This is a genomic window from Pseudomonas frederiksbergensis, assembly GCF_003732275.1.
GTDB classification, from domain to species: Bacteria; Pseudomonadota; Gammaproteobacteria; order Pseudomonadales; family Pseudomonadaceae; genus Aquipseudomonas; species Aquipseudomonas frederiksbergensis_H.
In genome coordinates, this window is record NZ_MOBM01000013.1 from 1 (window position 1) to 56,208 (window position 56,208).

General features: G+C 58.0%; 56 protein-coding genes and 2 pseudogenes (1 of these 58 only partly in view). 30 read left to right on the plus strand and 28 right to left on the minus strand.

Annotated features, from left to right (window positions below):
- A partial coding sequence (locus BK662_RS11400) for a M10 family metallopeptidase (protein WP_185047112.1) occupies positions 1–3,683 on the minus strand: 3,683 nt, incomplete at its 3' end.
- 211 nt (positions 3,684–3,894) lie between these two features.
- Between BK662_RS11400 and BK662_RS11405 the strand changes: the two genes are divergently transcribed.
- Both BK662_RS11405 and BK662_RS11410 read left to right on the plus strand, forming a co-directional pair.
- Positions 3,895–4,539, plus strand: a complete 645-nt coding sequence (locus tag BK662_RS11405) for an MBL fold metallo-hydrolase (protein ID WP_123358146.1) — start codon at positions 3,895–3,897, stop codon at positions 4,537–4,539.
- Between the two features lie 117 nt (positions 4,540–4,656).
- A complete protein-coding gene (locus BK662_RS11410; protein ID WP_123358147.1) occupies positions 4,657–5,382 on the plus strand; it encodes a YiaD family glycine zipper/OmpA-like lipoprotein in 726 nt (241 codons plus the stop codon).
- A gap of 253 nt (positions 5,383–5,635) precedes the next feature.
- On the opposite strand, the gene BK662_RS11415 is transcribed toward BK662_RS11410, so the two are convergent.
- Positions 5,636–6,070 carry a Z-ring associated ZapG family protein gene (locus BK662_RS11415; protein WP_123358148.1) on the minus strand — a complete coding sequence of 145 codons (435 nt, stop codon included), beginning with the start codon at positions 6,068–6,070 and terminating at the stop codon, positions 5,636–5,638.
- A gap of 144 nt (positions 6,071–6,214) precedes the next feature.
- Between BK662_RS11415 and BK662_RS11420 the strand changes: the two genes are divergently transcribed.
- From BK662_RS11420 to zapE, 3 genes are all read left to right on the plus strand, one after another.
- A complete protein-coding gene (locus BK662_RS11420) occupies positions 6,215–6,844 on the plus strand; it encodes an alpha/beta hydrolase (RefSeq protein ID WP_123358149.1) in 630 nt (209 codons plus the stop codon).
- A 24-nt stretch (positions 6,845–6,868) separates the two neighbouring features.
- Complete coding sequence (locus BK662_RS11425; protein ID WP_123358150.1) at positions 6,869–8,224, plus strand: tryptophan--tRNA ligase; 1,356 nt, start codon at positions 6,869–6,871, stop codon at positions 8,222–8,224.
- Positions 8,225–8,314: 90 nt separating this feature from the next.
- Positions 8,315–9,409, plus strand: a complete 1,095-nt coding sequence (gene zapE, locus BK662_RS11430; RefSeq protein ID WP_123358151.1) for a cell division protein ZapE — start codon at positions 8,315–8,317, stop codon at positions 9,407–9,409.
- A 56-nt stretch (positions 9,410–9,465) separates the two neighbouring features.
- Here zapE and BK662_RS11435 read toward each other — a convergent pair whose 3' ends face one another.
- The 4 genes and pseudogenes from BK662_RS11435 to BK662_RS11450 form a co-directional block, all read right to left on the minus strand.
- Positions 9,466–10,446, minus strand: a complete 981-nt coding sequence (locus BK662_RS11435) for an asparaginase (RefSeq protein ID WP_123358152.1) — start codon at positions 10,444–10,446, stop codon at positions 9,466–9,468.
- A 77-nt stretch (positions 10,447–10,523) separates the two neighbouring features.
- Positions 10,524–11,732: a threonine/serine exporter family protein gene (locus BK662_RS11440; protein WP_123358153.1), complete on the minus strand. Its 1,209-nt coding sequence runs from the start codon at positions 11,730–11,732 to the stop codon at positions 10,524–10,526.
- Between the two features lie 16 nt (positions 11,733–11,748).
- Positions 11,749–12,636, minus strand: coding sequence for a nitrilase family protein (locus BK662_RS11445; RefSeq protein ID WP_123358154.1), 888 nt, complete (start codon positions 12,634–12,636; stop codon positions 11,749–11,751).
- Between the two features lie 195 nt (positions 12,637–12,831).
- Positions 12,832–14,594, minus strand: a pseudogene (locus BK662_RS11450) (flavin monoamine oxidase family protein).
- Between BK662_RS11450 and BK662_RS35230 the strand changes: the two are divergent.
- The gene (locus BK662_RS35230; RefSeq protein ID WP_259695902.1) at positions 14,481–14,747 is read left to right on the plus strand and encodes a hypothetical protein; all 267 of its coding nucleotides are present in this window, start codon (positions 14,481–14,483) and stop codon (positions 14,745–14,747) included. The pseudogene BK662_RS11450 and the gene BK662_RS35230 overlap by 114 nt on opposite strands.
- A gap of 293 nt (positions 14,748–15,040) precedes the next feature.
- Here the strand turns inward: BK662_RS35230 and BK662_RS11455 are convergent, their stop codons facing one another.
- Complete coding sequence (locus BK662_RS11455) at positions 15,041–15,937, minus strand: GlxA family transcriptional regulator (protein WP_173667540.1); 897 nt, start codon at positions 15,935–15,937, stop codon at positions 15,041–15,043.
- A 244-nt stretch (positions 15,938–16,181) separates the two neighbouring features.
- Here BK662_RS11455 and BK662_RS11460 point away from each other — a divergent pair, with 244 nt between their 5' ends.
- On the plus strand, positions 16,182–17,318 hold the full coding sequence (locus BK662_RS11460; protein ID WP_008004989.1) for an acyl-CoA dehydrogenase family protein: 1,137 nt from the start codon (positions 16,182–16,184) through the stop codon (positions 17,316–17,318).
- Between the two features lie 132 nt (positions 17,319–17,450).
- On the opposite strand, the gene BK662_RS11465 is transcribed toward BK662_RS11460, so the two are convergent.
- The gene (locus BK662_RS11465) at positions 17,451–18,491 is read right to left on the minus strand and encodes an NADP(H)-dependent aldo-keto reductase (RefSeq protein ID WP_123358155.1); all 1,041 of its coding nucleotides are present in this window, start codon (positions 18,489–18,491) and stop codon (positions 17,451–17,453) included.
- A gap of 245 nt (positions 18,492–18,736) precedes the next feature.
- Here BK662_RS11465 and rplM point away from each other — a divergent pair, with 245 nt between their 5' ends.
- The 9 genes and pseudogenes from rplM to BK662_RS11510 all read left to right on the plus strand — a co-directional run.
- Positions 18,737–19,165, plus strand: coding sequence for a 50S ribosomal protein L13 (gene rplM, locus BK662_RS11470; protein ID WP_007905295.1), 429 nt, complete (start codon positions 18,737–18,739; stop codon positions 19,163–19,165).
- Positions 19,166–19,179: 14 nt separating this feature from the next.
- A complete protein-coding gene (gene rpsI / locus BK662_RS11475; protein ID WP_002555064.1) occupies positions 19,180–19,572 on the plus strand; it encodes a 30S ribosomal protein S9 in 393 nt (130 codons plus the stop codon).
- Positions 19,573–19,839: 267 nt separating this feature from the next.
- Positions 19,840–20,433, plus strand: coding sequence for a ubiquinol-cytochrome c reductase iron-sulfur subunit (petA, locus tag BK662_RS11480; protein WP_007905300.1), 594 nt, complete (start codon positions 19,840–19,842; stop codon positions 20,431–20,433).
- Positions 20,433–21,644: a cytochrome b gene (locus BK662_RS11485; protein WP_123358156.1), complete on the plus strand. Its 1,212-nt coding sequence runs from the start codon at positions 20,433–20,435 to the stop codon at positions 21,642–21,644. The genes petA and BK662_RS11485 overlap by 1 nt, the downstream gene beginning before the upstream one ends.
- Positions 21,644–22,426, plus strand: a complete 783-nt coding sequence (locus tag BK662_RS11490; protein ID WP_123358157.1) for a cytochrome c1 — start codon at positions 21,644–21,646, stop codon at positions 22,424–22,426. The genes BK662_RS11485 and BK662_RS11490 overlap by 1 nt, the downstream gene beginning before the upstream one ends.
- A gap of 150 nt (positions 22,427–22,576) precedes the next feature.
- The gene (locus BK662_RS11495; RefSeq protein WP_007905304.1) at positions 22,577–23,194 is read left to right on the plus strand and encodes a glutathione S-transferase N-terminal domain-containing protein; all 618 of its coding nucleotides are present in this window, start codon (positions 22,577–22,579) and stop codon (positions 23,192–23,194) included.
- A gap of 16 nt (positions 23,195–23,210) precedes the next feature.
- On the plus strand, positions 23,211–23,624 hold the full coding sequence (locus tag BK662_RS11500) for a ClpXP protease specificity-enhancing factor (RefSeq protein WP_123358158.1): 414 nt from the start codon (positions 23,211–23,213) through the stop codon (positions 23,622–23,624).
- 195 nt (positions 23,625–23,819) lie between these two features.
- A complete protein-coding gene (locus tag BK662_RS11505; protein WP_123358159.1) occupies positions 23,820–24,077 on the plus strand; it encodes a hypothetical protein in 258 nt (85 codons plus the stop codon).
- A gap of 147 nt (positions 24,078–24,224) precedes the next feature.
- Positions 24,225–24,843 (plus strand): annotated as a pseudogene (locus BK662_RS11510) (Rid family hydrolase); the annotation flags it as partial.
- A 48-nt stretch (positions 24,844–24,891) separates the two neighbouring features.
- Here BK662_RS11510 and BK662_RS11515 read toward each other — a convergent pair.
- From BK662_RS11515 to norR, 5 genes are all read right to left on the minus strand, one after another.
- Entirely contained in the window at positions 24,892–25,641 is a 750-nt protein-coding gene (locus tag BK662_RS11515) for a YkgJ family cysteine cluster protein (protein WP_123358160.1), read from the minus strand.
- 82 nt (positions 25,642–25,723) lie between these two features.
- Positions 25,724–26,050: a hypothetical protein gene (locus BK662_RS11520; RefSeq protein WP_123358161.1), complete on the minus strand. Its 327-nt coding sequence runs from the start codon at positions 26,048–26,050 to the stop codon at positions 25,724–25,726.
- 173 nt (positions 26,051–26,223) lie between these two features.
- A complete protein-coding gene (locus BK662_RS11525; RefSeq protein WP_123358225.1) occupies positions 26,224–26,682 on the minus strand; it encodes a GNAT family N-acetyltransferase in 459 nt (152 codons plus the stop codon).
- 27 nt (positions 26,683–26,709) lie between these two features.
- Positions 26,710–27,612 (minus strand): chemotaxis protein CheV, encoded by a 903-nt coding sequence (locus BK662_RS11530; protein WP_007905472.1) that lies wholly within the window; start codon positions 27,610–27,612, stop codon positions 26,710–26,712.
- Between the two features lie 202 nt (positions 27,613–27,814).
- Positions 27,815–29,368, minus strand: coding sequence for a nitric oxide reductase transcriptional regulator NorR (gene norR, locus BK662_RS11535; RefSeq protein ID WP_123358162.1), 1,554 nt, complete (start codon positions 29,366–29,368; stop codon positions 27,815–27,817).
- Positions 29,369–29,516: 148 nt separating this feature from the next.
- Here norR and hmpA point away from each other — a divergent pair, with 148 nt between their 5' ends.
- Together hmpA and aotJ are read left to right on the plus strand one after the other, a co-directional pair.
- Complete coding sequence (gene hmpA / locus BK662_RS11540) at positions 29,517–30,698, plus strand: NO-inducible flavohemoprotein (RefSeq protein ID WP_123358163.1); 1,182 nt, start codon at positions 29,517–29,519, stop codon at positions 30,696–30,698.
- A 234-nt stretch (positions 30,699–30,932) separates the two neighbouring features.
- Positions 30,933–31,709, plus strand: coding sequence for an L-arginine-binding protein AotJ (aotJ, locus tag BK662_RS11545; protein WP_123358164.1), 777 nt, complete (start codon positions 30,933–30,935; stop codon positions 31,707–31,709).
- A 113-nt stretch (positions 31,710–31,822) separates the two neighbouring features.
- On the opposite strand, the gene BK662_RS11550 is transcribed toward aotJ, so the two are convergent.
- The 5 genes from BK662_RS11550 to BK662_RS11570 form a co-directional block, all read right to left on the minus strand.
- Positions 31,823–32,464: a helix-turn-helix transcriptional regulator gene (locus BK662_RS11550; RefSeq protein ID WP_038981650.1), complete on the minus strand. Its 642-nt coding sequence runs from the start codon at positions 32,462–32,464 to the stop codon at positions 31,823–31,825.
- Between the two features lie 92 nt (positions 32,465–32,556).
- Entirely contained in the window at positions 32,557–33,684 is a 1,128-nt protein-coding gene (locus BK662_RS11555; RefSeq protein WP_123358165.1) for an NAD(P)/FAD-dependent oxidoreductase, read from the minus strand.
- 149 nt (positions 33,685–33,833) lie between these two features.
- Complete coding sequence (locus BK662_RS11560) at positions 33,834–34,781, minus strand: ornithine cyclodeaminase family protein (protein ID WP_185047114.1); 948 nt, start codon at positions 34,779–34,781, stop codon at positions 33,834–33,836.
- A 139-nt stretch (positions 34,782–34,920) separates the two neighbouring features.
- The gene (rhlB, locus tag BK662_RS11565) at positions 34,921–36,408 is read right to left on the minus strand and encodes an ATP-dependent RNA helicase RhlB (RefSeq protein WP_123358167.1); all 1,488 of its coding nucleotides are present in this window, start codon (positions 36,406–36,408) and stop codon (positions 34,921–34,923) included.
- Positions 36,409–36,493: 85 nt separating this feature from the next.
- A complete protein-coding gene (locus BK662_RS11570) occupies positions 36,494–37,150 on the minus strand; it encodes an alpha/beta hydrolase (RefSeq protein ID WP_123358168.1) in 657 nt (218 codons plus the stop codon).
- Positions 37,151–37,619: 469 nt separating this feature from the next.
- On the opposite strand from BK662_RS11570, the gene BK662_RS11575 reads away from it, so the two are divergent.
- The 4 genes from BK662_RS11575 to BK662_RS11590 all read left to right on the plus strand — a co-directional run bounded on the left by BK662_RS11575 (position 37,620) and on the right by BK662_RS11590 (position 41,799).
- Complete coding sequence (locus tag BK662_RS11575) at positions 37,620–38,651, plus strand: amino acid ABC transporter substrate-binding protein (protein ID WP_123358169.1); 1,032 nt, start codon at positions 37,620–37,622, stop codon at positions 38,649–38,651.
- Positions 38,652–38,716: 65 nt separating this feature from the next.
- Positions 38,717–39,898 carry an amino acid ABC transporter permease gene (locus tag BK662_RS11580; protein WP_123358170.1) on the plus strand — a complete coding sequence of 394 codons (1,182 nt, stop codon included), beginning with the start codon at positions 38,717–38,719 and terminating at the stop codon, positions 39,896–39,898.
- Between the two features lie 10 nt (positions 39,899–39,908).
- Positions 39,909–41,006 (plus strand): amino acid ABC transporter permease, encoded by a 1,098-nt coding sequence (locus BK662_RS11585; RefSeq protein ID WP_123358171.1) that lies wholly within the window; start codon positions 39,909–39,911, stop codon positions 41,004–41,006.
- A gap of 28 nt (positions 41,007–41,034) precedes the next feature.
- Positions 41,035–41,799 (plus strand): amino acid ABC transporter ATP-binding protein, encoded by a 765-nt coding sequence (locus BK662_RS11590; protein WP_123358172.1) that lies wholly within the window; start codon positions 41,035–41,037, stop codon positions 41,797–41,799.
- Positions 41,800–41,856: 57 nt separating this feature from the next.
- Here BK662_RS11590 and BK662_RS11595 read toward each other — a convergent pair whose 3' ends face one another.
- A complete protein-coding gene (locus tag BK662_RS11595) occupies positions 41,857–42,345 on the minus strand; it encodes a type II toxin-antitoxin system MqsA family antitoxin (protein ID WP_123358173.1) in 489 nt (162 codons plus the stop codon).
- Positions 42,342–42,653, minus strand: coding sequence for a type II toxin-antitoxin system MqsR family toxin (locus BK662_RS11600; RefSeq protein ID WP_123358174.1), 312 nt, complete (start codon positions 42,651–42,653; stop codon positions 42,342–42,344). The genes BK662_RS11595 and BK662_RS11600 overlap by 4 nt, the downstream gene beginning before the upstream one ends.
- Before the next feature lie 165 nt (positions 42,654–42,818).
- Here BK662_RS11600 and BK662_RS11605 point away from each other — a divergent pair, with 165 nt between their 5' ends.
- The 6 genes from BK662_RS11605 (at position 42,819) to yidD (ending at position 46,304) form a co-directional block, all read left to right on the plus strand.
- Positions 42,819–43,478 (plus strand): FadR/GntR family transcriptional regulator, encoded by a 660-nt coding sequence (locus BK662_RS11605; RefSeq protein WP_123358175.1) that lies wholly within the window; start codon positions 42,819–42,821, stop codon positions 43,476–43,478.
- Entirely contained in the window at positions 43,468–44,784 is a 1,317-nt protein-coding gene (locus BK662_RS11610; RefSeq protein WP_123358176.1) for a CynX/NimT family MFS transporter, read from the plus strand. The genes BK662_RS11605 and BK662_RS11610 overlap by 11 nt, the downstream gene beginning before the upstream one ends.
- Positions 44,785–44,912: 128 nt before the next feature.
- Positions 44,913–45,383: a nuclear transport factor 2 family protein gene (locus BK662_RS11615; RefSeq protein ID WP_123358177.1), complete on the plus strand. Its 471-nt coding sequence runs from the start codon at positions 44,913–44,915 to the stop codon at positions 45,381–45,383.
- Positions 45,384–45,422: 39 nt separating this feature from the next.
- The gene (locus BK662_RS11620) at positions 45,423–45,737 is read left to right on the plus strand and encodes a GIY-YIG nuclease family protein (protein ID WP_123358178.1); all 315 of its coding nucleotides are present in this window, start codon (positions 45,423–45,425) and stop codon (positions 45,735–45,737) included.
- A gap of 121 nt (positions 45,738–45,858) precedes the next feature.
- Complete coding sequence (locus BK662_RS11625) at positions 45,859–46,101, plus strand: DUF4177 domain-containing protein (protein ID WP_123358179.1); 243 nt, start codon at positions 45,859–45,861, stop codon at positions 46,099–46,101.
- Complete coding sequence (gene yidD, locus BK662_RS11630) at positions 46,098–46,304, plus strand: membrane protein insertion efficiency factor YidD (protein ID WP_123358180.1); 207 nt, start codon at positions 46,098–46,100, stop codon at positions 46,302–46,304. The genes BK662_RS11625 and yidD overlap by 4 nt, the downstream gene beginning before the upstream one ends.
- Positions 46,305–46,596: 292 nt before the next feature.
- Here the strand turns inward: yidD and BK662_RS11635 are convergent, their stop codons facing one another.
- Entirely contained in the window at positions 46,597–47,145 is a 549-nt protein-coding gene (locus BK662_RS11635) for a PBECR2 nuclease fold domain-containing protein (protein ID WP_123358181.1), read from the minus strand.
- 303 nt (positions 47,146–47,448) lie between these two features.
- On the opposite strand from BK662_RS11635, the gene BK662_RS11640 reads away from it, so the two are divergent.
- The gene (locus BK662_RS11640; RefSeq protein WP_123358182.1) at positions 47,449–48,384 is read left to right on the plus strand and encodes a glutathione S-transferase family protein; all 936 of its coding nucleotides are present in this window, start codon (positions 47,449–47,451) and stop codon (positions 48,382–48,384) included.
- A 123-nt stretch (positions 48,385–48,507) separates the two neighbouring features.
- Here the strand turns inward: BK662_RS11640 and BK662_RS11645 are convergent, their stop codons facing one another.
- Together BK662_RS11645 and yejK are read right to left on the minus strand one after the other, a co-directional pair.
- Positions 48,508–48,858, minus strand: coding sequence for a glutaredoxin family protein (locus BK662_RS11645; RefSeq protein WP_123358183.1), 351 nt, complete (start codon positions 48,856–48,858; stop codon positions 48,508–48,510).
- Positions 48,858–49,862 (minus strand): nucleoid-associated protein YejK, encoded by a 1,005-nt coding sequence (yejK, locus tag BK662_RS11650; RefSeq protein ID WP_038981666.1) that lies wholly within the window; start codon positions 49,860–49,862, stop codon positions 48,858–48,860. Before yejK ends, BK662_RS11645 begins: the two co-directional genes overlap by 1 nt.
- A 396-nt stretch (positions 49,863–50,258) precedes the next feature.
- Between yejK and BK662_RS11655 the strand changes: the two genes are divergently transcribed.
- Complete coding sequence (locus BK662_RS11655; RefSeq protein ID WP_007905514.1) at positions 50,259–50,540, plus strand: HU family DNA-binding protein; 282 nt, start codon at positions 50,259–50,261, stop codon at positions 50,538–50,540.
- A 217-nt stretch (positions 50,541–50,757) separates the two neighbouring features.
- Here BK662_RS11655 and rlmF read toward each other — a convergent pair whose 3' ends face one another.
- From rlmF to BK662_RS11685, 5 genes are all read right to left on the minus strand, one after another.
- Positions 50,758–51,780: a 23S rRNA (adenine(1618)-N(6))-methyltransferase RlmF gene (gene rlmF, locus BK662_RS11665; protein ID WP_123358185.1), complete on the minus strand. Its 1,023-nt coding sequence runs from the start codon at positions 51,778–51,780 to the stop codon at positions 50,758–50,760.
- A gap of 265 nt (positions 51,781–52,045) precedes the next feature.
- Positions 52,046–54,892, minus strand: coding sequence for a valine--tRNA ligase (locus BK662_RS11670; protein WP_123358186.1), 2,847 nt, complete (start codon positions 54,890–54,892; stop codon positions 52,046–52,048).
- 215 nt (positions 54,893–55,107) lie between these two features.
- Positions 55,108–55,497: a hypothetical protein gene (locus BK662_RS11675; protein WP_008072054.1), complete on the minus strand. Its 390-nt coding sequence runs from the start codon at positions 55,495–55,497 to the stop codon at positions 55,108–55,110.
- Positions 55,498–55,505: 8 nt separating this feature from the next.
- Positions 55,506–55,934 carry a DNA polymerase III subunit chi gene (locus BK662_RS11680; RefSeq protein WP_123358187.1) on the minus strand — a complete coding sequence of 143 codons (429 nt, stop codon included), beginning with the start codon at positions 55,932–55,934 and terminating at the stop codon, positions 55,506–55,508.
- Positions 55,935–55,994: 60 nt separating this feature from the next.
- Positions 55,995–56,208 carry the final stretch of a leucyl aminopeptidase gene (locus tag BK662_RS11685; RefSeq protein ID WP_123358188.1) on the minus strand. It continues 1,277 nt past the right edge of the window, so only the last 214 of its 1,491 coding nucleotides appear in the window; its start codon lies beyond the right edge, outside the window; its stop codon occupies positions 55,995–55,997.

The window sequence follows — 56,208 nt, forward strand, 5'->3', positions numbered from 1 at the left end:
CCGGTCATGCGGTTGTTGACCGCGCTGCCGGTGCCGTTGAGGTTGGCATTGCCGGTGAGGATCAGGTTCTCGATGTTGCCGCCGAGGGTGTAGTCGATGGACGAGAACACCCGGTCGAGCGCGGTCAGCGAAGCATCGGTTTCGATCAGCGCATCGCCGACGTTGTCGACGTAATAAGTGTCGACGCCATCGCCACCGATCAGGGTGTCGGCGCCGAGGCCGCCGTCCAGGGTGTTGGCTTCGGCGTTGCCGGTCAGGCTGTTGTTCAGCGCGTTGCCGGAGCCGTTGATCGCGTTGCCGGTCAACACCAGGTTTTCCAGGTTGGCGCCCAGTGTCCAGTCCACCGAGGAGCGCACGTTGTCGATCTCGTTGGCCAGGGTGGTGGTTTCGGTGATGGTGTCGCCAAGGTTGTCGACGATGTAGGTGTCGTTGCCCAGACCGCCGATCAGGGTGTCGGTACCGAGGCCACCGTCTAGGATGTTGGCGCCATCGTTACCGGTCATGCGGTTGTTGACCGTGGTGCCGGTGCCGTTGAGGTTGGCATTGCCGGTGAGGATCAGGTTCTCGACATTGGCGCCGAGGGTGTAGTCGATGGCCGAGAACACCCGGTCGAGCGCGGTCAGCGAAGCATCGGTCTCGATCACCGTATCGCCGAGGTTGTCGACGTAGTAAGTGTCGACGCCGTCACCACCGATCAGGGTGTCGGTGCCCACGCCACCTTCGAGGGTATCGTCACCGGCACCGCCGCTGAGTGTATTGTTCCCGGTGTTGCCCACCAATACGTTGTTCTGGCTATTGCCGGCGCCGCCGAGGTTGTCGCCGCCGGTGAGGAACAGGTTCTCCACGTTGGCGGCCAGCGTCCAGCTGACCGACGAACGCACGGTGTCGGTTTCGCCGGCCAGTGCGCTGGTTTCAGTGATGGTGTCGCCAAGGTTGTCGATGATGTAGGTGTCGTTGCCCAGACCGCCGATGAGGGTGTCGGCACCGAGGCCACCGTCGAGGATGTTGACGCCATCGTTACCGGTCATGCGGTTGTTGACCGCGCTGCCGGTGCCGTTGAGGTTGGCATTGCCGGTGAGGATCAGGTTCTCGATGTTGCCGCCGAGGGTGTAGTCGATGGACGAGAACACCCGGTCGAGCGCGGTCAGCGAAGCATCGGTTTCGATCAGCGCATCGCCGACGTTGTCGACGTAATAAGTGTCGACGCCATCGCCACCGATCAGGGTGTCGGCGCCGAGGCCGCCGTCCAGGGTGTTGGCTTCGGCGTTGCCGGTCAGCACGTTGCCGAGACTGTTACCGTTAAGGTTGATTGCCGCATTGCCCAGCAGTACGCCGTCTTCGACGTTGGCGCCCAAGGTGAAGCTGACTGATGTACGTACCCGATCATGGCCTTCGTTGGCAGACTCGATCACCTGGTCGTTGATGTTGTCGACAACGTAAGTGTCATCACCGACAAGACCGAAAAGCGCGTCCGCTCCGGCGCCGCCATCAAGGGTATTGTTGCCGATGTTCCCGGTGATGCGGTTTTCGCTGTAGTTGCCGGTGCCGTTGAGGTTATCGGTGCCGGTGAGGGTCAGCGCTTCGAGGTTAATATCCAGGGTGTAGCTGGTGAGCGCGTAAACGCTATCGTAGTCGTTGAACCAGCCCTCGACGATGACGTCAGCGGTGTTTTCAACGATGTAGATGTCATTGCCGTCGCCGCCGATCAATTTGTCGGTACCGAGGCCACCATTGAGGATGTTATCGCCCGAGTTGCCAGTCAGAACGTTGTTCAGTTCATTGCCGTCGAGGTTCAGAGTGGCGCTGCCCAGCAGTTCTCCGTCTTCAAAGTTGGCGTCGAGGGTGTAGCTGACAGAGGTGCGTACCAGGTCACGACCTTCGTTCGCCTGTTCGACCAGCGTGTCATTCAGGCTGTTGATCACGTAGGTGTCGTTGCCTGCCCCGCCTTGCAGGGTGTTGGCAAAATCGTTGCCGATCAGGGTGTTGTCTTTAATATTGCCCAATACATCAAAGGCGCCTGGACCGTTCAGTGTGACGTTTTCGAAGTTGCTCAGTGTGCTGCTGTTCAAATCGATGAGGGTATTGTTTTGCACGCCGTAGTTGAGAATCAGGGTGTCGCTGCCCTGATTGGCGTTTTCTTTCGCAAGATTCAGTTCGGCGACTTGATCAATGACGTAAACGTCGTTGCCAGCACCCCCGATCATTGTGTCCAGGCCACCCTGACCGTCGAGTACGTTGCTGCCGGCGTTACCGGTCAGGACGTTACCCTGGCTGTTGCCCACGACATTGACGTTTGCGCTGCCGCTGAGCTCAAGGTTTTCCAGGTTGTTACCCAGTGTCCAGCTCACCGATGTGCGCACGGTGTCGACCTCGCTCACGACGGTGCTGGTCTCGAGGATGACATCACCGACGTTGTCGACCACGTACGTGTCGTTGCCGGCGCCGCCAATCAGTGTATCGGCCCCTTCGTCACCGTCGAGGATGTTGTTGCCGGCGTTACCGGTGATCACGTTACTCGACGCGTTGCCGTAGCCATTGATATTGGTGCTGGTTTGCAGCGTCAGGTTTTCCACGTTCTGGTTGTTAAGCAGGTTGTAGGTGGCCGTGGAAAAAACCGAATCGATTTCGCTGGTTGAGGTTCCGGTCTCGAAGAGCCTGTCATCCCGATTGTCGACGTAATAGGTATCGTTGCCGGCACCGCCATACATCGAGTCCGTACCTGTGCCGCCATTCAGGACGTTGTCCAGGTCGTTGCCGCGCAGTATGTCGTTGTAGTTAGAACCAGTGGCATTTTCTATCTTGGCGCCGTAGGCAATGCCCAGACCGCTGATGAAAATAGATCCGCCAGTTCCAGTGAGAAGAGGCAGGCCGATGGAACTGTACGTGCCCTCATTTAAATTGATGCTGACGCTGTCCGCCTGGCTGCTCGCATCAATTGTGTCATTGCCGCCGGCATCCCAGATGGTCTCGAAAACCGGTTGGTAGGCTTCCCAGCTGTAGACGTTGTCACCGGTTTGCCAATGGGTGTTGGCGCCGTACAGCGCCTGGATGGCGAGGATGTCCAGCACCATCGGCGTCGTCGGCTGATAGGAGTAAGAGTTGTTGTAACTCATGACCGTGTAACGGACATCGTCCAGTGCCGGGTCGAGAATCGTGCTATTTGACGAATTGGCGGAGAACGGATGCTTGAGACCCAGGGCATGACCGATTTCGTGGATGTAGGTCATAAAGTCATAAGTACCCTTGGTCGGGTACTCGTTGGCCGGCTCGCCGATCCAGACGTCACCGCCCTGCGGAGTGTTGGAGGGGGTGTACGCCCAGGCAGCTGCTTGATTACCCATCAACCCATAGCCACCGAAACGCAAGTCGCCGACGTTCGAGATGTTGTCGGTGGTCTGGGTGAAGTTGATATTGGCCACTGCGCTCCAGGCCGCAAGCGCACTCATGATGCCGTTTTTCTGATCGCCGGAAAGGGTATAAATCGCGTTATATTCGTTATCGGCGCTGTAATTGATGGCGAAATAGGAAGTGTTTGGCTCGATAAAGCTGTAACTCAGGTTGGTCGGGCCGTCGATGGTCCAATTGGAGCCCACCCAGTAGGATCCGGAAAGCAGGCTGTCGAGCGCTTTATAGCCCGTCAATTTTGAAGAAAGACTTAAAGAGTAACCAAGAGGCGTAGGCATGCGAAAATTCCTGAGTGCGCTGCGGCCCTTCCCGGATGCGACCGCTACAAAAGTACGATTTTGCACCATAACTGATGCGTTGACATCATATGGCCACTATTTTTTATTTGGTGGCGTCAAATAACTGGCCCGACGAACTGTATCGGCGGGTGACGTAGAAATTTAAGCAAAGCGCTCTGCATTTCGTTCAATAACAGGCCATCGATTTCCCATGACCATTGCGAATCCCACCCTCATCCGCGAAACCTTCCCCGTCGGCCCTCTCCAGTGCAACTGCACAATCATCGGCGACCCGATCACCAAAAAAGCCATCGTGGTCGACCCGGGCGGCAATCATGAACTGATCCTCGCGCGTCTAGACGCCTTGGGCCTGAAGGTGGTCAGCATCATCCACACCCATGCGCACCTCGATCACTTCCTGGCTTCCGGGCAGCTCAAGGAGAAAACCGGCGCGACGCTGCACCTGCATAAAGAAGATCAATTTCTCTGGGACAACCTGGAAATGCAGTGCCAGATGTTCGGTGTGCCTTACACCCCCGTGCCATCGCCAGATCGCTGGCTGGCCGACGATGAAGAGCTGGCTTGCGGGTGTGGCGTGGCGTTGCACACGCCGGGTCATACACCAGGTTCCATGAGCTTTTGGTTTTCAGAGGCTAAGCTGCTGATTGCCGGTGATACGCTATTCAAGCGCGGGGTAGGGCGCACGGATTTATGGGGAGGCGATCAGGCGACTCTCGTGCGTTCGATCAAGCAACGGTTGTATACCCTCGACGAAGAGGCGACGGTGGTGACCGGGCATGGTCCGGACACCTGTCTGGGCGATGAAATGCGCGGTAACCCTTTTGTGCGAGCCTGATGTTGTCGTTGTAAAAGGCACGACGGAATTTTTGGCGTTGGTCATGATCCAACGCCCGCTAAGGTTCATTGCTTAAGTCCGCTGCACCACAGAATGCAAAAAAAGTAGGAGCTCTCCATGTTCACCTCGCGTCGTTTGATTATTGTCGCTACTGCTGTGGCTATGTTGTCCGGTTGCGCCTCGCAGAACCCTTATGACAACCAGGGTCAGGCTGATGGCGGCTCTACGGGCATGAGCAAAACCGCCAAATACGGTGGCCTCGGCGCGCTGGCTGGTGCATTGGCCGGTGCTGCCATCGGTCACGATAACCGTGGCAAGGGCGCGCTGATTGGCGCCGCCGTGGTGGGGGCTTCTGCCGCCGGTTACGGTTATTACGCCGACCAGCAGGAGAAAAAATTGCGGGCCAGCATGGCCAACACTGGGGTTGAAGTGCAGCGCCAGGGCGATCAGATCAAGCTGATCATGCCGGGCAACATCACATTCGCCACCGATTCGGCGAACATCGCGTCGGGCTTCTACCAGCCGCTGAACAACCTGGCGGGCTCGCTCAAGGAGTTCAACCAGAACCAGATCGAGATCGTCGGCTACACCGACAGCACCGGCAGCCGTCAGCACAACATGGACCTGTCCCAGCGTCGTGCCCAAAGTGTGGCGACTTACCTGACCTCGCAGGGTGTCAGCGGCGCCAACCTGTCGGCGCGCGGTGCCGGACCGGATAACCCGATTGCCAGCAATGGTGATGTGAATGGCCGGGCGCAGAACCGCCGCGTCGAGGTCAACCTGAAGCCGATTCCTGGTCAGGAGTATCAGCAGCAGGGCCAACCTGTTCAGCAGTATCAGTAACAGCCTGACTGAACCCCAGGCGTACAAAAGCCCGCCCGATCCTCAACAGATCGGGCGGTTTTTGTTGGCTGTTCAGTCCCTATCGCGAGCAGGCTCGCTCCCACAGGTGACCGCGTACCGATTCAGCAACTCGGTCTAGTGTGGGAGCGATCCTGCTCGCGATGAGGCCCGCGCTGGCAAAGAAGACATCAGCAGCAAAAAAGCCCTCGGACGATCACTCATCCGAGGGCTTTTTGTGTTGCGCGAAACCTGATTACTTCTTCAGGCCGTAATGCTCATCAAGCATGCCCGGCGCGTTCGGGGCTTTGGGGGCGTAGTCGCGAGGCGGTTCCTGATCGCGCGGTGGCGTCAGACGTTCCCGTGGAGCCTGCGCCGCGTCAGCGTGCAGGGCAGCCAGCAAGCGTTGGCGAGTCTGCTCGTCCAGGGCCAGACGGTTGGCGCCCTCGGCGAGATGATCCTGCACTTCCTGATAGCTCTGAGTCAGTTTCTTGACCAGTGTTGCAGTGCTGTTGAAGTGGGTGACCACTTCGTTCTGATAACTGTCAAAACGTTCCTGAATATCATCCAGCTGACGTTGCGTGCGGTTAGGCGCGGCATTCGGCACCAGGCGAGCGATCAGGAATCCAATGGCGACACCCACAACCAGGGCAAGAGTCGGCAACAACCAAACTAAGAGCGAGTGTTCCACGAGTCCTTCCTCTATAAACGGCTTTGCTTTACGTTAACGGCTCGAACCTGCGCTGTATACCGCGATTCACTCGCAATAGATTGGCACAGACAATTGGCTAGACGAGTCGACCCGATTCGAGGTCACGGAGTTCCTTCCTTGCTTATGCGCGAAACCCCTGTAGTGATTGATGGCCCGATCGGCCAGCTGGAAGCCCTTTACCTGGAAAATGACCAGCCCTGCGGCCTGGCGCTGATCTGCCACCCCAACCCGGTGCAGGGCGGCACCATGCTCAACAAAGTCGTCTCGACCTTGCAGCGCACCGCGCGCGACGCCGGTTTGATTACCTTGCGTTTCAATTACCGTGGCGTCGGCGCCAGTGAAGGCACGCACGACATGGGCACTGGCGAAGTCGACGATGCCCAGGCGGCGGCCGAGTGGCTGCGGGCCAAACATCCTGACGTGCCCCTGACCCTGTTCGGTTTCTCCTTCGGCGGATTTGTTGCAGCAAGTCTCGGCGGGCGTCTGGAAGCCAAAGGCGAGCAGCTCAAGCATTTGTTCATGGTCGCCCCCGCCGTCATGCGCTTGGGCGATCAGGATCAACTGCCGCAACAAGGCACATTGACCCTGATTCAGCCGGAAACCGACGAAGTCATCGATCCACAGCTCGTTTACGACTGGTCCGACGCACTCGATCGCCCCCATGAGCTGCTGAAAGTGGCAGAATGCGGACACTTTTTTCATGGCAAGCTGACCGATCTCAAGGATCTGATCCTGCCGCGTCTTTCGAATTGATTGCAGTCTGACAAGCGATTACCCATGACGACTCGTACCCGTATCCTCACCGGCATCACCACCACCGGCACGCCGCACCTGGGCAATTACGCCGGCGCTATCCGCCCGGCGATCATCGCCAGTCGTGACAGCAATGCCGATTCGTTCTACTTCCTGGCCGACTACCACGCCCTGATCAAATGCGATGACCCGCTGCGCATCCAGCGCTCGCGTCTGGAAATCGCCGCGACCTGGCTGGCCGGTGGCCTGGACGTGGACCGCGTGACTTTCTATCGCCAGTCCGACATCCCGGAAATCCCTGAACTGACCTGGCTGCTGACCTGCGTGGCCGCCAAGGGCCTGCTCAACCGCGCCCATGCCTACAAGGCCTCGGTGGACAAGAACGTCGAGACCGGCGAAGACCCGGACGCCGGCATCACCATGGGCTTGTACAGCTACCCGGTGCTGATGGCTGCGGACATTCTGATGTTCAACGCCCACAAAGTGCCGGTCGGTCGTGATCAGATCCAGCACGTGGAAATGGCGCGGGATATTGGTCAGCGCTTCAACCACTTGTTTGGCCAGGGCAAAGAGTTCTTCACCATGCCCGAAGCGCTGATCGAGGAAAGCGTCGCCACCTTGCCGGGCCTCGACGGTCGCAAGATGTCGAAGAGCTACGACAACACCATTCCGTTGTTCAGCAGCGCCAAAGAGATGAAAGACGCGATTTCGCGGATCGTCACCGACTCCCGTGCCCCGGGCGAAGCCAAGGATCCGGATAACTCGCACCTGTTCACCTTGTTCCAGGCTTTCGCTACGCCGGCACAATCCGACGAGTTCCGCAGCGAATTGCTTCAGGGCCTGGGTTGGGGCGAGGCGAAGAATCGTCTGTTCCAGTTGCTCGACAGCGAATTGGGCGAATCCCGCGAGCGTTATCACCAGCTGATCGAACGCCCGGCGGATCTGGAAGACATCCTGCAACTCGGCGCCAAAAAGGCCCGCTCGGTGGCGACGCCGTTCCTCCACGAACTGCGTGAGGCGGTCGGCCTGCGTTCTTTCGTCGCTCAGACCCAAGTCGCAGCGACCACCAGGAAGAAAGCCGCGAAAGCCGCGCGCTTCGTCAGCTTCCGTGAAGACGACGGTAGTTTTCGCTTCCGTCTGCTGGCGGCCGATGGCGAGCAACTGTTGCTGTCGCGCAACTTCGCCGATGGTAAAACCGCAGGGCAAGTGACCAAGCAATTGCAATCCGGTCAGGCCTTGGACGTGCGCAGTGAAGACCTGAGCTTCAGCGTCTGGCTGGAAGGCGAGTGCGTTGCCGACAGTCCGGCCTTCGCCGACAGCGCTGCTCGCGATGCTGCCATCGGTGCGTTGCGCGTTGCGCTGACACCGGTTCAGGAATAATCAACGGCTCGGTCCGACCAAGGGCCGATTGCCATTCCCACGGGCCGTCGCTACAGTGACGGCCCGTTTTTGTTGCCTTGCTAACGAATTATGACGCCCCTAGAACGATATCAAGCTGATCTGAAACGCCCGGAATTCTTCCACGATGCTGCCCAGGAAACGGCGGTGCGTCATTTGCAGCGTCTGTACGACGATCTGGTCGCGGCCTCGCTGAACAAACCGGGCCTGCTCGGCAAACTGTTTGGCAAGAAAGACCAGGTCCCGGTCAAGGGCCTGTACTTCTGGGGCGGCGTTGGTCGCGGCAAGACTTACCTGGTCGACACCTTCTTCGAAGCGCTGCCGTTCAAGGAAAAGACTCGCACTCACTTCCACCGCTTCATGAAGCGTGTGCATGAAGAGATGAAGACCCTGGGCGGCGAGAAAAACCCGCTGACCATCATCGCCAAGCGTTTCTCCGACGAGTCGCGAGTGATTTGTTTCGATGAGTTCTTCGTCTCCGACATTACCGACGCGATGATCCTTGGCACGCTGATGGAAGAGTTGTTCAAGAACGGTGTGACTCTGGTTGCGACGTCGAACATCGTGCCGGACGGCCTGTACAAGGACGGCCTGCAGCGTGCGCGTTTCCTGCCGGCCATTGCGCTGATCAAGCAGAACACCGAGATCGTCAACGTCGACAGCGGCGTCGATTACCGTCTGCGTCACCTCGAGCAAGCGGAGCTGTTCCACTTTCCGCTGGATGACGCTGCCCAGGAAAGCCTGCGCAAGAGCTTCCGGGCCCTGACACCGGAATGCACGGCAGCCATCGAGAACGACGTGTTGGTGATCGAGAACCGTGAAATCCGTGCCGTACGTACTTGCGATGACGTGGCCTGGTTCGATTTCCGCGAACTCTGCGACGGCCCGCGCAGCCAGAACGATTACATCGAGCTGGGTAAAATCTTCCACGCGGTGTTGCTCAGCAATGTCGAGCAGATGAGCGTCACCACCGACGACATCGCCCGACGCTTTATCAACATGGTCGACGAGTTCTACGACCGTAACGTGAAGCTGATTATTTCTGCCGAAGTCGAGCTCAAAGACCTCTATACCGGCGGTCGCCTGAACTTCGAGTTCCAGCGCACGCTTAGCCGCTTGCTGGAAATGCAGTCACACGAATTCCTGGCCCGGGCGCACAAGCCGTAGACAATTCGAAAACATAAAAAAGGGCCTGCATATGCAGGCCCTTTTTTGTGCGCTTGTCAGTTTTGAACGAGAAAGTGCGCCAGTTCATCTTGTCTCTGACAGCCGATGAGCAGCCACAGCAGGATTCGGGTTTTGCGTGGACAGAGAAATCCAGCCATCGATGCACCTTTACGGATCAGGTCCATCTCGCTGCCAATAAACCCGTAGGTCGATTGAGCCGTGGAGCCAGAACCCGTCCGGGTGGCGACGATGACAGGGATTTTTCTGGCAATGGTTTCAATTGCAGCAGCCCATTCCCCGGAAACGTGTCCTGCACCGAAACCCGCAATCACTAGTCCGTCGTAGCCCAGTTCGAGAATGTTCTCGATTAACAAGGTATCGGCGCAAAGCGACGCTTCCAGAAGGGCAATTTTCTGTGTGGTCTGCTGAGGTAATGGTAGAACCCTTCGCTGAACCGGAAGGCGCAGATAGTTGACGGTGTTTTCCATCAGCATGCCCGCCGGACCAACGATAGGGGAGGAAAATGCCTGCAATGCCAATGAATCGGTTTTGCGGACGGCGTTGGCTGAATGAATCTGTCCGTTCATCACCACGTGAACGCCTCGTTGGCGGCTGTTTTCAGCCAGGGCAACCCGGCAAGCATCCAGCAGATTCGCCGGACCATCGGCCCCTGCCTGATTTGCCGAACGCATGGCGCCGGTCAGGACCAAAGGTTCGTCGTGATCCCACAAGTAATCGAAAAATGTGGCCGTTTCTTCCAGGGTATCCGTCCCCTGTGTGATGACGACACCTGCAGCGCCTTGCCTGACCTGAAAATTCGCCCAAGCAAGAACACTCAGCAAGAACTCGAAATCCAGCGAGGCGCTGGGCAACAGTCCGAGCGTTTCTACGGTGACCCGTGCCAGCGTCGTCAACTCCGGTACCGAGGCCAGCAGGGTTTCGCCGCTGACGGTCGGGATTACCCCTTCGCCGGCGTTGCAGGCTTGCATGCTCACGGTGCCGCCGAGCGCCGCGATGGCGAGTTTGGGCAGGTCCATGTGATACCTCATTTGCTTGTGATGAGAAGTGGCTGTACCCGGACCCGGTCCGTGATACAGCCCAATCGCGACGTTCTTCAGTTGGCTATCAGCAGCCCGATAAACGGAATGATCAGCAATGTGCTGATGGCCATGGCCAGTACATTGCCGATGAAACCATGCATGTCGGCCGGCAACCGCCTGGCAATCGCGCATGCCAGTGGTGGCGCAATCAGTGCCCCCAGCAGTGCGCTGGAGGTGATGACCTGCCAGCTGCCCCCGTACGTCAGAACGGCCGCCGGCACGACTGACACCAACGGAACGTAGGTGGGATACCAGCCGCGCAATATCCATTGCTGACGCCAGATCACTACCCCTAACACCGAGGTCAACGCCTGTGCGGCGATCAGTTGGGGCAGCAAGCCCGTGCCATACACCGGGCTCGTGGGGTTCAAGCTGTAAGCCATCAAGGCGCCCACGATCAAACCGAGGCTGGCCCATTCATTGCCAAAGAACGGCGCTTCCGAAAAGTCGGCCAGCACCCGACGCAGGCTCCACACGACACCATAATCGGGCGTTTTGGTGAGGGCGGGTGCGGGCACAGGGGTGGGCTGTTTCTTGGGTGGGGCGGAGTTCACCAGGCTTGGCATACAACGGCTGAGCAGAAAAGCGCCGACGCTGGCGACCGCCATGCCCGTGACGTTGCCGATCACAGCTGGCAATCCGAGGGGATTGCAGACGTAATTAACGATCAGCAAGCACATCGGAGTGACGAACACGGCGCCCATGATTGCGCCATTGATCGTGACCTTCCAGCCGCCGCCAAACATCAGCACCATCGCCGCCGGCAACGAAACAAAGGCGGCAAACGTGGGTTGCCAGCTGGTCGCCGTGACCGTCCAGCCCCACAGAATGTTGCTCAACAACAGGCCCAGCAACGAGCTGGTGACGAGCCATGGCCATAATCCGCTGCCGTAGCAAATGGTAAAACCTTGCCAGGTTTTTCCCGTTCGATTCGCCCAGTAGGCTAGGTAGGCGCCAGCAAGCAACCCGATCGAAGCGAACTCATGCTTGTAGAACGCCACCTCGCTGATGTCTCCCAAGACCCAACGCAGCCAGGCACTGGGCTCCGGGAGACTCGATACCATGTGACTGTAGTCTGGCCAATGGGCTGACCAGGATGTCCGGTAGGTGAATGAGAGCCAGATGATCAACAGAGTCGTGCCGAGCATCAGCCAGACGATCGCCATATCCAGCCGTGACCTGGCGGCAAGCCGGTTTTGCGGTTTTTCGTTTGTGGTTTCCATCAGTCATGCCCCCTTATCAGCGCGGCAGACAAGGGTGCTGGGTGTAACCGAGCATTTGATCGTAGAGATCGGTTCGACGATCGCGATGCAAATCGTTCAGGTTGTTCCAGATGGGTGCGCTACGCGAACTGGTCAGGTCGATGTCGGCAAACAGGATTTCCTGCTTGTCCGCTGAGGCCACCTGGCCAATCGGCCAGCCGTTGGTGCCCGCGATCAGCGAGCAGCCGAGGTAGCGTGCACCTCGCTCTTCGCCGATTCGGCTCGCCGCCGCTATAAATACATTGTTGACGTGTGCGGCCGTCATCGTCAGATATGACGCCATGCACTTGCCGGCGTCATCAAACAGGGGCGGCGGCGTCCAGACCCAGTTGTTCAGGCTGCAAATGATGTCCGCACCTTGCTGGCTGAGTATTCGCGGTACTTCCGGAAACCAGATATCCCAACAGATCAACAACCCTATGCGGCCTATCGGAGTGTCGAAAACCGGGAAGCCCAGATCGCCCGGCGTGAACCACAGTTTCTCCATATTCCATAAATGAGCTTTTCGATATTTGCCGATAAAGCCGTCAGGTCCGACCAGAACGCCGGTGTTGAACAGGCGCATGCCGTCGCGTTCTGTCAAACCGGCGACCAGATAAACCTTGTGCTGACGAGCAAAGTCCATCCAGCTCTGCACGCTCGCCCCGTCTGGAACCGCCTCCGAATGCTCGAACGCATCCTGCCGGTTGCTGAAGAAATAACCTGTACTTGAAAGCTCAGGCAGGACAATGAGATTCGCACCATCATTTGCCGCTTCCAGAGCCAATTCCAGACTACGACGCAGATTTGTTTCGTGATTTTCCATGCCGACTTGTGGATCGAATTGCACGACTGCTACACGAACAGGGCTTGTTGGCTCGCTCATTCCCGATGACCTCTTTTTTATTGTTATTCACGCTATTTAATTGCGTATTCATAAGAGTCGAATCGGCGCGAGGGCGTAAGTCAGCCATTTCCGTTTAGGGTGTAGTCCGTATCCCAAGATGAAAGGGCGGGGCACTTGGTTTGTGGGGGCGAAGACAGAGCCAATGCACGCCGTGCATGGCTCTGAAGGGGGGGATCAGGTTCCGACGTTATAGTGCGGGTAGTCGCTCATGGAAAAACCGCCCTGGAAGGCCGCGGCAGTTTTGTTGCAGATATGGATGACCGCATCGACGGCACCCCGAAAGCATGGCTCGGTCCAGCCGGCGTCGACTGAAAATGACTCCCCGGAAAAATACAAACCTGAAACATGCGCGAAGTCCCGGTTGTACTTCATCAGGCTCACGGCGTTGTAGTAGGTGCCAGGTCGGTATAACTTTGCGCAACCCAGCGCATTTTTATCGGTCATCCAACGTTGGACCACGGCTTGATCAAGGCCGATATACGAAGAGATTTTCTCCTGGATGTTGGCGGAGTTCATGAGGATCCGGTCCAGCTCTTTGGCGCACTTGTGCACCAATTCCTTGTCGGTGAATGAGGCTAGTTTGGTGGCGTCATCCTCCCATGTGTAACTTAAAAGGATGCAGTCATAGCTATAGCTATCGTTGTAGCGATAGGTGTAGACGTCATGAATGAAACTGTCAGTGACGATGGCTTGCGGGATTTTGCTGTTTTTTGAAAGGAAGGATTTTTTTAACGGTGCGAAGACTTTGCAACTGGTTTCCCAATGCGCGGTTTTATAGGCATTGATCGTCTCGAACGGAAGCATCTGTGGCGTGAAGTTTTCAAGCTTGATGCGAGTTTCTATCAGCCAGGAGGGAAGGGTCATGATGACCGAATCAAAGTCATCGAAGTGCTCCTGGATTTGCTCGGGTTGGCTGTGTTTCCATTTGTAGTAGACGCGTGTTTTCTGGTTCGTCAGTTTTTTGAGTTTTGTAACGGATGAGTCCGTGAGCAAACCGTTGTTCCTTTCCCGGCAGTGTTCGTAGAAGGACTTTCCGGTTTCGTCGGTTTTCATGAACAGCAGGCATTCGTCCAGCGCTGCGAGTCCGATGTAGCGGGGCCTGTCGAAATTCAGCCCCATCGAGTCAAAAACGGCTTCGTTGTGCAGGTAGGGTGAATCCAGCGGATCGCCAGTTGAGTCCACCCGACCATGGATCAATTGCAGTTGGCTGCTGAATCCAAAAATGGCAGTGCGCAGGGGGTAAAGGGAGCAGATATCGTAAAAGGCCCCCCAGCTACCGTCGCCGATGCCGATGGCATAGAAGATCGCAGACTCCTGTGCGGACATTCCCATTCCGCCAAAGTCCCCTGGTGAACGTTCATCCCAGGCTTGCAGAGCGGGCATGCTGACCAGATCGCGAAACGAAACGCTCTCGTATTTTTCAACGATAGCGGCCCACATGGCTTCCCATTCCTGGCTGGCGTAAACCTCTGCGACGTGCCGGGTCATGCGATCGGCAAAGGCTTTCCACTTCGCATAAACTTTTTGCAGTTCTTCACCGGGAGGTGGTGTCTGGCCATCTTCATTTTTCCAGATCAGCATCTGCGGAGTCGGTCCGCCGCTCATGCTGCCCTCTCGCAGATAGATCCCGGTCGAGGTGACCCATTGGCTTCCGGGATTGGCAAAATCTGAAAACGCCAGGTCGAACCCTTTGCGTAGTAGGCCATCAGCGACCGGCCCTCTGTCGGAGGCTCGTCCGCCCGATTGAAGAAGGGCATGCGCATGGCTCCCATTTCAAACGGTGTATGGCTTATCGATGAGTGCGGGCTTCCAGGAACGGTCAGGTGTCTGCCACCTATGCGTCTGGATTGTTCTATGAGGGTGATGTGGGTGAACCCGCAACGATAAAGTTCTCTGGCAGCCGTCAGTCCGGTGACACCGGCGCCAATAATGCAGATTTTATGTTGCGGATCAGTTGCCTTGGCGATGCCATTTTCCTGTTCAACCAATGCTCGATAGTCGAAGCACAAGTCGGGTGGATTTGGAAAGCGAGTCGCCCATTTGCTTTCAGCCGAGCGCTTGGTTCGAACGGCTTCCTTTGCTACGAATGACGGGTAGTTGTAGCTTGATCCGATGGTCACTGTTGATCTTCCCTGATGGTGTTTTCAGGGAACGATGTTGAAGTTTTTAAGGGGCGGTGTCTGTGAGCAGAATCGAGTGCCCAGGCGTTCTGTATTCCGCTTTTTGCGTAGGAAAATGCATAGCGAAAGAATTGCGCACGCAAAACTTGATGTGGGGGCGAGCCTGCTCGCGATTGCGGTGTGTCAGTCACATCAATGTTTAATGTGATACCGCTATCGCGAGCAGGCTCGCTCCCACATGGGATGTGTGTTGGATTTGAGTATTACGCCGCTTGCTGAAACTGCTGCCGATACTGGTTCGGCGACAACTCCGTGTGCTGGCGGAACAGCCGGGCGAAGAAGCTTGCATCGTCGTAACCGACTTCATAGCTGATGGTCTTGATGCTCTTGCGGCTGCCGGACAACAAGCCCTTGGCGGTTTCGATGCGCAGTCGCTGCAGGTAATGCAGCGGTTTGTCGCCGGTGGCGGTCTGGAAACGGCGCATGAAGTTGCGGATGCTCATACCGTGCTCGCGGGCCACGTCTTCGAAGCGGAACTTGTCGGCGAAGTGCTCTTCGAGCCAATGCTGGATTTGCAGGATGATCACGTCCTGGTGCAGTTTCTGCCCGCCAAAACCGATCCGTCCCGGCGCATAGCTGCGTTGCACTTCGTAAAGAATGTCGCGGGCCACGGCCTGGGCCACATTGGCGCCGCAAAAGCGCTCGATCAGGTAGATGTAGAGGTCACAGGCCGAAGTGGTGCCGCCGGCGCAATACAGGTTGTCGGCGTCGGTCAGGTGTTTGTCCTGATTGAGCTGGACCTGCGGGAAGCGCTCGGCAAACGCATTGAAGAAACGCCAGTAGGTCGTCGCTTCCTTGCCATCGAGCAACCCGGCCTCGGCCAGCCAGAACACGCCGGTGGCCTCGCCACACAACACGGCGCCGCGAGCATGCTGCTGACGCAACCATGGCAAGACCTGTGGATAACGTTTGCAGAGGGTGTCGAAATCGTCCCAGAAGGCGGGAAGGATGATGACGTCGGCGTTTTCCAGGCCGCCGTCCACCGGCATGATCACATCGCTGAAGCTGTTCACCGGTTTGCCGTCGGGGCTGACCAGCCGGGTTTCAAACGCCGGTGTCAGGCCGTGGCCCAGTTGTTTGCCATAGCGCAGGCTGGCCAGATGGAAGAAATCCTTGGCTTGCATGAGGGTGGAAGCGAAAACCCGGTCGATAGCCAGGATGCTGACGCGCCGTAAGGGCGTGGAGACTTGGTTAGACATAATTCAACTTTATTCTTATAGGGGAAAGTGGTCACCAGACGGCTGGATCGTCTTATTTTTTGTCGGATGTGTCCAGTGTCCTGTATCGGAAGCGAGGCTTAGTCTCTAAAGGTCAATTCCGTCTAACGATAACGACAGGTGCCGCATGATCCCCAGAACCTTGTTCAGCTCCGAGCACGAACTTTTTCGCGACAGCGTGCGAACGTTCCTCGAAAAAGAGGCCGTGCCGTTCCATGGGCAATGGGAAAAACAAGGCTATATCGACCGCCAACTCTGGAACAAGGCGGGGGAGGCGGGGATGCTCTGTTCGCATCTGCCGGAAGAATACGGCGGGCTGGGGGCTGACTTTCTCTACAGTGCGGTGGTGATTGAAGAGGTCGGCCGCCTGGGTCTGACCGGCATCGGCTTTTCTCTTCATTCGGACATTGTGGCGCCTTACATCCTGCATTACGGCAGTGAAGCGCTGAAACACAAATACCTGCCAAAACTGGTGTCTGGTGAGATGGTCACCGCGATTGCCATGACCGAGCCGGGGGCCGGTTCCGACCTGCAAGGGGTGAAAACCACTGCCGTGCTGGATGGCGACGAGTACGTGATCAATGGTTCGAAAACCTTCATCACCAATGGTTTTCTGGCGGACCTGGTGATCGTGGTGGCCAAGACCGATCCGAAGGCAGGGGCGAAGGGCACCAGTCTGTTTCTGGTGGAGGCTAATACGCCGGGCTTCGCCAAGGGCAAGCGTCTGGAAAAGGTCGGCATGAAGGCCCAGGACACCTCGGAGCTGTTCTTCCAGGACGTTCGGGTGCCCAAGGAAAACCTGCTGGGCCAGGCCGGGATGGGCTTCGCTTACCTGATGCAGGAACTGCCCCAGGAGCGTCTGACGGTCGCGGTAGGTGGATTGGCATCAGCCGAAGCGGCGTTGCAATGGACGCTGGATTACACCCGTGAGCGCAAGGCGTTCGGCAAGGCCATCGCCGACTTCCAGAACACCCGCTTCAAACTCGCTGAAATGGCGACCGAAATCCAGATCGGCCGGGTTTTCGTCGATCGCTGCCTGGAACTGCATCTGCAAGGCAAGCTCGACGTGCCGACGGCGGCAATGGCCAAGTACTGGGGCACCGACCTGCAATGCAAGGTGCTCGATGAATGTGTGCAGTTGCATGGCGGTTACGGGTTCATGTGGGAATACCCGATCGCCCGGGCGTGGGCAGATGCGCGGGTGCAGCGGATCTATGCCGGGACCAATGAGATCATGAAGGAGATTATTGCGCGGTCGCTTTGATGCGGCAGTGATTGTCAGACCGCTATCGCGAGCAGGCTCGCTCCCACACTGGATTTATGTCCGACCACCATTTTGTGATCGGCACGGATCCATGTGGGAGCGAGCCTGCTCGCGATTGGGCCTATGAATCAATCAAGGAGCAGGATTCGGATGATCCTGGTGAATCGCCTCGATCCCCGCCAACACTTCGTCGGAAAGTTTCAGCTCGAAGCTGGCAATGTTGCTGTCCAGTTGCTCAAGCGTGGTGGCGCCAATGATGTTGCTGGTGACGAACGGTTGCTGTGTGACGAATGCCAGTGCCATCTGCGCCGGGTCCAGGCCGTGTTCACGAGCCAGTGCCACATAACGGCTGCACGCTGCCTCTGACTGAGGATTGAAATAGCGGCTGAAGCGGCTGTAGAGGCTCAGGCGACCTTTGGGCGGACGCGCGCCACCTTCGTATTTGCCCGACAGGAAGCCGAACGCCAGCGGCGAGTAGGCGAGCAGGCCGCACTGTTCGCGGATGGCGATTTCCGCCAGGCCGACTTCGAAGCTGCGATTGAGCAGGTTGTAGGGGTTCTGGATCGAGACGGCACGCGGCCAGCCACGGGCTTCGGCGAGTGCGAGGAAGCGCATGGTGCCCCACGGGGTTTCGTTGGACAGGCCGATGTGGCGGATCTTGCCGGCCTTGACCTGTTCGTCCAGTGCTTCGAGGGTGTCTTCCAATGGCGTGAGGTTGACTTCGCTCGAGTGCTTGTAGCCCAGTTGCCCGAAGAAATTGGTGCTGCGTTCCGGCCAGTGCAACTGATAGAGGTCGATGTAGTCGGTCTGCAAGCGCTTGAGGCTCGCATCCACGGCCTGGACGATGTGTTCGCGGTTGTGCTTGAGGTTTTTGTCGCGGATGTAATCGATGGTGTTGCCGGGGCCGGCGATCTTGCTCGCCAGGATCCAGTCGGCGCGATCGCCGCGACTTTTGAAATAATTTCCGATGTAACGCTCGGTGGTGGCGTAGGTTTCGGCCTTGGGCGGCACCGGGTACATTTCGGCGGTGTCGATGAAATTGATGCCCGCGCTCTTGGCCCGTTCGATCTGGGCGAAGGCTTCAGCCTCGCTGTTTTGCTCGCCCCAGGTCATGGTGCCGAGGCAGATTGCACTCACGTTCAGATTGGTACGGCCTAGCTGGCGATAGTCCATCGGGTGCTCCTTGGGCAAAACAATCATAAAAGCAGGTTGAATTATTTTTCGCAATCTGCATAATTGCGCACCTCTTTCTGCAGTGGAAGTGATGCGCCGCCGCCGAAGAATCTTGCCGTTGAACGGACGCGCCGACCCGAGCCCCCGAAAGCGTCTGTATCCGGCTGCCTTTGACTTGTCAAAGTACGCACTATTCAGTAAGATCCGCCGTCTAATTTACAGGGCGGCCCCTGAGGCTATAAAGAATGAAAACTTTTACTGCTAAACCGGAAACAGTACAGCGCGACTGGTTTGTCGTCGACGCTGCAGGTCAGACCCTGGGTCGTCTGGCCACCGAAATCGCGAGCCGTCTGCGTGGCAAGCATAAAGCTGAGTACACTCCTCACGTTGACACCGGCGATTACATCGTCGTTATCAATGCCGAGCAGATTCGTGTAACCGGTGCTAAAACCACCGACAAAATCTACTACTCCCACTCCGGTTTCCCGGGCGGCATCAAGTCGATCAACTTCGAAAAGCTGATCGCTAAAGCCCCTGAGCGCGTGATCGAGACCGCGGTCAAAGGCATGCTGCCTAAGAACCCGCTGGGTCGCGACATGTATCGTAAGCTGAAAGTCTATGCGGGCGCTGTACACCCTCATACTGCTCAGCAGCCCCAAGAACTGAAGTTTTAACGGAATAGTTCATTATGTCGGCGACTCAAAATTACGGCACTGGCCGTCGCAAGACCGCAACCGCACGCGTTTTCCTGCGTCCGGGTACTGGTAACATCTCCATCAACAACCGTTCGCTGGATAATTTCTTCGGCCGCGAAACTGCCCGCATGGTAGTTCGTCAGCCGCTGGAATTGACTGAGACTGTCGAGAAGTTCGACATCTACGTCACCGTGATCGGCGGTGGTGTAAGTGGTCAAGCTGGCGCAATCCGCCACGGTATCACTCGCGCACTGATGCAGTACGACGAAACCCTGCGTGGCGCTCTGCGCAAAGCTGGCTTCGTTACTCGCGATGCTCGTGAAGTTGAACGTAAGAAAGTTGGTCTGCGTAAAGCGCGTAAGCGTCCGCAGTACTCGAAGCGTTAATTCGCTTTCGCGTTCAAAAAGAACGCCCAGTTTCCTCGCGAAGCTGGGCGTTTTTTTATGGGTGCGATTTATCAAGGAATTGCGCTGTGACAACTTGCCACATCCGCAGAAGCCCTATACTGCAAGGCTTGGCAGTGGAGCTCCTCGGTAATTACCTTGTCAGAATTGGGGCTTTTCATTACCATTCGGCAAAATTTTTATAAGTTCAGATTTTTACTTAGTAGACGCCTGATTTAACAGGCCACAAAGCTGATGGGAGAGGACTGAATGAGCAATGACGGCGTGAATGCAGGCCGGCGTCGCTTCTTGGTAGCAGCCACATCCGTGGTGGGTGCTGCAGGAGCGGTGGGGGCTGCGGTCCCGTTCGTGGGGTCATGGTTTCCCAGTGCCAAGGCGAAAGCTGCAGGTGCACCGGTGAAAGTGAATGTCAGCAAAATCGAGCCAGGTCAGCAAATGATTGCTGAGTGGCGTGGCCAGCCGGTGTTCATTGTCCGCCGTACCGAGGAAATCCTGGGGAATCTGAAAAAGATCGAGGGCCAGCTGTCTGACCCGACCTCCAAGAACTCGACGCAACCGACCTATGTCGACCCGGAGACGCGTTCGATCAAGCCAGAAGTTCTGCTGCTGATCGGTATCTGCACTCACCTGGGTTGCTCACCTACCTTCCGCCCGGAAGTGGCACCAGCAGACCTGGGCAAGGATTGGGTAGGGGGGTATTTCTGCCCTTGCCACGGCTCCCACTACGATTTGGCTGGCCGCGTCTACAAGTCGCAACCTGCGCCTTTGAACCTGCCAGTTCCCCCGCATTCCTATGAGACCGATGACATCATTGTCATTGGCGTCGATACGGAGAAAGCGTGATGAGCAAGTTCATGGATTGGGTTGATGCGCGCTTCCCCGCGACCAAAATGTGGGAAGACCATCTCAGCAAGTACTACGCCCCGAAGAACTTCAACTTCTTCTATTTCTTTGGCTCCCTCGCACTGCTCGTTCTGGTCAACCAGATCGTTACCGGTGTCTGGCTGACCATGAGCTACACCCCGTCGGCGGAAGAAGCGTTTGCTTCCGTCGAATACATCATGCGCGACGTCGAGTACGGTTCGATCCTGCGTCTGCTGCACTCCACCGGCGCTTCGGCGTTCTTTATCGTGGTCTATCTGCACATGTTCCGTGGTCTGCTCTACGGTTCGTATCAGAAGCCGCGTGAGCTGGTGTGGGTCTTCGGCATGCTGATCTATCTGGCGCTGATGGCTGAAGCCTTCATGGGTTATCTGCTGCCGTGGGGCCAGATGTCCTACTGGGGTGCCCAGGTGATCATCTCGCTGTTCGGTGCGATTCCGGTCATCGGTAACGACCTGACCCAGTGGATCCGCGGTGACTACCTGATTTCCGGTATTACCCTGAACCGCTTCTTCGCCTTGCATGTGGTTGCCCTGCCGATCGTCATCCTCGGTCTGGTGGTGGTGCACATTCTGGCGCTGCACGAAGTCGGTTCGAACAACCCTGATGGCGTCGACATCAAAAAGCACAAGGACGAAAACGGCGTACCCCTGGACGGCATTGCCTTCCACCCGTACTACACCGTGAAAGATATCGTCGGCGTAGTGGTGTTCCTGTTCATCTTCTGCTCGATCGTGTTCTTCTTCCCTGAAATGGGCGGCTACTTCCTCGAGAAGCCGAACTTTGAAGTGGCGAACGCCTTCAAGACCCCTGAGCACATCGCTCCGGTCTGGTACTTCACGCCGTTCTACGCGATTCTGCGGGCGATTCCGGACAAGCTTCTGGGCGTAATTGCCATGGGCGCTTCGATTGCAATGTTGTTTGTCCTTCCCTGGCTTGATCGGAGTCCGGTCAAGTCGATGCGCTACAAGGGCTGGCTGAGCAAGATCTGGCTCTGGGTGTTCTGCATCTCGTTCGTGATCCTGGGTGTGTTGGGTGTTCTGGCTCCAACTCCAGGCCGTACGTTGCTGTCGCAGGTATGTACCTTCCTGTACTTCGCCTACTTCATTCTGATGCCGTTCTACACCAGGCTCGAGAAGACCAAACCGGTTCCGGAAAGGGTGACTGGCTGATGAAAAAGCTATTTGCAGTACTGATTCTTGCGGCGATGCCTGTATTGTCCTTTGCGGCCGAACACGGTGGTCCTGAGCTTGAGAAGGTCGACATCGACGTTTCCGACAAGGCTGCCATGCAGGACGGCGCACGTACGTTCGCCAACTATTGCATGGGCTGCCACAGCGCCAAGTTCCAGCGCTACGAGCGTGTTGCCGATGACCTGGGCATTCCTCACGAGCTGATGCTTGAGAAACTGGTGTTCACCGGCGCCAAGATCGGTGACCACATGAACATCGGCATGCAGCCGGCTGATGCCAAGACCTGGTTCGGTGCGGCACCGCCCGACCTGACGCTGGTGGCTCGTGTTCGTGGCACTGACTGGCTCTATGGCTACCTGCGTTCCTTCTATGAAGACCCGTCGCGTCCTTGGGGCGTGAACAACAAGGTGTTCCCGAACGTCGGCATGCCTAACGTTCTGGTCGGCTTGCAGGGTCGTCAAGTGGTAGGCTGTAAACAAGTTCAAATCGTCGAAGACGGCAAGAAGCAATACGATCCGCTGACCGGTACGGGTTTGACCCATGAAGCCTGCGACCAGCTGACGGTATTGCCGAAAACCGGCACGCTGAACGAAGAGCAGTTCGACGAGAAGGTCAAGAACCTGGTGACCTTCCTGGCCTACTCGGCCAACCCGGTGAAGCTGCAGCATCAGCGCATCGGTACCTATGTGTTGCTGTACCTGGCGTTTTTCTTCGTATTCGCTTACTTGCTCAAGCGTGAATACTGGAAAGACGTCCATTGATAAAGCTGTAAGCCATTGCTGTTAATCGCGCGCGCCCAGGGGCGTCTCTGAAGGTGTAACGAGTCTGGTGATCCAGGCGTTACGGGAGGCGCCCTCTGGGCGCGCGTGTTTTTCCGTTTCCGATAATTTCAACAAGCGAGGAGGACCGCCATGGGCGTGACCAATCGGTTGGCCTGTTACTCCGACCCCGCCGACCACTATTCCCACCGAGTGCGCATCGTACTTGCAGAGAAGGGTGTCAGCGCCGAGATCATTTACGTGGAAGCTGGTCGCCAGCCGCCTAAACTGATTGAAGTGAACCCTTACGGAAGCCTGCCCACCCTGGTCGATCGTGACCTGGCGTTGTGGGAGTCGACCGTGGTGATGGAATATCTGGATGAGCGTTACCCACACCCGCCATTGCTGCCGGTTTATCCTGTGGCGCGTGCCAACAGTCGTCTGCTGATTCATCGCATTCAGCGTGACTGGTGTGGTCTGGTGGATCTGATCCTGGATTCGCGGACCAAGGAAGCTGCCCGTGTCGTGGCTCGTAAAGAGCTGCGCGAAAGCCTGACAGGCGTGTCGCCGTTGTTTGCCGACAAGCCGTTTTTCCTCAGTGAGGAACAAAGTCTGGTGGATTGCTGCCTATTACCAATACTCTGGCGATTGCCGATTCTGGGTATTGAACTGCCGCGGCCTGCCAAGCCGTTGCTTGATTATATGGAGCGCTCGTTTGCACGTGAGGCTTTCCAGGCGAGTCTGTCTGGTGTCGAACGCGATATGCGCTAAGGCTTAAGGAGCCGCTATGAACTCCAGTCGACCTTATCTGGTCCGCGCGCTCTATGAGTGGATTGTGGACAACGATTGCACCCCGCACATGCTGGTTAATTCCGAGTATCCATCGGTGCAGGTGCCTCAGGGTTTTGCCAGTGACGGACAGATTGTCCTGAACGTTTCCCCGGCGGCCGTGCGTCATCTGCACATGGACAACGAGGCAGTCAGTTTCGAGGGGCGCTTCGGTGGCGTGCCGCACACCCTGTACGTGCCTATCGCATCGATCCTGGGCATTTACGCTCGGGAGAACGGTCAGGGCATGGTGTTCGATATGGAATCGCCTCTGGAAGACGAGGATGAGATCGAGCCGGATGATGATGTTCCGCCACCCGACAGTGAGCCGCCGCGTCCCAGCGGTCGACCGAGTTTGAAGGTGGTGAAGTAATGAAAAAGGCGATCCGAAAGGATCGCCTTTTTTATGTGCGCCCGGCGTGGGCGCAATAGACCCGCGAAGGTGGCAGGTCAGTCAGTACAAAACCCAACTGACCAACTGCAGCTTGCGGCCACCGAGACGGGTATACTGCCGCCTTTCGCGGCTCGCCTACCGGGCCCGACTCTTTGAGCATCACCCGGAGCTTTCATGACTTCCCCGACACAACCGCCGGTTGCCGACGCTTTGAGCGACGACCAGGCAGACCTGCCAGACAGCGTCGACTCCAGCGCAGACAGCGAAACCAAAACGGCGATCCCTGCATTCAAGTTTCCGTTCAAGCCGGGTGAATTGACCGCGGCGAAGAATGCCAGTCAGCCTTGGTACAAGAATGGCGCCAAGAACGGTCATACCAAGACTCCGGGTGCAGCGCCTCCGGGTACTCGTCGTTCGATGGGTAAGCGCTGACCGTCAGGCGCTTTTTGGTCGGTAATAGTTCTTCCTGCCACTAAGACAGTTCCCACAAGGATGAGCGATTTGTCCTCTGGGAAAGTTGGTGACCATTCGTCAAAGATTCATGTCCCTGAATTCTTGATGAAGGTCACCGAAATGCAGCAATCCCTCAAGGGCAAGCGTGTCGGCGTTCTGACAGGCACCAGCCGTGAAGCGTTCGCCAAGTCCCGTTGGGCTCCGGCGGGAGTGACGGTACGCAGTTTCGATTTCAACAGCCAACTGGTGGCCAGTCTGTTGACGGGTGAGCTCGACGCGACCCTGCAAGACTCGATTGAAATCACCCAGGCGTTTTTAAATCAGCATCAGGGGCAAAATTTCGATTTTTCCGGCCCGGCGCTCAAGGACCCCATGCTGGGCAGTGGCGTGGCGATGGCTGTGCGCAAATCCGACACCGCATTGCGCGATGACCTGAATGCAGCCTTGGAGCGCCTCAAGCGGAATGGCCAGTACCAGGCAATTACCCGGCGTTACCTGCCGCCCGCAGATGACCCAAACCATGGAGAATCTGCAACATGCATTGCGGCGTAGCGGTTCGACTTTGGCTCATGTGGCCAAATGTACGGTCATCCTTGCAGACATCAATGATTTCGCTGCCATGAATGCAGTGTATAGCCGTTATTTTCCGGCGGGTCGTTTGCCTGCTCGCACGACATTCGCTGGCAAAAAGCTGGTACTGGGTGCGCGGGTGGAAGTCGAATGTCTGGCGGTTGCTGCTGACTGAAGTGTGAAAAATCCGCTGCGCAAGGGTGCTGCGCAGCGATTTGGCGTTTCACGCAGCACGCAAGGATATAAACGCATAGTTGACCGGCTCATTGGTCGCAATTTGAGCCCCGGCCGCCAACACTTGCCCGGCAATATCATCGCCTGACACATGAAAGACCCATTCACCACCCGACCTTGCCAACGGCTGTTGCGCCACCTGATCAATGACCATGGCAAACGCCTGCATGTCCGGCAGATGAGCGGTAAAGCCATCGCCCTTCAACGCTGTCGTCCGAATCCCCAATAACGCGCAAATCGCATCCTTGGTCTGAATCTCATCGCGATCCGCCTGACGGGAGCGCTGGATTAATCCCGCCAGTTCCTGATCCACCAGTTCACCACCGATGATCAAATCCGGCCCTGTTTCCCATGACTCGGGCGGGCATTCTTTGATCGCCGGGTTGAGCGGGATGTGCGGATTGATTTCCATCGGGTAGATGCGGCACACCAGCGGTCGGCGTTCGTAGATGCGGCAGAGGTTGTCTTCGTCAAGATTCCGGCAGCGACCGACGTTATAGGCGGCGAAGGTGATCGCCACGTGGGCCTCGCAGGCGCCGCTTCGAACCACAATTGAACGGCGTTCGGCGTGTTCGCGTTGCTGCATGGGCAGGCCCAGGCCATTGGCGAGAAAGGCTTCCACCAGCACGATCACCTGACCGCCATCGGCCGCCCACATCCGGGCTTCGACCAGTGTCAGGGGCACATGATGATCGTTGCAGCATTTGCCACAACCTACGCAGGAAAACGTTGTATTCATTGAACGGCCAGTCACCTGTGGGGCATGTAATGGCGACAAAAAGCCACCGCAAAGGCCTGTGCCGAAGCAAGTTATGCGCCATTCACTGCGCTTTTGCTGTTGGGCGGATGGAGTCCCACTTGGTCACGTAGGCGGTTTTGCTTTTCTTGTTGTACAGGCACAACTCTGTGCCTTGTTGGCCTTTCATGTGTTTTTGCGGGTACTGGCCTTGCAGCAGGAGCGCGGTATAACCGACCCGGTCATCGAACTGCGCGGCGTTGCCGACGGGTTTGACGTTCTTCAGGCCGCTGGTTTTGGTGCAACTGGCGAGCACGGCTTTGTCGTAGGTGGCCCAGGCGTCGGGGCTGGAGGCGTGGGCTTGGGTGGCGAGGGTGGTGAGGCAGAGGAAGGTCAGGGTGGTGGCTTTCATGGTTTTGGCATCCTTGGCGTGGCCGAGGTCGGAGTATGCCTGATGGTTTTTTGGGGGGGGTGCGGGCCTCTTCGCGAGCAAGCCCGCTCCAACAGTGGTTCATCTGTCGTTCACAGATTTGGTGTACGACACAAATCAACTGTGGGAGCGGGCTTGCTCGCGAAAGCGGTGTGTCAGACAGGCACGGGCTCCCGGCGGACCACATACATCCCGGCACTTTCATACAAACGCTGGGCCCGAAGGTTGTTTTCCAGCACCTTCAAATCCACAAAACCTTCGCGACGTTGCTGAAACACGTTGAAAGCATTCAGCAGCAGCGCACGGCCAAGTCCGAGGCCTTGAGCGCGCGGATGCACCACCAGGCTCTTGATGTAAGCGCTGGTCCAGCACTGGGCGACGCCGACGATTCCTTCGGCGTCGAATGCGATGAAGCACAGGGACGGATCGTATTCGGGATCGGTTTCAAAACGCTGCTGCCAGACTTCCAGCGCCGGTACGCGACCGCTACCTTCTCGATAGCCCAGTTCCATCAAGTGATGAACGGCTTCGGCGAGTTCGGGACGGTACTCGGTCAACTCAATGCCATTTGGCCAAGTGAAAGGTGGCACATCTTCAGCGAGATTGCGCCGCATCAGAAAACAGAAGTCCTCGGCCAAAACTCAGTGACCTTGTTCGGCGACGGCCCTGGCCGCCGCGATCAGGCATTTGGTCAGTTCCGGCGAGGAGAATTTGGTCAGCACCGCGTTGGCCCCGGCCAGTCGAGCCTTTTCGCTGTTCATCGCACTGTCCAGCGACGTATGCAGCAACACATAGAGGTGCGAAAAGTCCGGTGTTTCGCGCAATGTGCGGGTGAGGGCATAGCCGTCCATTTCCGACATTTCGATGTCCGAGACGATCAGGTTGATTTGCTGGGCAGTGCCTTGCAGGTCCAGCAGGCAGTCGATGGCTTCCTTGGCGCTGCGAGCGGTGTGGCATTGCAGGCCGAGGTTGCGCAGGGTATGCACCGATTGTTGCAGGGCGACCTGACTGTCATCGACCACCAGGATTCGCGCGTTGCCCAGTACTTCGGCGTCTTCCATGCTCAGTTCGGTCGGGGCCGTTTCGATCTGCGCCGGAGCGATGCCGTGGATGACCTTTTCGATGTCCAGCACTTGCACCAGCGTGCCGTCGACCGAGGTCACGCCAGTGATGTACGAGCGCACGCCGCCGGAGCCGAAAGGCGGTGGACGGATGTCGGTGGTCAGGCAATGGACGATCTTGCTCACCGCCTGAACGTGCAGGCCCTGCTTGGAGCGGCTGACGTCGGTGACGATCAGGCAGCCACCGTTCGGGTCTTCCAGCGGTCGCTCGCCAATGGCGCGGCTCAGGTCGATCACCGACAACGATGCGCCGCGCAGGGTGGCGATGCCTTTGACGTGGGGGTGCGACTCCGGCAGCTTGGTCAGCGGCGGGCACGGGATGATTTCGCTGACTTTCAGCAGGTTGATCGCCATCAGCTTGCCGCTGCGCAAGGTAAACAGCAGAAGCGAAAGTGAATCTGCGCGGGCTTTGTTGGAGGACATAAAAACCTTCTGTGGAAAAAGGTGATGGGCGATGGTGAAGATCGCCAACAGCTATCGATGCCGGGTTATCGACTTGTTGGGGGCAGGCTTTAGTGCCAATGAATGTTGGGTAGATCAAAAGATCGCAGCCTCGCTTCGCTCGACAGCTCCTACAAGGGATTGGCGTAAACCTTTAGGAGCTGCCGAAGGCTGCGATCTTGGCTTATTTCATACCCAACCGCTTGGCCATCCGTCCAAGGTTCGCCCGATCCAGACCCAACTCCCGGGCCGCGCTGGCCCAGTTGTTCTGGTGCCGTTCCAGGCAGGCGCTGATCAGTTGGCGCTGATAATGCTCGGTGGCCTCACGCAAATCCCCTGCAATTAATGTAGCCGCCGGCGCAGCATCCACCGGTTCTGGCGCGGGTTCAACGCTGCCATTGGGCAAGTCCAGATCCGCCGCGCTCAAGCTGAGAATCTTCGGCCGTTGCTTGCAGTTGCCCAACGCCTTCAATGCGCTACGACCAATCAAATGCTCCAGCTCCCGCACGTTCCCCGGCCAGTCATACGCCAACAATGCCGCTTGTGCATCGCTGGTCAGACGCAAGCTGTTGAGGCCCATGCGTGAGCGGTTTTGTTCCAGGAAATAGCCGCTGAGCAGCAGCACATCCCGACCGCGATCGCGCAGTGCAGGCACCAGCAGCGGGTAAACGCTCAGGCGGTGATAGAAGTCGGCACGGTAGCGACCGCTGCGCACTTCTTCGGCCAAGTCGCGGTTGGTCGCTGCGATCAATCGCACGTCGACCTGATGTTCCTTGTCTGAGCCCAGGCGCTGCAATTGCCCGCTCTGCAGCACCCTCAATAATTTGGCCTGCACCGTCAGCGACAGTTCGCCCACTTCATCGAGAAACAGCGTGCCGCCATTGGCCAGTTCGAACTTGCCGCGCCGATCATTCGTCGCGCCGGTGAAAGCACCGCGCACATGGCCGAACAATTCGCTCTCCACCAGCGTGTCCGGGAGGGCGGCGCAATTGAGGCTGATGATTGGTTTGTCGGCCCGTGGGGACGCCGCGTGGATGGCTTGGGCCACCAGCTCTTTGCCGACCCCGGTTTCGCCGGTGATCAGCACCGTCAGGTCGCTGCCGCCCACCAAGCTGATCTCTTCCATCAGTCGTTTGTAAGTCTTGCTCTGGCCGATCATTTCGCGGTTCTGTTGGCCGCTGGCCTGACGGTAAACCTCGGCGCGCTGATGTTCGTCTTCGACGCGATTGGCCAGCCGCTCGATGCGCTCGGCGGCGTTGACCGTGGCGGCGGCGAGGCTGGCGAAGGCTTGCAGGGCGTCCAGTTCGATCGGTTCGAAACGTTCAGGGTCGAGCGCGTCGAGGGTCAGCAAACCCCACGGACGCTCGTCGATAAACAGCGGGCAGCCCATGCAGTCGTGGACTTCCAGGTGATCGTGAAGACCATCGACCAGACCGTCATAAGGATCGGGCAAATCGCTGTCGGCGGCGAAACGAGTCGGGCCGGGGCTGCTGAGCAACGCTTCGAAGCGCGGGTGTTCGCTGACCTTGAAACGTCGGCCGAGGGTGTCGGTGCTCAAGCCGTCCACGGCCAGCGGCACCAGCCATTCGCCATCGAGTCGCAGCAGGGCCGCGGCGTCGCAAGGGAGCAGGGCGCGCATGGCTTCGAGCAGGCGTCGGTAGCGCTCGCCTTCGGGCAATTCGCGGGACAGGTCGGAGACCAGGGGCAGCAGGGTCGTGAGCAGTAATTTTGCAGTCATAATGACTCCGTGTAGTCGGTGTGACTATAAAGCGTCGTGTGTCGATATGACTACTGTGTTTTTAACTATATGATTTATAAGGATTTAATTGTTGGCATGGAAACTGATAGGTAAAGGGTATTCACATAAAGCTCAGGAGTTGCCCTTTATGCTTAGCGTTCAAGACCGTGCAATCATCAAATCCACTGTGCCGTTGCTGGAAAGCGGCGGCGAAGCGTTGATCACTCACTTCTACCGCATGATGCTCTCCGAATACCCGGAGGTCCGCCCGCTGTTCAACCAGGCCCACCAGGCCAGCGGCGATCAGCCTCGCGCCCTGGCCAATGGTGTATTGATGTATGCGCGGCACATCGACCAGCTCGATCAGTTGGGCGACCTGGTGGCCAAGATCATCAACAAGCACGTGGCACTGCAAATCCTCCCGGAACATTATCCGATTGTGGGTAGCTGCCTGTTGCGAGCGATCTCCGAAGTGCTGGGCGAAGAGATTGCCACGCCGGAAGTAATGAGTGCCTGGGGCGCGGCCTACGGTCAATTGGCCGAGATCCTGATCGGCGCCGAAGCCAGCATCTACGACCAGAAAGCACAGGCGCCGGGCGGCTGGCGCGGTGCGCGGGAGTTCATCGTGGCGGCCAAGGTCGAGGAGAGCGCGGAAATCACCTCGTTCTACTTCGAACCGGCGGACAAGGGCCCGATTCTCGCGGCAGAGCCTGGCCAGTACATCGGCATGAAACTGATCCTCGAGGGCGAAGAAATTCGACGTAACTATTCGCTGTCGGCGTTGGCCAACAAGGGCCAGTACCGCATCAGCGTCAAGCGTGAAACCGGCGGCCGCGCTTCCAACCATTTGCACGATCAACTGCACGTCGGCGCGAGCATCTTGCTGTTCCCGCCAGCGGGCGATTTCACCCTGACCGCCAGCGACAAACCGCTGGTGCTGATCAGTGGCGGCGTCGGCATCACCCCGACGCTGGCGATGCTCGAAGCGGCGCTGGCGACCGAGCGTCCGGTGCATTTTATCCACTGCGCGCGCAACGGTAGCGTGCATGCTTTCCGTGACTGGATCGATGGCCTGGCCGAGCGTCATCCGCAGCTCAAGCGTTTTTATTGCTACGCCGAAGACGATGGCGTCAGCCCGGCGGCGGATAAGGTTGGCCTGTTGAGCCAGGAGCAACTCGGCGAGTGGATGCCGGAACAGCGTGATGTGGATGCGTACTTCCTGGGGCCTAAAGGTTTCATGGCGGCGATCAAGCGTCACCTCAAGGCTTTGGGTGTGCCAGAGAAGCAGAGCCGTTACGAGTTCTTCGGGCCGGCTGCGGCACTGGAATAACTGTTTACGGTGATTCCCGGGGGCCGGGTCGGTGTTTCGCTTGTTCGCGAAGCACCGACCCGGCCTTTTTCACATTCGGCTAGCACCCGACCAGAGGCCGGGTATGAGGCTGCCTACCGGATTGACGGAAAATACATAAAAGTCCAGTATGGAATTCTAAGTACAAAAAAGGCCCCCCGTTTCAGTTTTTTCTTCTGTCTTGCCAAACCAACAACAACCCGCGAGAGAACGAATATGAAGAAATTCCCCCTCATCACCGGTCTGGCCTTGAGCCTGTTGGCGTGCAGTAGCTTGTTCGCCGCCGAGAAAAACCTGCGCATCGGCATCGAAGCGGCTTATCCGCCGTTCGCGTCCAAAACCCAGGAAGGCAAAATAGTCGGTTTCGACTACGACATCGGCAATGCCCTGTGCGCGCAGATGAAGGTCAAGTGTGAGTGGGTCGAAGGCGAGTTCGACGGTCTGATTCCTTCCCTGAAAGTGAAGAAAATCGACATGGCGCTGTCGTCCATGACCATTAACGAAGACCGTAAGAAATCGGTGGATTTCACCCACAAATACTACTTCACCTCATCGCGTCTGGTGATGAAGGACGGCGCAGTGGTGGATGACCAGTACGCCAGCCTCAAGGGCAAGAATATCGGCGTGCAGCGCGCAACCACCACCGACCGTTACGCCACCGAGGTTTTCGAACCCAAGGGCATCAACGTCAAGCGCTACGGTAACAACGAAGAGATCTACATGGATCTGGCAGCCGGTCGTCTCGATGCGATTTTTGCCGACACCATCCCGTTGAGTGACTTCCTGGCGATGCCGCGTGGTGCCGGTTACGCTTTTGTCGGGCCGGAACTCAAGGATCCGAAATACGTGGGCGAGGGCGCCGGGATTGCCGTGCGCAAGGGCAACACGCAGTTGGTGGCGGATCTGAACAAGGCGATCGACGAGATTCGCGCCAATGGCGAGTATCAGAAGATTTCGCAGAAGTATTTCAAGTCGGATATCTACGGCGACTGATTGATCGCCATCGCGAGCAGGCTCGCTCCCACATTAGTCTTGCGGATGCAGGTCCATTGTGGGAGCGAGCCTGCTCGCGATGGGGCCTTGCCAGACAGCACACATCTCAAAGCTCAACCCTTCAATTCCTTCAAATGCTTGTACACCGTCGCCCGCCCCATGTTCAGCACATTGGCCACATAGTTGGAGGCGCTTTTGCCTTTGAAGGCGCCTTCGGCGTGCAGCGCCAGCACCAGTTCGCGTTTGTGGTCGCGGGTCAGCACATTCAGGCTCAGCTGACGCTCGCGTAGCCAGGCGTGCAGAAAAGTATTGATCCGTTCCTGCCAGTCATCGCGAAACAGTGAGTCCGGTTGCGGGATCAGCTTGGTCGGCGACAGGAACAAATCCAGCGCCGCTTTCGCGTTCTCGAACAGCGAGATATTCAGGTTGATGCACAGCACCGCCAGCGGACGACCCTCGCTGTCGCGCAGAACGCTGCTGAGACTGCGAATCTTCTGGCCGTCCCAGTTAAGCTTTTCGTACGGCCCGATGTTTCGTTCGCTGACCTCTTCGCTGAGCATGTCTTCCAGCGACGAGTCGTCGCCGATTTCCCGTTTGGACAGGTTGTTGGCGATGTAATCGACCTTTTGCGTGCGCAGGTCGTGCAGCACCACCTCGGCGTGAGGGAAGAACAACGTGGCGATGGCATCGGCAATCGCGCGGAAGTTGTCCATGGACGTAGCGTCCAGGGCCGAGTCTTTTTCAGGTGCGTTCATACAGTGGAGCTCCAGGCAGCGTCAGCGTCCCGTTAAAAAGGGACGCTGGAAGTTTGCCGCAATCGTGTGGACACGTCACCTGAGGGACAGGATCAGCTCAGGCGGGCGGGGGAGAGCATCCCGGCGTCCAGGCCGAAACGGGTGAGCTGCTCGGGCAAGGCTTCGCCGCGCACCAGTGCAGCACTGGCCTGGCCCATAGCCGGCGACGTCTGGATGCCGTAGCCGCCTTGCGCCGCGACCCAGAACAACCCCGGCACCTGCTGATCGAAGCCGGACAGCAAATCCCCGTCGCGCACGAAGCTGCGCAGGCCGGCCCAAGTGCGGGTCGGGCGGCGGATGGTCAGGGTGGTGGCCTCTTCGATCTGGTAAATACCCATGGCGATGTCCAGTTCTTCGGGCTGTACGTCGTGCGGTTCTACCGGGTCGGCGTTGGCCGGTGATCCGAGGAACATGCCGGCGTCGGGCTTCATATAGAAGGACTCATCGAGGCTGACCAGCATTGGCCAGTCATGGATATCCAGGCCCTCGGGACCAGCAAAGATAAAGGCTGCCCGGCGCTTGGGTTGCACGCCCAGAGGTTGGGCGCCGGCCAGCTCGCCAATCTTGTCGGCCCAGGCACCGGCGGCGTTGATGATGATCGGGGCGCTGAAGGTCTGAGTGTTGGTTTGAACTTGCCACTGCCCTTCGGCATCACGGCTCAGGCTCAACACTTCGCTGTCGGTATGAACTTCACCTTTATTGCGCCGGATACCGCGCAGATAGCCTTGATGCAAGGCGTCGGTATCGATGTCGCTGGCGGTCGGGTCGTAGATCGCGCCATGGACTTTTTCCCGGCGCAGGATTGGCAGACGCGCACAGGCTTCGTCGGCGCTGAGCCATTGCATTTGCGGCACCGTGGCTTTGGCGCTCAGGTATTGATTGCTCAGCTCGGCCGGATCGCCGGTGAAGTCGACGGTCATCTCGCCGCGCGGCGTCAGCAGCGGGTGTTCGCAGAAACCGGGCGGCGGTGCGTCGAAAAAGTCGCGGCTGGCCTGAGTCAATGCCCGAACCTGCGGTGTGCCGTAGGCGGCGGTGAACAGCGCTGCCGAGCGACCGGTGGAGTGATAGGCCGGGTGGGATTCGCGTTCGAGCACAATCACTCGCCCGTGCTGCGACAGCCAGAAACCGGTGGAAGCGCCGGCAATCCCGCCGCCGATGATGATGAAATCTGCCTGGCTCATGAACGTCTCCTGTGGGGCGCAAATGCCGAAATTGTGGAATTCCCCTGTAGGAGCTGACGAGTGAAACGAGGCTGCGATCTTTTGACTTTGCTTTTTTGGCACGATCAAAAGATCGCAGCCTTCGGCAGCTCCTACAGGGGTTCGTGTTGCTAGCGCTGTAGTTGGTAAAGGGCATTGGCCAGTGCGATGTCTTCCAGACCCAGACCGATGGAGCGGAAGAATACCGGGCGATCATATTCAGGGCGCTGGACTTTTTCGCTGAGCAAGTCGGGCAGGTCGCCGACAATCGAACGCTTGTCCCAGCCATGCTGCTCACCGGCGATCAGCATTTCACCGGCCGAGCCGGGAGTGGTCTGACGATAGTCACAGAACACCTGCATGTCATTGAGGCTCTGCGGCGGCACTTCATGGGCGCGCGGGACGTTGGTGCTGATGGAGGTGATCAGCGCCGGTTTGCTCAAAATTGACGGGTCGATCACCGGGCCGGCGGACGAGGTGCAGAGCATGATCACATCGGCGTCCTGAATCGCGGCTTCGCAACTGTCGGCGAGGGTCAGTCGTGGATCGAGGCTTTTGAGCTGTGCCAACGCTTCGGGGTTCTTGCCGCTCAGGTTCGGGGAGTAGAGGCTGATGCTTTGCCAGTCCCGCAGGTCCTTGACGTAGTGCAGGTGCGCCTGGGCCACCTTGCCGCTGCCGATGATCGCCAGGTGTTTCGCCTTCAGCGGCGCGAGGGCATCGACCGCCACCGCCGTGGTCGCGGCCGTGCGAGCGGTGGTCAGTTCACCGGCATCACAAAGCAACAGTGGCTGGCCAGTCTGCATCGACATCAACAGTGTCCACGCCGTCACCAGCGGGCCTTGCTCGCGCACGATGTAAGGCGACGTCTTGACGCCATATACCCCGTCTTCGGCCAACACCCCCAGGTAGTTGATGAAGTCCCCGGCGCCCTGCGGGAATTCCACCAGCTGTTGCGCCGGCTGCACGGCTTGCCCGGCGGCCAGGTCGCGGAACAGCTTGCGCAGGATCTGCGGCACGTCAACTTGTGCCAGCAGTTCGCGGGCTTGAGGTTGGGTGATCACGTAAGGCGTGCTGGGCATGGTCGGCTCCGGGCGCTGAAAGTAAACTAATTTGTCCATTATGGACTTTTAGTTGTCTCTAGCAAGCTCCTGTTGAAAAAGCCGGACGAAAAAAAAGCGCAGTCTGTTGCCGGCTGCGCCTCTTTCTGAAAGACCCGGGTTACGGGCGCTTGCGCTCAACCGCCCGCAGCAGATGGGTCGGTGGCGTTTCACAACTGATCTTGCGACCCAGCAGCGCCTCGATGGACGGTAGCTGGTAGGAGTCGTCTTCACCGGCAAAGCTGATGGACACACCATCGGCGCCGGCACGGCCGGTACGACCGATGCGATGCACGTAGTCGTCCGGGACTTCCGGCAGGGTGAAGTTGATCACGTGGCTGATGCCGTCGATGTGAATGCCGCGACCGGCCACATCGGTGGCCACCAGCACGCGGATCTTGCCTTCGCGGAAACCTTCCAGGGTCTTGATGCGCTTGTGCTGCGGCACATCGCCAGACAATTGCGCCGCGTTGACGCCATCGCGCACCAGGCGTTCTTCGATGCGCCGCACTTCATCCTTGCGGTTGGCGAAGACCATCACCCGTTCCCAGCCGTTATCGTTGACCAGGTTGTAGAGCAATTTGTATTTGTCGGCACCGGCCACCGCGTAGATGTGTTGCTCGACGTTTTCGCTGGCCACGTTCTGCGACTCGATCTCGACGATCGACGGGTCGGTGGTCCATTGCTTGGCGAGGTTCATCACGTCTTCGGTGAAGGTCGCGGAGAACAGCAGTGTCTGACGCTCGTTCTTCGGCGGAGTCTGGCGAATGATCTGACGCACTTGTGGGATGAAACCCATGTCGAGCATCCGGTCGGCTTCGTCCAGCACCATCACTTCGACCATGTCCAGATGCACATCGCCGCGCTGGTTGAAGTCGAGCAAGCGGCCCGGAGTGGCCACCAGGATGTCGCAGTGACGGGCTTCGAGGTGCTTGAGTTGCTTGTCGAAGTCCATGCCGCCGACAAATGTCATGACGTTGAGGCCGGTGTACTTGGTCAGGTCGGCTGCGTCCTTGGCGATCTGTACCACCAGTTCCCGGGTCGGGGCGATGATCAGTGCCCGCGGTTCACCCATGTAGCGCTCTTTGGGCGGCGGGGTTTGCAGCAGTTGAGTGATGATCGAAATCAGGAAGGCGGCAGTTTTGCCGGTGCCGGTCTGGGCGCGACCGATGGCGTCTTTGCCTGCGAGGGTGAAGCCAAGCACCTGCGCCTGGATCGGCGTGCAATACGGAAAGCCCAGGTCCTGAATGGCATGCATCAGTTCGGGGGCGAGTTTGAAATCGTGGAAGCGGGTTTTGCCTTCCTGGGGTTCGACGACGAAGTCTTCGAGTTTCCAGGGAATAACCGGCGCTTTTGGCTTTGGTTCGCGACGCGGTTTTGCCGGTTTCGGGGCTTCGCTGCGCGGCTGCTCAGAGGCGATGGCCGGAGCTGCGGGGGCGGTCGGTGTGGTCACCGGCTCGTGTTTCGGTGCCGCTACGGTTGCGGTCCGGCCAGGCTGATTACCGTCGGTGCGGTGGCTGGGAGTATGAGAAGGAGCGCTGGAGACTGGCGCGAGCTGCTCAGTCTCGCTTTTACCGAACATTTTCTTGAGTGCTTTGAGCACGGTCATCTCATCAATTGGTTAAGGAATATACGCCGGCCAGTGTAATGCAAGAATCGGGCGCGGCGTAGTGGGATGGATCAATGGGTAGCTTTTAACGCAAACGCTCGGCAAGCCAGACGCCGATGTCACGAATTTCCTCGGGTAACACTTCGTGGCCCATTGGGTATTCCTGCCATGTCACGGTGACACCACGCTGCTTTAAATACTCGTAGGCGGTCCGGCCCATGGAGTTTTGAACCACGTCATCGTACTGGCCGTGCAATGACAGCACCGGAATGCGCTGCTGGCTGGCGGAAAGCTCCAGTTCATCGCTGAAGGTCGGCGCATAAGTGGAGAGGGCAAGTATGCCACCCAGCGGTCCCTGCCATTTCACAAAGGCCGTGTGCAATACCACGGCACCACCTTGGGAGAAACCAGCGAGAAAGATACGCGAGGCGTCTATTCCGCTGGCCTTCTGCTCTTCGATCAAATCAAAGACCCGTTGCGCGGACGCCTCCAGCTGCTCTCGGCTGATCGCGCGCGCCGGGCTCATGGCCAATATGTCGTACCAGCTCGGCATTTCGTAGCCACCGTTAATGGTGACGGCGCGAGTCGGTGCCTGGGGCAGGACGAAGCGGGTAGTCAGCAAGCTTTCTTGCAGCGCTTCAGCCACCGGCAGGAAGTCGTAGCGGTCGGCGCCCAGTCCGTGCAGCCAGATAACGCAAGCGTCTGCGGGCTTGACGGGTTGAAGAATCAAGGGCTCGGTCATGGGTGCTCCATATTTGTGCATGCGCTCTCATTTAAGTGCGAGGTTGGAGTGCGCAACGGGTTGATCAGTTAAGAAGATGTCGCAAGGCTACAAGTTTTGCTATTGACCTGCCGCTGAATCGCTTTAGCGAGCGGTCTGGTACGGGCTTTGCTATAGGGAAGCCTGTGCAACCAATCTCATGCCTGGCGGTAACACTATCAGTGTACGGCTGGTCGTGGGATAGCAAAGAATCCGGTGATGGATGTTCGCCAAAGGCCGCTACGGGCTTCGCGAACGTGAAAGGGCTACCGCCCGTTCGGCCGATTGGTGAGAAGGGAGTTGTCCATGATGTGGATTTTCTCCTACTAGACTCATAGCGACGGTCCTGCGTCGGTTGACCCTAAAAAAAGCCAACACGGGTCAACAACGCCTCATAAGGGTGCGACAGGGCTCAAGCTCCGACACAACAAGAGCAAAACTGGAGGTTTGAATGAAGTTATTGAAATCCACCCTGGCCATCGTGACTGCAGCCGCAGTGCTCGGTGTCAGTGGGTTCGCTCAGGCGGGTGCAACCCTGGATGCAGTGCAGAAGAAAGGTTTCGTACAGTGTGGTGTGAGTGACGGTCTGCCGGGCTTCTCGGTTCCGGACTCTACCGGCAAGATCGTTGGTATCGATGCTGACTTCTGCCGCGCTGTAGCGGCTGCCGTATTCGGCGACGCGACCAAGGTCAAATTCAGCCAGTTGAATGCCAAGGAGCGTTTCACTGCTCTGCAATCCGGCGAAATCGACATGCTGTCGCGCAACTCCACCATGACCAGTTCCCGTGACGCGGGCATGGGCCTGAAGTTTCCTGGCTTCATCACCTATTACGACGGCGTAGGTTTCCTGGCCAACAGCAAGCTGGGCGTGAAAAGTGCCAAGGAACTGGATGGCGCAACCATCTGTATTCAAGCCGGTACCACCACCGAGCTGAACGTGTCCGACTACTTCCGCGCCAATGGCCTGAAGTACACCCCGATCACTTTCGACACCTCCGATGAAAGCGCCAAGTCGCTGGAATCCGGTCGTTGCGACGTGCTGACCTCCGACAAGTCCCAGTTGTACGCACAGCGCAGCAAACTGGCCTCGCCTAAAGACTATGTCGTTCTGCCGGAAACCATTTCCAAAGAGCCTTTGGGCCCGGTCGTACGTAACGGCGACGATGAGTGGCTGGCAATCGTTCGTTGGGTTGGCTATGCAATGCTCAACGCCGAAGAAGCCGGTATCACTTCGAAAAACGTCGAGGCTGAAGCCAAGTCGACCAAGAACCCGGACGTTGCCCGTCTGCTGGGTGGCGACGGTGAATACGGCAAGGATCTGAAACTGCCGAAAGACTGGGTGGTTAAAATCGTCAAGCAAGTCGGTAACTACGGCGAAGTCTTCGATAAAAACCTCGGCAAGAGCACTCCGCTGGAAATCGACCGTGGCTTGAACGCCCTGTGGACCAACGGCGGCATTCAATACGCACCACCAGTGCGCTGATGGTTCTATCACCCGGTGGGCCAACCACCGGGTGATGTTCTGTTCCATTATTTCCGGGGCACTTCATGCAAAATTCAATCGGCGCACCAAAGCAGAGGCTCAGCCTCAGCGATCCACGAGTGCGTGCGTGGCTGTTTCAGATCATCACGGTTGTCGCCGTGGTCGGAATGGGTTGGTACCTGTTCGACAACACTCAAACAAACCTGCAACACCGGGGCATTACCTCCGGTTTCAGTTTTCTGGAGCGCAGCGCCGGTTTCGGCATCGCTCAGCACCTGATCGACTACACCGAATCGGACAGCTATGCCCGGGTGTTTGTCATCGGCTTGCTCAACACCCTGCTGGTCACCTTTATCGGTGTGATCCTGGCGACGATCCTCGGTTTCATCGTCGGTGTGGCACGGCTGTCGAAGAACTGGATCATTGCCAAGCTGGCGACGGTTTATGTAGAGGTCTTCCGTAACATTCCACCGCTGCTACAAATCCTGTTCTGGTACTTCGCCGTGTTCCTGACCATGCCGGGGCCTCGCAACAGCCATAACTTCGGCGACACCTTCTTCGTCAGCAGCCGCGGCCTGAACATGCCCGCAGCGTTGACGGCGGACGGTTTCTGGCCGTTTGTGGTGAGCATCGTCGTGGCCATCGTCGCCATCGTGCTGATGTGCCGCTGGGCCAACAAGCGTTTCGAAGCGACCGGCGTACCGTTCCACAAGTTCTGGGTCGGCCTGGCGATGTTCCTGGTGATCCCTGCGCTGTGCGCCTTGATCTTCGGCGCGCCACTGCACTGGGAAATGCCGGAGCTCAAGGGCTTCAACTTCGTCGGTGGCTGGGTGCTGATCCCGGAACTGCTGGCGCTGACCCTGGCTTTGACGGTGTACACCGCGGCGTTTATCGCCGAGATCGTGCGTTCGGGCATCAAGTCGGTCAGCCATGGCCAGACCGAAGCGGCGCACTCGTTGGGATTGCGCAACGGTCCGACCCTGCGCAAGGTGATCATCCCGCAAGCCCTGCGCGTGATCATTCCACCGCTGACCAGCCAATACCTGAACCTGGCGAAAAACTCCTCGCTGGCGGCCGGTATCGGTTATCCGGAGATGGTGTCGTTGTTTGCCGGCACGGTGCTGAACCAGACCGGGCAGGCGATCGAAGTCATTGCCATCACCATGAGCGTGTACCTGGCGATCAGTATCAGCATTTCCCTGCTGATGAACTGGTACAACAAGCGCATTGCGCTGATCGAGCGGTAAGGAAAAGCGCATGACGACTCATACTTTCAAACCCGACATGCCACCACCGAGCAGCAGCATCGGTGTCGTGGCGTGGATGCGGGCGCACATGTTCTCCAGCTGGATCAATACCCTGCTGACGCTGTTCGCGTTCTATCTGATTTACCTGATAGTTCCGCCTATCGTGAGCTGGGCAATTCTCGACGCCAACTGGGTCGGCACCACTCGCGCCGATTGCACCAAGGAGGGCGCCTGCTGGGTGTTCATCCAGCAGCGCTTCGGCCAGTTCATGTATGGCTACTACCCGACAGACCTGCGCTGGCGCGTAGACCTGACCGTGTGGCTGGCAGTGATTGGCGTGGCGCCGTTGTTCGTCGCACGCGTTCCACACAAGGCAATCTACGGCCTGAGCTTTCTGGTGCTCTATCCGATCATTGCCTACCTTCTGCTGCACGGTGGCCTGTTCGGTCTGAGCACCGTGGCGACCAGCCAGTGGGGCGGCCTGATGCTGACCCTGGTGATCGCTACCGTCGGTATCGTCGGCGCATTGCCGCTGGGTATCGTTCTGGCCTTGGGCCGGCGTTCGAACATGCCGGCGATTCGTGTGGTCTGTGTGACCTTCATCGAATTCTGGCGCGGCGTGCCGTTGATCACGGTGCTGTTCATGTCTTCGGTGATGTTGCCGTTGTTCCTGCCCGAAGGCATGAACTTCGACAAACTGCTGCGGGCGCTGATCGGCGTGATCCTGTTCCAGTCGGCCTACATCGCTGAAGTGGTGCGTGGCGGTCTGCAAGCGATCCCCAAAGGTCAGTACGAAGCGGCTGCAGCGATGGGCCTCGGTTACTGGCGCAGCATGGGCCTGGTGATTCTGCCGCAAGCCCTGAAGCTGGTGATCCCTGGCATCGTCAACACCTTCATTGCGCTGTTCAAGGACACGAGCCTGGTGATCATCATCGGCCTGTTCGACTTGCTCAACAGCGTCAAGCAAGCCGCCGCCGACCCGAAATGGCTGGGCATGGCCACTGAAGGCTATGTGTTCGCGGCCCTGGTGTTCTGGATTTTCTGTTTTGGTATGTCCCGCTATTCCATGCATTTGGAACGCAAGCTGGACACTGGCCACAAGCGCTAAAGCAGTACCTAATTTAGGAAGTTCTCTGATGAGCGAAGCAATCAAAAAGACAGTGAGCCCCGAAGGCATTATTCAGATGCAGGGCGTGAACAAGTGGTACGGCCAGTTCCACGTGTTGAAAGACATCAACCTGAACGTCAAGCAAGGCGAGCGTATCGTTTTGTGCGGCCCGTCGGGTTCCGGCAAATCCACCACCATCCGTTGCCTCAATCGTCTGGAAGAACACCAGCAGGGCCGCATCGTGGTCGATGGCGTGGAACTGACCAACGACCTCAAGCAGATCGAAGCGATCCGCCGTGAAGTCGGCATGGTGTTCCAGCACTTCAACCTGTTCCCGCACCTGACCATCCTGCAGAACTGCACCCTGGCGCCGATGTGGGTACGCAAGATGCCCAAGCGCAAGGCCGAAGAAATCGCCATGCATTACCTGGAACGCGTACGCATTCCGGAGCAGGCGCATAAATTCCCGGGGCAACTGTCCGGCGGTCAGCAACAGCGTGTGGCGATTGCCCGTGCCCTGTGCATGAAACCGAAAATCATGCTGTTCGACGAACCGACTTCGGCACTCGACCCAGAGATGGTGAAAGAGGTTCTGGACACCATGATCGGCCTGGCCGAAGACGGCATGACCATGCTCTGCGTGACCCACGAAATGGGCTTTGCGCGCACCGTGGCCAACCGCGTGATCTTCATGGACAAGGGTGAAATCGTCGAACAGGCTGCGCCGAACGACTTCTTCGATAACCCGCAGAATGAGCGTACGAAACTGTTCCTGAGCCAGATTCTGCATTGATCCAAGCCAGGCAGTGAAATAAACCCGGACTATGTTCCGGGTTTATTTTTGTCTGGATTATTGCGTCAGGACGGTTTCTTGTTCTGGATAACGTGTCGCCAACAGTTGCTTTAAATCGGCACCCTCGCTGAGCGCATGCACTTCGGCCATCAGGTGTGGGTGACGGTCAAGCAGGCGCATCAGCGTAAACAGCGGCTGAGGCGGGGCTAGCTCGCCGCGCTCATAGCGGGAAAAAGCATTGTGCCCACCGCCGGAGAGTAGCTTCACCGCTTCTTTCTGTGTGAGGTGCAATTTGCGGCGGATACGTTTTATCTCGGCCCCCATGACTTGAAAGCAGTCTTCCAGCAGCTTGTCGCCTGTATCGACATATCGCTGGGCGCTGTCTGTGGTGTCATCGAAGATGATTTCACCGCACACCTTGCACTCCCACCCAGCAAGATCAGGCACCCGTCGCGACATTTGCTTGTAATTGACGGTGAGACTGCGATCGACGAAGTGATGCATGCCGTCGTGGGCGCCACAGCTCATGCATTGCCGTATGTTCATTGGTTTTTCTCCTTAAAGGAGATCACTGGGGCGCCACCGCCGGGGCAGTAGGTCACTTTAATGTAAATCTCCTGATCATTAACTTGCGCGTGGTAGACGTCCTGCCAGGTTCGGTGATCCAAATAAGTGGTCATGGATTTGTAGAGCATCCTTCTCTCCAATGCATAAATGACCTTTTGCATGCTCTGGTAATTGAGTCCCATGCTCCGGCCTGTCTCCAACGCTTTGTTAGTAAAAGCGTGGACCCCCATCCTGGCGACCTCCGCCTTGACCACCGCCAAGTCGTAATGAGGTGTGTTCTTTTCCATAAGACACTTCAACTCTGAGATGAAAATTACCCTTAAAGGGTAATTTTAACAATCGAAAATCCCGCTCTGTTTCCTGCCTTCTAACCCTAGGCGGTTGTCCTCTCAGACGAAGCTGACTAACATGTCAGAAAATTCATCCTATGATTGGATGAAAAGGCGAATCCTATGTCAGACATTTCTCCATTGATTAAACGATCCCTGGTCGATCAGGCCCTGGACCAGTTACGCCTGCGCATCAATCAAGGCGTCTGGACGGTCGGACAGCGCTTGCCCACCGAGCCGGAACTGGCGACTGAGCTGGGTATCAGCCGCAACACGGTGCGCGAAGCCATGCGCGTGTTGGCGTTTTCGGGGTTGATCGAGATTCGCCAAGGCGACGGCAGTTATCTGCGGGCGGTAATTGATCCGCTGGATACCATGAAGGCGCTGTCCCGTTGCACTCAGGAACAGGCTCGGGAAACCCGGCACATTCTGGAAGTTGAAGCCATCGGCCTCGCGGCGTTACGCCGCACCGAGGAAGACCTGGTGGCATTGCGCGAAGCGCTAGGCGTCAGCGGCAGTCACTACCACGGCGATCTCGACACCTACATCGCCTGCAATCTGGTGTTTCACCGTCGACTGGTGGATGCGGCACACAACCCGACACTCAGCGAGCTGTATCGCTATTTCTCCAGCATCGTCGGCGCGCACTTGCGCCAGACCCTGAACATCTCCCCCCGACGCCAAGCGGTGTTCGACCTTCATGTCGAACTGCTCGATGCCGTCGAGCAACGCGACCCGGAACGGGCCAAAGCCCTGTCGAGGCAGTTGATCAATGAACCTTGAAACCGAGAACCCCATGCCCACCCAGCAGGCCAGCAACCGCAGCAGCACTGAGCTCAAGCGTACGGCGGAGCTCGAAGAGCTGTTGATCGACGCCGAGGCCGATGACGAACAGGTTCAGCAAACTCACCCGGTCCTGCGGCGGCCATGGCTGTTGTTGCTCGGTCTGATTCTGGTGGCGCTGAATTTGCGTCCGGCGTTGTCGAGCATGGCGCCGATGCTCAGCGAGATCTCGAAGACGCTGGGATTATCGGCTGCCCAAGCCGGTTTGCTGACGACCTTGCCGGTACTTTGCCTCGGTCTGTTCGCGCCATTGGCGCCGGTGCTGGCGCGACGTTTTGGGGCCGAGCGCGTGGTGTTGGGGATTCTTCTGACGCTGGCCGGCGGGATCATTTTGCGCAGTTCGTTCGGCGAGATCGGTCTGTTCGCCGGTAGCGTGCTGGCCGGCGCCAGCATCGGGGTGATAGGCGTGCTGCTGCCCGGTATTGTCAAACGCGACTTTGCGAAACAGGCCGGCACCATGACCGGTGTCTACACCATGGCCCTGTGCCTGGGCGCGGCCATGGCGGCTGGGGCAACTGTGCCGTTGAGCGAACACTTCGACAAAAGCTGGGCCCTGGGTCTCGGCTTCTGGGTGGTTCCAGCGTTGGTCGCGGCGATTTTCTGGCTGCCGCAAGTCGGTCAGAAGCACGGCGCGCATCATGTTGCCTATCGGGTCCGAGGCCTGCTGCGTGATCCGCTGGCCTGGCAAGTGACCTTGTACATGGGCCTGCAATCGTCTTTGGCCTACATCGTGTTTGGCTGGCTGCCGTCGATCCTGATCGGCCGCGGTCTGACGCCAACCCAGGCCGGTCTTGTGTTGTCGGGTTCGGTGATTGTCCAGTTGATCAGTTCCCTGGCAGCACCTTGGCTGGCGACGCGTGGCAAGGATCAGCGACTGGCGATCGTAATCGTCATGGCAATGACCCTCGGCGGTTTGTTCGGTTGCCTTTATGCACCGATCGATGGCTTGTGGGGCTGGGCGATCCTGCTGGGGTTGGGGCAGGGCGCTACGTTCAGCCTGGCTTTGACCCTGATCGTGCTGCGCTCGCGGGATGCTCATGTGGCGGCGAACCTGTCGAGCATGGCCCAGGGTTTCGGTTACACCCTGGCGTCCATGGGGCCGTTCGCGGTCGGCGTGGTGCATGACTGGACCGGCGGCTGGACTGCCCTGGGCTGGATCTTCGGCGTCATCGGCCTCGGCGCGATCATCGCCGGCCTCGGTGCCGGGCGTTCGTTGTACGTTCAGGTTCAAAGCGAGAAGGTCTGACGTTTTGCGCACTGTCGGTATTCGGGCCACGAATGCCGATAGTGTTCCGCGCATTTGTTGACTATCGTGCAGGCAATCTTTCGAAATCACTTTGTGCATCTATTTGCACATCCAGAGGGAACCTGTCCATGAGTGATGCCCACAACGCCTTGATCACCCGGTTCTACCAGGCCTTCCAGCGGCTGGACGCCGAGGCCATGAGCGCCTGCTACACCGATGACGTGGTGTTCACTGATCCGGCGTTCGGCGAACTGCGTGGGCGCGATGCCGGCGACATGTGGCGCATGCTCACCACTCGGGCCAAGGACTTCTCCCTGACCTTCGATAACGTGCGCAGCGATGAGCGCACGGGCGGTGCCCATTGGGTGGCGACCTACCTGTTCAGCCAGACCGGCAATATCGTGGTCAACGACATCCAGGCGCGTTTCGTGTTTCGCGACGGCAAGATCTGTGAGCATCACGACAGCTTTGATCTGTGGCGCTGGTCGCGTCAGGCGCTGGGTTTCAAAGGGCTGTTGTTGGGTTGGACGCCGGTGGTGAGAAACGCCGTTCGTGCTCAGGCCTTGAAGGGGCTGAAGGCATTTCAGGCCAGTCGCTGATAAGATCGCGGCTTGTTTCCTACAAGCCTTGATCGTCACGTGAACACCTCGAGCGAATCTTCCGTCATTGCCGCCGAACCGCCGCTGCCCGTCAGCAAACCCTGGTTCGTCTACCTCGTTCGCGCGGCCAATGGTTCGCTCTACTGCGGGATCAGCGACGATCCCGTCCGCCGCTTCGCCACCCACCAAAGCGGCAAAGGCGCGCGCTTCTTCTTGTCCAGCCCGGCCGTGGCATTGGTCTACACCGAAGTCTGTCGCGACAAAAGCGAAGCACTGCGCCAGGAACGCCTGATCAAAAAACTCAAGAAAAGCGCCAAGGAATGTCTGGTGGCTAGCGCTACGTCATCGGTGTAGGTCATTTGTCTTCGTGGGTGTCAGCTCTTTCTGAAAATGCCCAATAAGCTACTGATCAGCGATTGTTGTCTGTAGAGTGCACGTCGTGGCACACAGCCACTTACGTCATTAAGGACAGTCGATGTATCACTACAAAATGGTTCAGGTGCCACCTAACATTCAGGTTCAAGCCAGCAAGGAAAAGGGTAACGAAGCTGCTGTTTACCTTCAGAGCATTGCCAATGAACAGGCCGACGCGGGTTGGGAGTTTTACCGAATTGACACCATCGGTGTTCAAGTGAACGCAGGTTGTCTGGATGCGTTGAGGGGCAAGAAGGCCAGTCTCGCCAATTACTACGTCATCACCTTCCGTAAGCCTCGGTGATTACACTTCTTTTAAAGGTTCTAATCCGCCTCTACCAGAAAACTGCCCCTCAGCGATTGCGGGGAGCTTGTCGTTTCCACCCATCTTGTTCTCACTACGCGCAGTTGGCGATTGACAAATATGGCCCGTGGAAAGGTGTCGCAATGGCACTCAAGCGGATTGGCCGGTGCCGTATACCCAATGGTGGAGAGGACTATCCTTGAACGTTTGATTGATTGTCGCGCGGACGGGGCACGCAGGGAAAGTGCCGTAAAGTTGATCCGCTCGCGGGGGGCTTTGGCAAGCACGTTACGGGGTGACCGGATGAGGTAACAAATGAGTTGACATGCCTGTCATCTTTATCAAAAATGGGATCAAGAGCGCGAAATCTGCTGCCTTGCAGGGCTTTAGCAGACGTAGGTACCTCAGCGATGCTGCAACATCGGTGTAAGGTGAGACCTCTTCATCCCATTTCCTGAGGATGCCAATATCAGGATTCAAATTCAAAGGGCAGCCTTACAGCTGCCCTTTTTCTTTGTCTTCGAGAACGTAACGCTTGTAGAGAAGCTCTCCTTGTCGATGCTTGTTCATGGCTCTCGCTGGGGCATGCATAAAGTTCCACATGACGTGCCCATCTCTGACATTCACAACGACGAGCATGTCATTTTTGGCCTCGTAGGCGTTGATGAACGCCAAGCGGTATGCACTGTTGTCATAAAGTACTCTCCATATCTCGAACGGCCCCGTCAGTGTATCCAGTGCATGTCGAACGTAACGCTCACGAGAGTCGGGGCGTTTTTCGACAATGTGAGCCAGTTTGTCTCTCATGACCGTCACATTTCCTATCGGGGTCACAATCGTGACTGCCAGCAGGGCTTCATCAAAAAAACCGAAGTGAGCCAAGAGGATTTGTAGGGCTCCCTCCTCATCATCAGCCCTCTTCACCTCTTCGATCGGGGCTGAGCGAAGCTCCCGTGCCAGCGTCCTCAGGTCGGGCAATGCAAGATCGATCCACGTCTGTTGGCCTGTTGCTTCTTTAATCAATGGCGCAACATTCACGAGCATGCGCAGCGATCCTTCGTTGTTTTCGTTATTTGTCGCAATGTTACCTTGGGATCATGGAGGACTCAGGCCGAAGAAAGCGTTTTTCCACGTCGAAAGGTAACGACGTATTGCGAGATTGGAGCGCTATCTATCACTTCAGGCGGGGGCTCCTGGCTGAAGTGCTCAATCTGAATCCGATAGTCGTAGTGTGTGGACACTTGATGGACGTAGTGAAAGAAGATCAAGTGGAAATGAATGACTTAGAAAACGCTGCCGCCTGGGTATTTAAAGGTTGTAGCCATAATTAAAAATGAGGCTTACGTAATGTCCGAGTTGATTCTGCATCATTACCCGACGTCCCCTTTCGCCGAAAAGGCCCGTTTGCTGCTGGGCTTCAAGGGGCTGTCCTGGCGCTCGGTGAATATCTCGCCGGTGATGCCCAAACCCGATCTGACGGCGCTGACCGGCGGCTACCGCAAGACGCCGGTATTGCAGATTGGTGCTGATGTCTATTGCGACACCGCGTTGATGGCTCGTCGCCTGGAACAGGAAAAAGCCTTGCCGGCGTTCTTCCCGGAAGGTCAGGAGATGATCACCGCAACCTTCGCGGCGTGGGCCGATTCGGTGGTGTTCCAGCATGCGGTCAGCCTGGTGTTCCAGCCGGCGTCGGTGGCGGTGCGCTTCGGCAAATTATCGCCGGAAGCGATCAAAGGGTTCCTGGCCGATCGCGCCGGATTGTTCAGCGGTGGCAGCGCCACACGGTTGTCCGCCGAACAGGCTCGGCATCAGTGGCCGACGATCATGGCGCGGCTGGAGCAGCAGCTTCAGCGCGAACAGGGCGACTTCCTGTTCGGCGAGCCGTCGATTGCCGACTTTGCCCTGGCCCACTCGTTGTGGTTCCTCAAAGCGACGCACGTGACGTCACCGTTGGTGGATGCTTATCCGGCCGTGTCGGCGTGGTTTGGCCGGGTGATGGGGTTTGGTCATGGCGCGTTCAGCGAGATGACTTCTGAGGAAGCGCTTGAAGTCGCGCGCAACGCCACACCGGCTGCGTTGCCGAATGAGCAGTTTGAGGAGCCAAACGGGTTCGAGGTTGGTCAGCAGGTGGTGATCGCTGCGACCGATTACGGCGTTGATCCTGTGGCGGGTGAATTGTTGTTTGCGGGTAGCGAAGAATTGATTTTGCGTCGCGAGGATGAGCGGGCCGGCGTTGTGCATGTGCACTTTCCGCGCTTCGGGTTTCGCATCGAAGCGCGTTGATATTCTCTGACATGCTTTGGCGATAGGGAATCCGCCAAGATCGCAGCCTTCGGCAGCTCCTACATGGGATTGGTGTGCACCCTGTAGGAGCTGCCGAAGGCTGCGATCTTTTGATCTTAAGGGCTATTTCAACGCAGCAAGAACCTGGTCCGGGTCATACCCGCGTATCAACGTCCCGTTCACATCGATCAGCGGAATCCCGCGTCCGCCCAGCGCCTCGTAGGCTTTGCGCGCCTGGGCATCTTTCCCGATATCGAATTCCTTGTACGGAATGCCCTTCTGGTCGAGAAAACGCCGGGTCAGCTTGCAGTAGCCGCACCAATCGGTGGCGTAGAGCACGACATTGGCCTTGGCCTGGGTCTGCTCGGACACCGCTTGCGAGGGGTGAAACACCCGCTCGATCTTGCCCCGGTTCTGGTAAACAACGACCACCAGCAAGATCAGCAGGCATTTCTTCAACACGCCGCCGAGCATCAGTTGCGTCGCTTGAGCTGGTCGGTCAATTGGGTCGGCAGGCCTTTGATGATCAGCGTACCGGCTTCTTCGTCGTATTCGATCTTCGAGCCCAGCAGGTGCGCTTCGAAGCTGATGGACAAGCCCTCGGCGCGGCCGGTGAAGCGGCGGAACTGGTTCAGGGTGCGCTTATCCGCAGGGATCTCAGGCGACAGGCCGTAGTCCTTGTTGCGAATGTGATCGTAAAAGGCTTTCGGACGCTCTTCGTCGATCAGCTCGGACAATTCTTCCAGACCCATCGGCTCGCCCATTTTTGCCTGGCTGCTGGCGTAATCCACCAGGGTCTTGGTTTTTTCGCGCGCGGACTCCTCCGGCAGGTCTTCGCTTTCGACGAAGTCACTGAAGGCCTTGAGCAGGGTGCGGGTTTCGCCGGGGCCGTCGACGCCTTCCTGGCAGCCGATGAAGTCGCGGAAGTATTCCGAAACCTTCTTGCCGTTCTTGCCTTTGATGAACGAGATGTACTGCTTGGACTGTTTGTTGTTCTGCCACTCGGAGACGTTGATCCGCGCTGCCAGGTGCAACTGGCCAAGGTCCAGGTGTCGCGAAGGGGTCACGTCCAGCTGATCGGTCACTGCCACGCCTTCACTGTGGTGCAGCAGGGCGATGGCGAGGTAATCGGTCATGCCCTGCTGGTAATGAGCAAACAGCACGTGGCCGCCCACAGAGAGGTTCGACTCTTCCATCAGCTTTTGCAGATGTTCCACCGCCACCCGGCTGAAGGCTGTGAAGTCTTTACCGCCGTCGAGGTATTCCTTCAGCCAGCCGCTGAACGGATGCGCCCCGGACTCGGCATGGAAGAAACCCCAGGCCTTGCCTTGTTTGGCGTTGTAGCTCTCGTTGAGGTCGGCAAGCATGTACTCGATGGCGCTGGACTCGGCCAGTTCGGAATCGCGGGCATGAAGAACTGCGGGTGTGCCGTCGGGTTTTTTGTCGATCAGGTGGACGATGCAATGACGGATCGGCATGGGCTTCTCGGCTGGTTGAAGAGAGGAGGGCGTGCTCCCCCGAAAAAGCGCTCAGTGTACCGCAACCACTGGTTTTGGCGTGGTGCCAAGGGCAATTTGCAGCTGTCCGCCGGCCCTTATGCAGTTTTTTGCCGATTTAGAGCAATAAAGCTGACCAAATGGGTAGCTAGAGGCGGATATTTCCCCGTCTCTGTGCTAGTTTTGCCCGGTCTTACGCGAAGTCACTGCGTTAAGCGTGCATTCAGCATTTGTCAGGTCGAACCAAACCCTGATTTCGGTATCTATAACCCCGACTCGTCGTGGTTATGGCCGAGGGTGCCAGATCCAGAAGATCGGGCTCGATGGCTGACACTGCACTCTGCAATCCATATGAATTTGATAGGGAAGGAACATTACATGGCTCTTACTAAAGACCAACTGATCGCCGACATCGCTGAAGCTATCGACGCGCCAAAAACCACCGCGCGTAACGCTCTGGACCAACTGGGCCAAATCGTTGCTGATCAGCTGGAAAACGGCGGCGAAATCACCCTGCCAGGTATCGGCAAGCTGAAAGTGACTGAGCGTCCTGCCCGTACCGGCCGCAACCCTTCGACTGGCGCTGCCATCGAAATCGCTGCCAAGAAAGTTATCAAGCTGGTTGTGGCCAAAGGCCTGACCGACGCTGTTAACAAGTAAGACTTGTTAAAAAAAACCGTGCACCGGAGCAATCCGGGCACGGTTTTTTTGTGTCTGCGATTTGGACGATTGACCTGCAACACCTCTAAACCAATGTGGGAGCGAGCCTGCTCGCGATAGCTGCATGTCAGTTAACGATGATGTCGACTGATGCACCGCCATCGCGAGCAGGCTCGCTCCCACATTTGATTTTTCGCAGCTCAGGACCAACCGTTACTCAGCTTTTACGCGCCCAACGTTCGCGCCAGACCTGCTGTTCGTTTTTAGTCTGGAAAGTCCAGGCGACGAATCGGCTTTGCTTCTGCCCTTGGGACATTTCCACAACCTGGCTTTCCAATACGCCGGCCTTTTTCAGCGCAGTCTGGATCGCAGGCAGGTTCGAGGCTTTCGAGACCAGGGTGCTGAACCAAAGCACTTTGTGTTGAAAATGCGCGCTCTCGGCGATCAGTTGCGTCACAAACCGTGCTTCGCCGCCTTCACACCACAATTCGGCCGATTGACCGCCAAAGTTCAGCACCGGCAGTTTGCGTTTTGGGTCGGCGCGGCCCAGCGCGCGCCATTTACGCTCGCTGCCCTTGGTTGCCTCGTCCATCGAGGCGTGGAACGGCGGGTTGCACATGGTCAGGTCAAAGCGTTCGCCGGGCTCGAGCAGGCCCAGCAGAATGTGCTTGGGATTGCTTTGCTGGCGCAGCTGGATGGCTTTGTTCAGCCCGTTGGACTGGACGATGGCTTTGGCGGCGGCCACGGCCGTCGGGTCGATTTCCGAGCCGAGGAAGTGCCAGCGGTAGTCACTGTAGCCGATCAACGGATAGACGCAGTTGGCGCCCATGCCGATATCGAGCACCTTGACCGGCGCACCGCGAGGAATCTCGCCGTCGTTGACGCTGGCCAGCAGGTCGGCCAGGAAGTGTACGTAGTCAGCGCGACCCGGCACCGGTGGGCACAGGTAATCGGCCGGGATGTCCCAATGGGCAATGCCGTAGAACGACTTGAGCAGCGCCCGGTTGAACACCCGAACCGCGTCCGGGCTGGCGAAGTCGATGCTTTCCTTGCCATACGGGTTGATGATCACGAACTTCGCCAGTTCCGGCGTGGTTTTGATCAGCGCCGGGAAGTCGTAACGACCCTGGTGGCGATTGCGCGGATGCAGGCTGGCCTTCTCGCGGGGTTCCACGGCTTTGGCCGGGGTAGCAGAGTCAGGCTTCTTGCGCGCAGGTCTTGGTGTGCGGGGGGCGTTCATGGGCGTTGTCGATTCGGGTATGGCTAAAAGTGGCGGGTATTGTCCCACATCCAGCCGTTGTGAACCCAATTGTGACAAACAGCGCAATCCCCCTGTGGGAGCGAGCCTGCTCGCGATGGCGGCGAAACAGGCGACATCAATGTTGAATGTTATGGCCTCATCGCGAGCAAGCCCGCTCCCACAAGGGATTTGTGGTGTAGGGGGAAAGTGATGGGCACAAAAAAGGAGGCCGTTGCGGGCCTCCCTTTTTCATTGCACTTTGCCGTTACAGGCTGGCAATCCGCGCATGCTGCTCGGCCAGCTTGCCCAAAGCCTGTTCAGCTTCGGCCAGTTTGGCGCGTTCCTTCTCGATGACTTCGGCCGGGGCCTTGTCGACGAAACCGGCGTTGGACAGCTTGCCGCCCACCCGCTGAACTTCGCCCTGCAGACGCAGGATTTCCTTGTCCAGACGTGCCAGCTCGGCGTCCTTGTCGATCAGACCGGCCATCGGCACCAGCACTTCCATCTCGCCAACCAGTGCAGTGGCGGACAGCGGTGCTTCTTCGCCGGCCTTCAGAACGGTGATCGATTCCAGACGCGCCAGCTTCTTCAGCAGCGCTTCGTTCTCGGTGAGACGGCGCTGATCTTCGGCGCTGACGTTTTTCAGGAACAGGTTCAGGGGCTTGCCTGGACCGATGTTCATTTCGCCACGGATGTTACGCGTGCCGAGCATCAGGCCCTTGAGCCATTCGATATCGTCTTCGGCGCCCTGATCAATGCGTGCTTCGTTGGCCACTGGCCAAGGTTGCAGCATGATCGTCTTGCCTTCGATACCGGCCAGCGGCGCGACGCGTTGCCAGATTTCTTCTGTGATGAACGGCATGAACGGGTGCGCCAGACGTAGCGCGACTTCCAGCACTCGAACCAGCGTGCGGCGAGTGCCGCGCTGACGTTCGACCGGTGCATTTTCGTCCCACAGCACAGGCTTGGACAGTTCCAGGTACCAGTCGCAATACTGGTTCCAGATGAACTCGTACAAGGCTTGTGCGGCCAGGTCGAAACGGAACTGATCGAGCTGACGAGTCACTTCGGCTTCGGTGCGTTGCAGCTGCGAAATGATCCAGCGATCTGCCAGGGACAGCTCGTAGGCTTCGCCGTTCTGACCGCAGTCTTCGCCCTTGTCCAGCACGTAGCGCGCAGCGTTCCAGATCTTGTTGCAGAAATTGCGATAGCCTTCGACGCGGCCCATGTCGAACTTGATGTCACGACCGGTGGACGCCAGCGAGCAGAACGTGAAGCGCAGGGCGTCGGTGCCATAACTGGCGATGCCGTCGGCGAACTCGTCGCGGGTCTGCTTCTCGATCTTCTTCGCCAGTTTCGGCTGCATCATGCCGGAGGTGCGTTTCTGCACCAGCTCTTCCAGCTCGATGCCGTCGATGATGTCCAGCGGGTCCAGGACGTTGCCCTTGGACTTGGACATCTTCTGGCCCTGGCCATCACGTACCAGACCGTGCACATAAACGGTCTTGAACGGAACCTGCGGTGTGCCGTCTTCGTTTTTCACCAAGTGCATGGTGAGCATGATCATCCGGGCAACCCAGAAGAAAATGATGTCGAAACCGGTCACCAGCACGTCGGTGGAGTGGAATTTCTTCAGGAACTCGGTCTGCTCCGGCCAGCCGAGCGTGGAGAAAGTCCACAGGCCCGAACTGAACCAGGTGTCGAGTACGTCGTTGTCCTGTTGCAGCGCAACGTCCGGGCCAAGGTTGTGCTTGGCACGTACTTCGGCTTCGTCGCGACCGACGTAGACCTTGCCCGACTCGTCGTACCAGGCCGGAATCCGGTGGCCCCACCACAGCTGACGGCTGATGCACCAATCCTGGATGTCGCGCATCCACGAGAAGTACATGTTTTCGTATTGTTTTGGCACGAACTGAATGCGGCCGTCTTCAACCGCAGCGATGGCCGGCTCGGCCAATGGCTTGGTGGAGACGTACCACTGGTCGGTCAGCCACGGCTCGATGATGGTGCCGGAGCGGTCGCCTTTCGGTACTTTCAGGGCGTGATCGTCGACGCTGACCAGCAGGCCGGCGGATTCGAATGCAGCCACGATCTGTTTGCGCGCTTCGAAACGGTCCAGGCCGGCGTATTCGGCTGGAAGCTTGCCGTCGATTTCGGTGTTCAGCGTGCCGTCCAGGTTGAACACCTGGGCTGCGGACAGAACATTGGCATTCTTGTCGAAGATGTTCAGCAGCGGCAGGTTGTGGCGCTTGCCGACTTCGTAGTCGTTGAAATCGTGGGCCGGGGTGATTTTCACGCAACCGGTGCCGAATTCAGGATCGCAGTAATCGTCGGCGATGATCGGGATGCGGCGGCCAACCAGCGGCAGCTCGACAAATTTGCCGATCAGGGCTTTGTAGCGTTCATCGTTCGGGTTTACGGCCACGGCGGCGTCGCCGAGCATGGTTTCCGGACGCGTGGTCGCGACGATCAGGTAATCCTTGCCTTCAGCGGTTTTGGCGCCATCGGCCAGCGGGTACTTCAGGTTCCACAGGAAACCTTTCTCGTCGTGGTTTTCCACTTCGAGGTCGGAAATCGCCGTGTGCAGCTTGGTGTCCCAGTTGACCAGACGCTTGCCGCGGTAGATCAGGCCGTCTTCGTGCAGGCGCACGAACGCTTCCTTAACCGCTTCCGAGAGGCCGTCATCCATGGTGAAGCGCTCACGGCTCCAGTCCACGGACGAGCCGAGGCGGCGGATCTGACGGCTGATGTTGCCGCCGGACTGATCCTTCCACTCCCAGACTTTCTCGAGGAATTTCTCGCGGCCCAGATCATGGCGATTCTGGCCTTGGGCTTCGAGTTGACGCTCCACCAGCATTTGCGTGGCGATACCGGCGTGGTCGGTACCCGGCTGCCACAGGGTGTTGCGACCCTGCATGCGGCGGAAACGGATCAGGGCGTCCATGATCGCGTTGTTGAAGCCGTGACCCATGTGCAGGCTGCCGGTGACGTTCGGCGGTGGGATCATGATGGTGTAGGACTCGCCCGCGCCTTGCGGGGCGAAGTAATTCTCAGACTCCCAGGTGTTGTACCAGGAAGTTTCAATGGCGTGCGGCTGGTAGGTCTTATCCATGCGCGGCGGGACCCTATTGGCATTTATTCAGGAAAAGCCGGCAAGTATAGCGGGGCGTGGGGCGTAGGGCGAGCAGGTGCAGACAGGGCGCTTGATCAATTACAGCGCAGATCAAATGTGGGAGCGAGCCTGCTCGCGATGCAGGCGCCGCGGTCTATCAGGGAACCGAGGTGATGCTATCGCGAGCAGGCTCGCTCCCACAGGGGGGGTGGTGTTTATTCGTACTGACTGAGCAACCGTTCCATCCGCGCATCAAGACGGCGTTTGATTTCGGTTTCGATGTGCGGGGCGAAGTCGTCGATCACGTCTTGCATGATCAATAGCGCGGCGGCGCGCAGTTCGCTGTCCAGGTGCAGCAGGGCGTCGGGGCCTTTACTGGCGGCAGGCGACGGTTGCGCGGCTGGGGCGGGTGGTGGTGTGGTTTCGACCGGTTGCGGCGCATTGCCGACCGTGTCGAACAGCATGGGAATCTGTTCCTGATCACCTTCAATGACCGTATCGGTCAGCAAGGGCGGTTGCAGGTTGTCATCGCCGAGCAGTTGGCGGATCGACTCGAGGTCATCCAGCAGATGCGCGGAATTTTGCTGCGGTTTTGGAGTGTCCATCGGAATGCTCAGAGTCGCTGTAAACGGTGATCTTGCAGAGGATAGCCCTGTTCGCGGTAGAAACGGAAACTCTCCCGCGCAGCCGAACGAATCGTCGGATCTTCCACCACCACTTCCGCCACGCGGGCGAACTGTTTGGCAAATACCGGGACTTTCAGGTCGAGATTGACCAGCAGATCCTGATGCTGACCGCAGTCATCGCCAAGACCCAGGACAATCAAACCCTCCGGCTCGCTTTCAGCGGGACCGTGGGGCACGAAGCTTTCGCCCTTGAAGGCCCACAAACGTGCATCGAGATCGTCACGCTGGACGGCATCGCTGCAGTGCAGGTAAATGCGGTGGCCCATGCGCCAGGCTTTTTCGGTGAGCTTGCAGGCGAAATCCAGCCGTGCCGAAGGGTCGGCGCTGGGCAGGATATAGAAGTCGACTTTGGTCATTGCGGTTCCTGAGCCCTGAGCGGCGCCACTAGTAAGTGGCACCGCTCGGGGTCATCGGTTTCAGGCTTTGGCGCGGTCCAGCAGGTATTGGGTCAGCAGGGGAACCGGACGGCCAGTGGCGCCCTTGTCCTTGCCGCCGCTGGTCCAGGCCGTGCCGGCGATGTCCAGGTGCGCCCAGTTCAGGTTCTTGGTGAAGCGCGACAGGAAGCAGGCGGCGGTGATGGTGCCGGCTTTCGGGCCGCCAATGTTGGCGATGTCGGCGAACGGGCTGTCC

Coding starts and splice junctions, on each gene's coding strand:
- BK662_RS11585 (WP_123358171.1), top strand. CDS start 39,909: ATGACGACTCATACTTTCAAACCCGACATGCCACCACCGAGCAGCAGC.
- BK662_RS11680 (WP_123358187.1), bottom strand. CDS start 55,934: ATGACCAAAGTCGACTTCTATATCCTGCCCAGCGCCGACCCTTCGGCA.
- BK662_RS11505 (WP_123358159.1), top strand. CDS start 23,820: ATGACTTCCCCGACACAACCGCCGGTTGCCGACGCTTTGAGCGACGAC.
- BK662_RS11555 (WP_123358165.1), bottom strand. CDS start 33,684: ATGAGCCAGGCAGATTTCATCATCATCGGCGGCGGGATTGCCGGCGCT.
- yejK (WP_038981666.1), bottom strand. CDS start 49,862: ATGCCGATCCGTCATTGCATCGTCCACCTGATCGACAAAAAACCCGAC.
- rhlB (WP_123358167.1), bottom strand. CDS start 36,408: ATGACCGTGCTCAAAGCACTCAAGAAAATGTTCGGTAAAAGCGAGACT.
- BK662_RS11575 (WP_123358169.1), top strand. CDS start 37,620: ATGAAGTTATTGAAATCCACCCTGGCCATCGTGACTGCAGCCGCAGTG.
- BK662_RS11435 (WP_123358152.1), bottom strand. CDS start 10,446: ATGGACCTGCCCAAACTCGCCATCGCGGCGCTCGGCGGCACCGTGAGC.
- BK662_RS11595 (WP_123358173.1), bottom strand. CDS start 42,345: ATGAACATACGGCAATGCATGAGCTGTGGCGCCCACGACGGCATGCAT.
- BK662_RS11500 (WP_123358158.1), top strand. CDS start 23,211: ATGAACTCCAGTCGACCTTATCTGGTCCGCGCGCTCTATGAGTGGATT.
- BK662_RS11410 (WP_123358147.1), top strand. CDS start 4,657: ATGTTCACCTCGCGTCGTTTGATTATTGTCGCTACTGCTGTGGCTATG.
- BK662_RS11425 (WP_123358150.1), top strand. CDS start 6,869: ATGACGACTCGTACCCGTATCCTCACCGGCATCACCACCACCGGCACG.
- BK662_RS11625 (WP_123358179.1), top strand. CDS start 45,859: ATGTATCACTACAAAATGGTTCAGGTGCCACCTAACATTCAGGTTCAA.
- rlmF (WP_123358185.1), bottom strand. CDS start 51,780: ATGAACGCCCCCCGCACACCAAGACCTGCGCGCAAGAAGCCTGACTCT.
- BK662_RS11520 (WP_123358161.1), bottom strand. CDS start 26,050: ATGAAAGCCACCACCCTGACCTTCCTCTGCCTCACCACCCTCGCCACC.
- BK662_RS11580 (WP_123358170.1), top strand. CDS start 38,717: ATGCAAAATTCAATCGGCGCACCAAAGCAGAGGCTCAGCCTCAGCGAT.
- BK662_RS11550 (WP_038981650.1), bottom strand. CDS start 32,464: ATGAACGCACCTGAAAAAGACTCGGCCCTGGACGCTACGTCCATGGAC.
- BK662_RS11525 (WP_123358225.1), bottom strand. CDS start 26,682: ATGCGGCGCAATCTCGCTGAAGATGTGCCACCTTTCACTTGGCCAAAT.
- BK662_RS11490 (WP_123358157.1), top strand. CDS start 21,644: ATGAAAAAGCTATTTGCAGTACTGATTCTTGCGGCGATGCCTGTATTG.
- BK662_RS11460 (WP_008004989.1), top strand. CDS start 16,182: ATGATCCCCAGAACCTTGTTCAGCTCCGAGCACGAACTTTTTCGCGAC.
- BK662_RS11515 (WP_123358160.1), bottom strand. CDS start 25,641: ATGAATACAACGTTTTCCTGCGTAGGTTGTGGCAAATGCTGCAACGAT.
- BK662_RS11590 (WP_123358172.1), top strand. CDS start 41,035: ATGAGCGAAGCAATCAAAAAGACAGTGAGCCCCGAAGGCATTATTCAG.
- BK662_RS11440 (WP_123358153.1), bottom strand. CDS start 11,732: ATGGAAACCACAAACGAAAAACCGCAAAACCGGCTTGCCGCCAGGTCA.
- rpsI (WP_002555064.1), top strand. CDS start 19,180: ATGTCGGCGACTCAAAATTACGGCACTGGCCGTCGCAAGACCGCAACC.
- BK662_RS11655 (WP_007905514.1), top strand. CDS start 50,259: ATGGCTCTTACTAAAGACCAACTGATCGCCGACATCGCTGAAGCTATC.
- BK662_RS11635 (WP_123358181.1), bottom strand. CDS start 47,145: ATGCTCGTGAATGTTGCGCCATTGATTAAAGAAGCAACAGGCCAACAG.
- BK662_RS11640 (WP_123358182.1), top strand. CDS start 47,449: ATGTCCGAGTTGATTCTGCATCATTACCCGACGTCCCCTTTCGCCGAA.
- BK662_RS11405 (WP_123358146.1), top strand. CDS start 3,895: ATGACCATTGCGAATCCCACCCTCATCCGCGAAACCTTCCCCGTCGGC.
- BK662_RS11670 (WP_123358186.1), bottom strand. CDS start 54,892: ATGGATAAGACCTACCAGCCGCACGCCATTGAAACTTCCTGGTACAAC.
- BK662_RS11600 (WP_123358174.1), bottom strand. CDS start 42,653: ATGGAAAAGAACACACCTCATTACGACTTGGCGGTGGTCAAGGCGGAG.
- BK662_RS11570 (WP_123358168.1), bottom strand. CDS start 37,150: ATGACCGAGCCCTTGATTCTTCAACCCGTCAAGCCCGCAGACGCTTGC.
- norR (WP_123358162.1), bottom strand. CDS start 29,368: ATGACTGCAAAATTACTGCTCACGACCCTGCTGCCCCTGGTCTCCGAC.
- BK662_RS11465 (WP_123358155.1), bottom strand. CDS start 18,491: ATGGACTATCGCCAGCTAGGCCGTACCAATCTGAACGTGAGTGCAATC.
- BK662_RS11420 (WP_123358149.1), top strand. CDS start 6,215: ATGCGCGAAACCCCTGTAGTGATTGATGGCCCGATCGGCCAGCTGGAA.
- BK662_RS11495 (WP_007905304.1), top strand. CDS start 22,577: ATGGGCGTGACCAATCGGTTGGCCTGTTACTCCGACCCCGCCGACCAC.
- petA (WP_007905300.1), top strand. CDS start 19,840: ATGAGCAATGACGGCGTGAATGCAGGCCGGCGTCGCTTCTTGGTAGCA.
- BK662_RS11530 (WP_007905472.1), bottom strand. CDS start 27,612: ATGTCCTCCAACAAAGCCCGCGCAGATTCACTTTCGCTTCTGCTGTTT.
- zapE (WP_123358151.1), top strand. CDS start 8,315: ATGACGCCCCTAGAACGATATCAAGCTGATCTGAAACGCCCGGAATTC.
- BK662_RS11560 (WP_185047114.1), bottom strand. CDS start 34,781: ATGCCCAGCACGCCTTACGTGATCACCCAACCTCAAGCCCGCGAACTG.
- hmpA (WP_123358163.1), top strand. CDS start 29,517: ATGCTTAGCGTTCAAGACCGTGCAATCATCAAATCCACTGTGCCGTTG.
- BK662_RS11485 (WP_123358156.1), top strand. CDS start 20,433: ATGAGCAAGTTCATGGATTGGGTTGATGCGCGCTTCCCCGCGACCAAA.
- BK662_RS11445 (WP_123358154.1), bottom strand. CDS start 12,636: ATGAGCGAGCCAACAAGCCCTGTTCGTGTAGCAGTCGTGCAATTCGAT.
- aotJ (WP_123358164.1), top strand. CDS start 30,933: ATGAAGAAATTCCCCCTCATCACCGGTCTGGCCTTGAGCCTGTTGGCG.
- BK662_RS11675 (WP_008072054.1), bottom strand. CDS start 55,497: ATGGACACTCCAAAACCGCAGCAAAATTCCGCGCATCTGCTGGATGAC.
- BK662_RS11610 (WP_123358176.1), top strand. CDS start 43,468: ATGAACCTTGAAACCGAGAACCCCATGCCCACCCAGCAGGCCAGCAAC.
- BK662_RS11615 (WP_123358177.1), top strand. CDS start 44,913: ATGAGTGATGCCCACAACGCCTTGATCACCCGGTTCTACCAGGCCTTC.
- BK662_RS11645 (WP_123358183.1), bottom strand. CDS start 48,858: ATGCTCGGCGGCGTGTTGAAGAAATGCCTGCTGATCTTGCTGGTGGTC.
- rplM (WP_007905295.1), top strand. CDS start 18,737: ATGAAAACTTTTACTGCTAAACCGGAAACAGTACAGCGCGACTGGTTT.
- BK662_RS11605 (WP_123358175.1), top strand. CDS start 42,819: ATGTCAGACATTTCTCCATTGATTAAACGATCCCTGGTCGATCAGGCC.